Source organism: Micromonospora sp. NPDC023737 (assembly GCF_040639715.1).
Classification (GTDB): Bacteria; Actinomycetota; Actinomycetes; order Mycobacteriales; family Micromonosporaceae; genus Micromonospora.
The window spans coordinates 98,524-155,511 of the sequence record NZ_JBFAAL010000005.1 but is presented as its reverse complement, the minus strand read 5'-3'; the positions used below and the strand labels follow the sequence as shown (position 1 = coordinate 155,511).

50 protein-coding genes are annotated in these 56,988 nt (G+C 73.2%); 22 read left to right on the top strand and 28 right to left on the bottom strand.

The annotated features are described in order from the left end of the window. Window positions 1–59 precede the first annotated feature (59 nt). From AB0F98_RS13995 to AB0F98_RS13985, 3 genes are read left to right on the top strand one after another with little or no spacing between them, the layout of a single operon-like run. A complete protein-coding gene (locus AB0F98_RS13995; protein WP_357734708.1) occupies window positions 60–1,307 on the top strand; it encodes a MurT ligase domain-containing protein in 1,248 nt (415 codons plus the stop codon). Beyond that, window positions 1,297–2,016 carry a glutamine amidotransferase gene (locus tag AB0F98_RS13990; RefSeq protein WP_357733946.1) on the top strand — a complete coding sequence of 240 codons (720 nt, stop codon included), beginning with the start codon at window positions 1,297–1,299 and terminating at the stop codon, window positions 2,014–2,016. The genes AB0F98_RS13995 and AB0F98_RS13990 overlap by 11 nt, the downstream gene beginning before the upstream one ends. Beyond that, window positions 2,013–2,711: a VTT domain-containing protein gene (locus AB0F98_RS13985; RefSeq protein WP_357733943.1), complete on the top strand. Its 699-nt coding sequence runs from the start codon at window positions 2,013–2,015 to the stop codon at window positions 2,709–2,711. The genes AB0F98_RS13990 and AB0F98_RS13985 overlap by 4 nt, the downstream gene beginning before the upstream one ends. Window positions 2,712–2,956: 245 nt before the next feature. Here the strand turns inward: AB0F98_RS13985 and leuS are convergent, their stop codons facing one another. Further along, on the bottom strand, window positions 2,957–5,797 hold the full coding sequence (gene leuS / locus AB0F98_RS13980) for a leucine--tRNA ligase (protein WP_357733940.1): 2,841 nt from the start codon (window positions 5,795–5,797) through the stop codon (window positions 2,957–2,959). Window positions 5,798–6,266: 469 nt separating this feature from the next. On the opposite strand from leuS, the gene AB0F98_RS13975 reads away from it, so the two are divergent. The 3 genes from AB0F98_RS13975 (at window position 6,267) to AB0F98_RS13965 (ending at window position 11,187) form a co-directional block, all read left to right on the top strand. Further along, window positions 6,267–7,319 carry a MoxR family ATPase gene (locus AB0F98_RS13975; RefSeq protein WP_357733937.1) on the top strand — a complete coding sequence of 351 codons (1,053 nt, stop codon included), beginning with the start codon at window positions 6,267–6,269 and terminating at the stop codon, window positions 7,317–7,319. 1 nt (window position 7,320) lies between these two features. Continuing rightward, a complete protein-coding gene (locus tag AB0F98_RS13970) occupies window positions 7,321–8,619 on the top strand; it encodes a DUF58 domain-containing protein (RefSeq protein WP_357733934.1) in 1,299 nt (432 codons plus the stop codon). Between the two features lie 87 nt (window positions 8,620–8,706). Then, on the top strand, window positions 8,707–11,187 hold the full coding sequence (locus AB0F98_RS13965) for a DUF3488 and transglutaminase-like domain-containing protein (protein ID WP_357733931.1): 2,481 nt from the start codon (window positions 8,707–8,709) through the stop codon (window positions 11,185–11,187). A gap of 200 nt (window positions 11,188–11,387) precedes the next feature. On the opposite strand, the gene AB0F98_RS13960 is transcribed toward AB0F98_RS13965, so the two are convergent. The 5 genes from AB0F98_RS13960 to AB0F98_RS13940 form a co-directional block, all read right to left on the bottom strand. Beyond that, entirely contained in the window at window positions 11,388–11,783 is a 396-nt protein-coding gene (locus tag AB0F98_RS13960; RefSeq protein WP_357733928.1) for a DUF3040 domain-containing protein, read from the bottom strand. Between the two features lie 115 nt (window positions 11,784–11,898). Then, window positions 11,899–13,158, bottom strand: a complete 1,260-nt coding sequence (locus AB0F98_RS13955; RefSeq protein WP_357733925.1) for a DNA polymerase IV — start codon at window positions 13,156–13,158, stop codon at window positions 11,899–11,901. Between the two features lie 35 nt (window positions 13,159–13,193). After that, complete coding sequence (locus AB0F98_RS13950; RefSeq protein WP_357733922.1) at window positions 13,194–14,414, bottom strand: nucleotide pyrophosphatase/phosphodiesterase family protein; 1,221 nt, start codon at window positions 14,412–14,414, stop codon at window positions 13,194–13,196. Further along, on the bottom strand, window positions 14,411–15,178 hold the full coding sequence (locus AB0F98_RS13945) for a methyltransferase domain-containing protein (RefSeq protein ID WP_357734704.1): 768 nt from the start codon (window positions 15,176–15,178) through the stop codon (window positions 14,411–14,413). Before AB0F98_RS13945 ends, AB0F98_RS13950 begins: the two co-directional genes overlap by 4 nt. A 235-nt stretch (window positions 15,179–15,413) precedes the next feature. Further along, window positions 15,414–15,590, bottom strand: coding sequence for a hypothetical protein (locus AB0F98_RS13940; RefSeq protein WP_355145740.1), 177 nt, complete (start codon window positions 15,588–15,590; stop codon window positions 15,414–15,416). A gap of 289 nt (window positions 15,591–15,879) precedes the next feature. Here AB0F98_RS13940 and AB0F98_RS13935 point away from each other — a divergent pair, with 289 nt between their 5' ends. Then, complete coding sequence (locus AB0F98_RS13935; RefSeq protein ID WP_357733918.1) at window positions 15,880–16,599, top strand: sulfite exporter TauE/SafE family protein; 720 nt, start codon at window positions 15,880–15,882, stop codon at window positions 16,597–16,599. A gap of 47 nt (window positions 16,600–16,646) precedes the next feature. Here the strand turns inward: AB0F98_RS13935 and AB0F98_RS13930 are convergent, their stop codons facing one another. The 4 genes from AB0F98_RS13930 to AB0F98_RS13915 all read right to left on the bottom strand — a co-directional run bounded on the left by AB0F98_RS13930 (window position 16,647) and on the right by AB0F98_RS13915 (window position 23,397). Continuing rightward, complete coding sequence (locus AB0F98_RS13930; protein ID WP_357733915.1) at window positions 16,647–20,033, bottom strand: error-prone DNA polymerase; 3,387 nt, start codon at window positions 20,031–20,033, stop codon at window positions 16,647–16,649. A gap of 195 nt (window positions 20,034–20,228) precedes the next feature. Then, window positions 20,229–21,827, bottom strand: coding sequence for a DNA polymerase Y family protein (locus AB0F98_RS13925; protein ID WP_357733912.1), 1,599 nt, complete (start codon window positions 21,825–21,827; stop codon window positions 20,229–20,231). Next, entirely contained in the window at window positions 21,824–22,609 is a 786-nt protein-coding gene (locus AB0F98_RS13920) for a hypothetical protein (RefSeq protein WP_357733909.1), read from the bottom strand. Before AB0F98_RS13920 ends, AB0F98_RS13925 begins: the two co-directional genes overlap by 4 nt. 338 nt (window positions 22,610–22,947) lie before the next feature. Further along, window positions 22,948–23,397, bottom strand: a complete 450-nt coding sequence (locus tag AB0F98_RS13915) for an SAV_6107 family HEPN domain-containing protein (protein WP_357733906.1) — start codon at window positions 23,395–23,397, stop codon at window positions 22,948–22,950. A gap of 489 nt (window positions 23,398–23,886) precedes the next feature. Between AB0F98_RS13915 and AB0F98_RS13910 the strand changes: the two genes are divergently transcribed. The 6 genes from AB0F98_RS13910 to crtI are packed head-to-tail and all read left to right on the top strand — an operon-like array spanning window position 23,887 to window position 29,142. Continuing rightward, a complete protein-coding gene (locus tag AB0F98_RS13910) occupies window positions 23,887–24,375 on the top strand; it encodes a YbaK/EbsC family protein (RefSeq protein ID WP_357733903.1) in 489 nt (162 codons plus the stop codon). Beyond that, window positions 24,372–25,109 (top strand): monooxygenase, encoded by a 738-nt coding sequence (locus tag AB0F98_RS13905; RefSeq protein WP_357733900.1) that lies wholly within the window; start codon window positions 24,372–24,374, stop codon window positions 25,107–25,109. Before AB0F98_RS13910 ends, AB0F98_RS13905 begins: the two co-directional genes overlap by 4 nt. Next, the gene (locus tag AB0F98_RS13900) at window positions 25,106–25,657 is read left to right on the top strand and encodes a GNAT family N-acetyltransferase (RefSeq protein ID WP_357733897.1); all 552 of its coding nucleotides are present in this window, start codon (window positions 25,106–25,108) and stop codon (window positions 25,655–25,657) included. Before AB0F98_RS13905 ends, AB0F98_RS13900 begins: the two co-directional genes overlap by 4 nt. After that, complete coding sequence (locus AB0F98_RS13895) at window positions 25,654–26,523, top strand: carotenoid biosynthesis protein (RefSeq protein ID WP_357733893.1); 870 nt, start codon at window positions 25,654–25,656, stop codon at window positions 26,521–26,523. Before AB0F98_RS13900 ends, AB0F98_RS13895 begins: the two co-directional genes overlap by 4 nt. Beyond that, the gene (locus AB0F98_RS13890; RefSeq protein ID WP_357733890.1) at window positions 26,520–27,647 is read left to right on the top strand and encodes a glycosyltransferase family 2 protein; all 1,128 of its coding nucleotides are present in this window, start codon (window positions 26,520–26,522) and stop codon (window positions 27,645–27,647) included. Before AB0F98_RS13895 ends, AB0F98_RS13890 begins: the two co-directional genes overlap by 4 nt. Window positions 27,648–27,657: 10 nt before the next feature. After that, window positions 27,658–29,142 (top strand): phytoene desaturase family protein, encoded by a 1,485-nt coding sequence (gene crtI, locus AB0F98_RS13885; protein ID WP_357733887.1) that lies wholly within the window; start codon window positions 27,658–27,660, stop codon window positions 29,140–29,142. Between the two features lie 171 nt (window positions 29,143–29,313). Here the strand turns inward: crtI and AB0F98_RS13880 are convergent, their stop codons facing one another. Together AB0F98_RS13880 and metF are read right to left on the bottom strand one after the other, a co-directional pair. Continuing rightward, window positions 29,314–30,006 (bottom strand): CDP-alcohol phosphatidyltransferase family protein, encoded by a 693-nt coding sequence (locus AB0F98_RS13880; protein ID WP_357733884.1) that lies wholly within the window; start codon window positions 30,004–30,006, stop codon window positions 29,314–29,316. 39 nt (window positions 30,007–30,045) lie between these two features. Beyond that, window positions 30,046–30,963, bottom strand: coding sequence for a methylenetetrahydrofolate reductase [NAD(P)H] (gene metF / locus AB0F98_RS13875; RefSeq protein ID WP_357733881.1), 918 nt, complete (start codon window positions 30,961–30,963; stop codon window positions 30,046–30,048). Window positions 30,964–31,381: 418 nt separating this feature from the next. Here metF and AB0F98_RS13870 point away from each other — a divergent pair, with 418 nt between their 5' ends. Both AB0F98_RS13870 and AB0F98_RS13865 read left to right on the top strand, forming a co-directional pair. After that, window positions 31,382–32,815: a helix-turn-helix transcriptional regulator gene (locus AB0F98_RS13870; RefSeq protein ID WP_357733878.1), complete on the top strand. Its 1,434-nt coding sequence runs from the start codon at window positions 31,382–31,384 to the stop codon at window positions 32,813–32,815. A 9-nt stretch (window positions 32,816–32,824) separates the two neighbouring features. After that, window positions 32,825–33,907, top strand: coding sequence for a polyprenyl synthetase family protein (locus AB0F98_RS13865; protein WP_357733875.1), 1,083 nt, complete (start codon window positions 32,825–32,827; stop codon window positions 33,905–33,907). Between the two features lie 171 nt (window positions 33,908–34,078). Here AB0F98_RS13865 and AB0F98_RS13860 read toward each other — a convergent pair whose 3' ends face one another. Beyond that, window positions 34,079–34,468, bottom strand: coding sequence for an Rv2175c family DNA-binding protein (locus AB0F98_RS13860; RefSeq protein ID WP_357733871.1), 390 nt, complete (start codon window positions 34,466–34,468; stop codon window positions 34,079–34,081). Window positions 34,469–34,729: 261 nt separating this feature from the next. Between AB0F98_RS13860 and pknB the strand changes: the two genes are divergently transcribed. Both pknB and AB0F98_RS13850 read left to right on the top strand, forming a co-directional pair. After that, window positions 34,730–36,712, top strand: coding sequence for a Stk1 family PASTA domain-containing Ser/Thr kinase (pknB, locus tag AB0F98_RS13855; RefSeq protein WP_357733868.1), 1,983 nt, complete (start codon window positions 34,730–34,732; stop codon window positions 36,710–36,712). A 1-nt stretch (window position 36,713) separates the two neighbouring features. Continuing rightward, window positions 36,714–37,580, top strand: a complete 867-nt coding sequence (locus AB0F98_RS13850; protein WP_357733865.1) for a deoxyribonuclease IV — start codon at window positions 36,714–36,716, stop codon at window positions 37,578–37,580. 326 nt (window positions 37,581–37,906) lie between these two features. Here the strand turns inward: AB0F98_RS13850 and AB0F98_RS13845 are convergent, their stop codons facing one another. The 4 genes from AB0F98_RS13845 to AB0F98_RS13830 form a co-directional block, all read right to left on the bottom strand. Beyond that, window positions 37,907–38,938 carry a GntG family PLP-dependent aldolase gene (locus AB0F98_RS13845; RefSeq protein ID WP_357733862.1) on the bottom strand — a complete coding sequence of 344 codons (1,032 nt, stop codon included), beginning with the start codon at window positions 38,936–38,938 and terminating at the stop codon, window positions 37,907–37,909. 107 nt (window positions 38,939–39,045) lie between these two features. Then, the gene (locus tag AB0F98_RS13840; protein ID WP_357733859.1) at window positions 39,046–40,452 is read right to left on the bottom strand and encodes a class II 3-deoxy-7-phosphoheptulonate synthase; all 1,407 of its coding nucleotides are present in this window, start codon (window positions 40,450–40,452) and stop codon (window positions 39,046–39,048) included. Window positions 40,453–40,549: 97 nt separating this feature from the next. Then, window positions 40,550–41,038, bottom strand: a complete 489-nt coding sequence (locus AB0F98_RS13835; protein ID WP_357733856.1) for a hypothetical protein — start codon at window positions 41,036–41,038, stop codon at window positions 40,550–40,552. A gap of 167 nt (window positions 41,039–41,205) precedes the next feature. Beyond that, window positions 41,206–42,783 (bottom strand): glycosyl hydrolase family 18 protein, encoded by a 1,578-nt coding sequence (locus AB0F98_RS13830; RefSeq protein ID WP_357733853.1) that lies wholly within the window; start codon window positions 42,781–42,783, stop codon window positions 41,206–41,208. A gap of 270 nt (window positions 42,784–43,053) precedes the next feature. On the opposite strand from AB0F98_RS13830, the gene AB0F98_RS13825 reads away from it, so the two are divergent. From AB0F98_RS13825 to AB0F98_RS13810, 4 genes are all read left to right on the top strand, one after another. Then, the gene (locus AB0F98_RS13825) at window positions 43,054–43,548 is read left to right on the top strand and encodes a glutathione peroxidase (RefSeq protein ID WP_357733850.1); all 495 of its coding nucleotides are present in this window, start codon (window positions 43,054–43,056) and stop codon (window positions 43,546–43,548) included. Between the two features lie 147 nt (window positions 43,549–43,695). Next, entirely contained in the window at window positions 43,696–44,376 is a 681-nt protein-coding gene (locus tag AB0F98_RS13820; RefSeq protein ID WP_357733846.1) for an NAD(P)-binding domain-containing protein, read from the top strand. A 273-nt stretch (window positions 44,377–44,649) separates the two neighbouring features. After that, on the top strand, window positions 44,650–45,504 hold the full coding sequence (locus AB0F98_RS13815; protein WP_357733843.1) for a DUF4397 domain-containing protein: 855 nt from the start codon (window positions 44,650–44,652) through the stop codon (window positions 45,502–45,504). After that, the gene (locus AB0F98_RS13810; protein ID WP_357733840.1) at window positions 45,501–46,184 is read left to right on the top strand and encodes a class F sortase; all 684 of its coding nucleotides are present in this window, start codon (window positions 45,501–45,503) and stop codon (window positions 46,182–46,184) included. The genes AB0F98_RS13815 and AB0F98_RS13810 overlap by 4 nt, the downstream gene beginning before the upstream one ends. A 73-nt stretch (window positions 46,185–46,257) precedes the next feature. On the opposite strand, the gene AB0F98_RS13805 is transcribed toward AB0F98_RS13810, so the two are convergent. Genes AB0F98_RS13805 through AB0F98_RS13760 form a run of 10 tightly spaced genes read right to left on the bottom strand, consistent with a single transcriptional unit; the run spans window position 46,258 to window position 54,839 of the window. Beyond that, window positions 46,258–46,608, bottom strand: coding sequence for a DUF2203 domain-containing protein (locus AB0F98_RS13805; protein WP_357733837.1), 351 nt, complete (start codon window positions 46,606–46,608; stop codon window positions 46,258–46,260). 59 nt (window positions 46,609–46,667) lie between these two features. Next, window positions 46,668–48,317: an ammonium transporter gene (locus AB0F98_RS13800; protein ID WP_357733834.1), complete on the bottom strand. Its 1,650-nt coding sequence runs from the start codon at window positions 48,315–48,317 to the stop codon at window positions 46,668–46,670. Window positions 48,318–48,343: 26 nt separating this feature from the next. Next, a complete protein-coding gene (yut, locus tag AB0F98_RS13795; RefSeq protein ID WP_357733830.1) occupies window positions 48,344–49,369 on the bottom strand; it encodes an urea transporter in 1,026 nt (341 codons plus the stop codon). 16 nt (window positions 49,370–49,385) lie between these two features. After that, a complete protein-coding gene (locus AB0F98_RS13790; protein WP_357733826.1) occupies window positions 49,386–50,303 on the bottom strand; it encodes an urease accessory protein UreD in 918 nt (305 codons plus the stop codon). Further along, complete coding sequence (gene ureG / locus AB0F98_RS13785) at window positions 50,300–50,929, bottom strand: urease accessory protein UreG (protein ID WP_357733823.1); 630 nt, start codon at window positions 50,927–50,929, stop codon at window positions 50,300–50,302. The genes AB0F98_RS13790 and ureG overlap by 4 nt, the downstream gene beginning before the upstream one ends. A 34-nt stretch (window positions 50,930–50,963) precedes the next feature. After that, on the bottom strand, window positions 50,964–51,650 hold the full coding sequence (locus AB0F98_RS13780; RefSeq protein ID WP_357733820.1) for an urease accessory protein UreF: 687 nt from the start codon (window positions 51,648–51,650) through the stop codon (window positions 50,964–50,966). Between the two features lie 9 nt (window positions 51,651–51,659). Further along, window positions 51,660–52,223, bottom strand: coding sequence for an urease accessory protein UreE (gene ureE / locus AB0F98_RS13775; protein WP_357733817.1), 564 nt, complete (start codon window positions 52,221–52,223; stop codon window positions 51,660–51,662). 58 nt (window positions 52,224–52,281) lie between these two features. Beyond that, complete coding sequence (locus tag AB0F98_RS13770) at window positions 52,282–54,000, bottom strand: urease subunit alpha (RefSeq protein ID WP_357733815.1); 1,719 nt, start codon at window positions 53,998–54,000, stop codon at window positions 52,282–52,284. Between the two features lie 43 nt (window positions 54,001–54,043). After that, window positions 54,044–54,493 carry an urease subunit beta gene (locus tag AB0F98_RS13765; RefSeq protein ID WP_357733811.1) on the bottom strand — a complete coding sequence of 150 codons (450 nt, stop codon included), beginning with the start codon at window positions 54,491–54,493 and terminating at the stop codon, window positions 54,044–54,046. Window positions 54,494–54,536: 43 nt separating this feature from the next. Next, window positions 54,537–54,839, bottom strand: a complete 303-nt coding sequence (locus AB0F98_RS13760; RefSeq protein WP_357733808.1) for an urease subunit gamma — start codon at window positions 54,837–54,839, stop codon at window positions 54,537–54,539. 424 nt (window positions 54,840–55,263) lie between these two features. On the opposite strand from AB0F98_RS13760, the gene AB0F98_RS13755 reads away from it, so the two are divergent. Next, the gene (locus AB0F98_RS13755; RefSeq protein ID WP_357733805.1) at window positions 55,264–56,010 is read left to right on the top strand and encodes a YoaK family protein; all 747 of its coding nucleotides are present in this window, start codon (window positions 55,264–55,266) and stop codon (window positions 56,008–56,010) included. A gap of 61 nt (window positions 56,011–56,071) precedes the next feature. Here the strand turns inward: AB0F98_RS13755 and proC are convergent, their stop codons facing one another. Next, window positions 56,072–56,890 carry a pyrroline-5-carboxylate reductase gene (gene proC / locus AB0F98_RS13750; RefSeq protein ID WP_357733802.1) on the bottom strand — a complete coding sequence of 273 codons (819 nt, stop codon included), beginning with the start codon at window positions 56,888–56,890 and terminating at the stop codon, window positions 56,072–56,074. Window positions 56,891–56,988 lie beyond the last annotated feature (98 nt).

Below are 56,988 nucleotides of genomic sequence, written 5' to 3'. Positions count from 1 at the left end.
CGGTGCCAATCTGGCGGGACCGATGGTCCGGTAACCTCGCTCGCGTGACGGACGCGAAGATGCCCCTGCGGGCGAAGGTGGCCAGCTCCGTGTCCCGGACCGCCGCGGCGCTGTCCCGGGCCGCGGGCCGGGGTGACGGCTCGGTGATCGGCGGATGGATCGGACTCAAGATCGACCCGGACCTGCTCGCGCACCTCGCCGCCGGTCGCGCGATCGCCCTCATCTCCGGTACCAACGGCAAGACGACCACCACCCGGCTCGCTGCGGCGGCGGTCGGCGTACTCGGCAAGGTCGCCACCAACTCCTTCGGCGCCAACATGCCCACCGGCCACACCTCCGCGCTCGCCAAGGCGGGCAGCACCCCCTACGCCGTGCTCGAGGTCGACGAGCACTACCTGGCCCAGGTGCTGGAGGCCACCGAACCGCACGTGGTGGCGCTGCTCAACCTCTCCCGCGACCAGCTCGACCGCGCCAAGGAGGTCGCCATGATGGCGCAGCTCTGGCGTGCCGCGCTGGTCCGGCACCAGGACGTGCGGGTGGTGGCCAACGCAGACGACCCGATGGTCGTCTGGGCGGCCACCCCGCCGCCCAACCACGACCACCGGATCAACCCGCCCCAGGTGACCTGGTTCAGCGCCGGGCAGCGCTGGCACGAGGACTCGTGGGTCTGCCCCGAGTGCGGCTCCACCATCCAGCGCTCCGGCGAGCAGTGGTGGTGCACCGGCTGCCCGCTACGCCGCCCCGACCCGCAGTGGACGGTGGAGGACGACGGCGTGCTCGACCCGACGGGCGCGTGGCACAAGGTCTCCCTCCAACTGCCCGGCAAGGTCAACGTCGGCAACGCGGCGACCGCCCTCGCGGTGGCCGCGGAGTTCGGCGTACGACCCGTCGACGCGGTGTCCCGGCTGTCCAGCGTCACCTCGGTCGCCGGCCGCTACGCCCAGGTCGAGAAGGACGGCCGCCTCGTCCGGCTGCTGCTCGCCAAGAACCCGGCCAGCTGGCTGGAGGCGTTCGACATGGCCGACCTGGCGCCCACCCTGCTGTCGATCAACGCGCGGGACCCCGACGGGCTCGACACCTCGTGGCTCTTCGACGTCGACTTCGCCCCGCTGCGCGGACGGCAGGTGCTGATCACCGGCGACCGGGCGTACGACCTGGCCGTCCGGCTCGACGTCAACGACGTGCCGTTCCAGCACGTACGCAGCTTCAACGAGGCGATCCGCGCGGTGCCCCCGGGGCGCCTCGAGGTGATCGCCAACTACACCGCGTTCCAGGACATCCGAGCGGAGTTGGACCGTGTCAACTGAGAGCCTGCGCATCGTCTGGGTCTACCCCGACCTGCTCTCCACCTACGGCGACCGGGGCAACGCCCTGATCCTCGCCCGGCGGGCGCGTCAGCGCGGCCTGCCCGTCGAGGTGCTGGAGGTTCGCTCCGACCAGCGCCTGCCCGCGACCGCCGACATCTACCTCGTCGGCGGCGGCGAGGACGGCCCGCAGGCGTTGGGCGCGCAACGGCTGATCGCCGACGGCTCGCTGCACCGCGCCGTCGCGCAGGGCTCGGTCGTGTTCGGGGTCTGCGCCGGCTACCAGCTGCTCGGCAACTCGTTCTTCGCCAAGGGCACCAAGTGCGCCGGGCTGGAGCTGCTCGACATCACCTCCGACCGGGGCGAGACGCGGGCCGTCGGCGAGCTGACCGGTGACATCGACGCCCGGTTGGGGTTGCCGCCGCTGAGCGGCTTCGAGAACCACGGCGGTCGTACCCACCTCGGGCCGAGCGTCTCCCCGCTGGCCCGGGTCACCGCCGGCGTCGGCAACGACGGCGCCAGCGAGGGCGCGTGGCGCGGCAAGCTGCTCGGGACGTACTCGCACGGGCCCGCGCTGGCCCGTAACCCGGCCCTCGCCGACCTGCTGCTGCGCTGGGCCACCGGCATCCACCAGCTGCCACCGTTGGACGACACCTGGCCCGACCGGCTCCGGTCCGAGCGCCGCGCCGCGGTGGCCGCCGCCCGAGCATGATCCCCGCCGTCCGGCGGCTGCTGCGGCAACCGTCGGCCGTCCGGTTCACGCTGCTGGTGCTCCTGGTCGCGGCCTGCGGTGCGCTGCTGCTCGTGGTGCCCCGGCCGGATCCGTCCGCGCTGCCCGGGCTGGCCGACCGGCTCGGTGGCTTCACGCCGGTCGCGGCGGTCCTCGCCGGCGCGCTGCTACTGGTCGCCCTCGTTCCGCGTACGTTCATCACCCTCGCCTCGGGGGCGATCTTCGGCCCGTTCGAGGGCGCCGGGTACGCGCTGACCGCGGCGTTGGTGGCGGCCGCCATCGGATTCACGGTCGGCCGGCTGCTGGGGCGGGAGTTCGTCGCCGCACGGGTGCGCGGTCGACTGGCCCGCCTCGACGGCTGGTTCGCCCGGCAGAACGTGCTCGGGGTGATCACCGTACGGCTGCTGCCGATCGCCGGGTTCGGGCTGGTCAGTTACGGCTACGGCACCACCGGGGCACGTCCGCTGCCGTTCCTCGCCGGCAGCGTGATCGCCGCCGTGCCGAGCGCGTTCGGCTACGCGGCCATCGGCGCCGCGGTCACCTCGCCGGGTGACGTCCAGTGGTTCGCCGTGGCCCCCGCCGGCCTCGGCCTGATCGCCGGCGCGGTGCTGGTCCGAAGGCTGTGGCGGGCGGAGCGAAGCCGGCGCACCGCGCAGGGACGACCCGTCGGCCGGTAGACGCGGCTGATCCGGCGGCTACCCGGCTACCGAGACATCCGGGACCGGGCCGCTGCCGATCGGGTCCGGTGCCGGCTGACCGGCTGGGACACGCGGCCCCGCGAACCGGTGCCTGCGGCGACAGCGATACCTCTGCGGCACATATATAGCTGTGAGTCGTCGCGCTCGTGCGCGCACCACCAGGCCGCGCCCCGGCGCCTTCCCGGTCAGACCCGCAGCGGCGGGCCTGACCGGGAAGGAGTGGCTCAGGCGACCACGGAGACCATGCGCCCGGCAACCACGATGACCTTGCGCGGCTCCTTGCCGGCCAGGCTGCCGGCCACCGCCTCCAGGGCGGCCGCGCGGACCGTCTCCTCCGACGCGTCGGCCGGCACCTCGACCCGGCCACGCACCTTGCCGTTGACCTGCACCGGGTAGGTCACCGTCTCGGCCACCAGCAGCGCGGGGTCGGCCACCGGGAAGTCCGCGTACGCCAGCGAGCTGTCGTGCCCCATCCGCCGCCACAGCTCCTCGGCGACATGCGGGGCGAACGGCGCCAGCATCAGCACCAGCGGCTCGGCCACCTCGCGGGGGGTGGCCGGCAGCCGGGTCAGCGCGTTGGTCAGCTCGATCAGTTTGGCGATCGCGGTGTTGAACCGGATCCCCTCCATGTCGCCGCGTACGCCGTCGATCACCTTGTGCAGCAGCCGCCGGGTGTCCTCGTCAGCCGGGTCCTCGGTGACCCGCAGCGCACCGGTCTGCTCGTCGACGACCGCCCGCCACACCCGCTGCAGGAAGCGGAACGAGCCGATCACCGCCCGGGTCTCCCACGGGCGGGACACCTCCAGCGGGCCCATCGACATCTCGTAGACCCGGAACGTGTCCGCGCCGTACGCCGCGCACATCTCGTCCGGCGTGACGACGTTCCGCAGGGACTTGCCCATCTTGCCGTACTCACGGTTGACCGCGGCGTCGCCCAGGAAGTAGCCGCCGTCGCGCTCGACCACCTCGGCGGCCTGCACATAGCTGCCCCGGGAGTCGGTGTAGGCGTACGCCTGGATCATGCCCTGGTTGAACAGCCGGCGGAACGGCTCGACGCTGGAGACGTGGCCCAGGTCGTACAGCACCTTGTGCCAGAAGCGGGCGTACAGCAGGTGCAGCACGGCGTGCTCGGCGCCGCCCACGTACAGGTCGGTGCCGCCGCTGTCGCCCTCGCCGCGCGGGCCCATCCAGTACCGCTCGTTCTCCGCGTCGACGAACCGGTCGGCGTTGGTCGGGTCCAGGTAGCGCAGTTCGTACCAGCAGGAGCCGGCCCACTGCGGCATCACGTTGGTCTCCCGGGTGTACCGCTTCGGGCCGTCACCCAGGTCCAGCTCGACCTCGACCCAGTCCCGGCGCCGGGACAGCGGGGTCTCCGGGTTCGAGTTCGCGTCGTCCGGGTCGAACGTCTTCGGCGAGAAGTCGTCCACCTCGGGCAGCTCGACCGGCAGCATCTCCTCGGGCAGCGCGATCGCGGCGCCGGTCTCGTCGTACACGATCGGGAACGGCTCGCCCCAGTAGCGCTGCCGGCTGAACAGCCAGTCCCGCAGCCGGTAGGTGACAGCGCCGCGGCCGTGGCCGTTCGCCTCCAGCCACTCGATGATCCGGGCCTTGGCGTCGGCGACCCCCAGGCCGTTCAGGTCCAGGCCACGGTCGGGCGCGGCGCTGTTGATCGCCGGCCCGTCCCCGGTGTACGCCTTGCCGTCGAAGCCCTCGGAAGGCTGCACCGTGCGGACGATGGGCAGGTCGAAGACCTCGGCGAACGCCCAGTCCCGCTCGTCCTGGGCCGGCACCGCCATGATCGCGCCGGTGCCGTAGCCCGCCAGCACGTAGTCCGCGATGAAGATCGGGATCTGTGCACCGGTGACCGGGTTGGTGGCGTACGCCCCGATGAAGACGCCGGTCTTCTCCTTCGTCTCGGCCTGCCGCTCGACGTCGGTCTTGGCCGCGGCCGCCTTGCGGTACGCCTCGACGGCAGCGCGCGGGCTGGTGTGCCCGCCCGTCCAGGCCTCCCGAGTGCCCTCCGGCCAGGCCGCGGGCACCAGCGGGTCGACCAGCTCGTGCTCCGGCGCCAGCACCATGTAGGTGGCCCCGAAGATCGTGTCCGGCCGGGTCGTGAACACGCGGACCGGCTCGGCCGTCGTCGGGAAGTCGATGTGCGCCCCCTGCGACCGGCCGATCCAGTTGCGCTGCATCAGCTTGATCGCCTCGGGCCAGTCCAGCTTGTCCAGGTCCTCCAGCAGCCGGTCACCGTACGCGGTGATCCGCATCATCCACTGCTTCAGGTTCCGCTTGAAGACCGGGAAGTTGCCCCGCTCGGAGCGGCCGTCGGCGGTGACCTCCTCGTTGGCCAGCACGGTGCCCAGGCCCGGGCACCAGTTCACCGGCGCCTCCGAGACGTACGCCAGCCGGTGGTCGTCGACGATGCTCCGGCGCTCGGCCACGGACAGCTCCGCCCAGGGGCGGCCGTCCGGCGTCGGCCGGTTGCCGCCCTCGAACTCCGCGACCAGCTCGGCGATCGGCCGGGCCTTCTTCGCGTCCTGGTCGTACCAGGCGTTGAAGATCTGCAGGAAGATCCACTGGGTCCAGCGGTAGAAGTCGACGTCGATGGTGGCGACCGACCGGCGCTCGTCGTGGGCCAGCCCCAGCCGGCGCAGCTGCGCCTTGTACCGCTCGATGTTCGCCACGGTGGTGGTACGCGGGTGGGTGCCGGTCTGCACCGCGTACTGCTCGGCGGGCAGGCCGAACGCGTCGAAGCCCATCGCGTGCAGCACGTTGCGGCCGGCCATCCGCTGGTAGCGGGCGAAGCTGTCGGTGCCGATGTAGCCCAGCGGGTGGCCGACGTGCAGGCCCGCTCCGGACGGGTAGGGGAACATGTCCAGCACGTAGAGCTTCTCCGCGCCCGCCCGAGGGTGGCCGGGGTCGGCCAGCGGCCCGGTCGGGTTGGGGGCGTGGAAGGTTCCCTCCCGCTCCCAGTGGTCCTGCCAACGGTGCTCGATATCGTTGGCCAGGGCCGCGGTGTACCGGAACGGGGGGATGTCGCCCGCCGGTGCGGCTGCCTCACTCATCGCGTCTCCTCGCGTCGCTCGGCGCGGTCGTCTCGTGCGGTCTGCTGATGCTGCCCGCCCGCCCACTGGCGGACGACGGGCACAAAAAAGCCCCTCACGCAGGAGGGGCCGCCGTGCTGTCGCGCGCTCAGCGCATCAGCACGGCTCGGTAAGAAGCAGGAAGACTCCGGCCATGCCCGCAGTGTACCCCCAGGTCCGGGGCTGCCGGTGCCCCGCTACCACGCCTCGGGACGCCGGGCGGCCAGCCTACTGGGATACCCCGAACCGGCTGCCGTACGGTTCCCCCAACCTGACGAATATTCGGGGCGTAACCGGCGGTCTGACCGCAGGGGTCGGCGATAACGACAAACATGGTTAGCCTGAGAGGCCAGTGAGATTTCTGCGGCAGACGAGGCTCGGCGTCGCGAACCCAACGACGGGTCCAGCTGCTCTTAACAGAGCTGCCGTTCCGGCGACGAGGAGGAGGCCCGTGACACAACAGACCTGGGACGAGGTCGGCGGCCTGCTGCCGCACGACGAGTTCCGTGCCGCGAGCGAGGCCATCGTGGCCAACATCGAGCAGGTCATCGAGGGTAAGACGGCGACCGTGCGCCTCGCACTGGCGGTCCTGCTCGCCGAGGGGCACCTCCTCATCGAGGACGTCCCCGGCGTCGGCAAGACCAAGCTCGCCAAGGCCCTCGCGCGCTCCATCGACTGCTCGGTACGCCGGATCCAGTTCACCCCGGACCTGCTGCCCAGCGATGTCACCGGAGTCAGCGTCTACAACCAGGAGACGCACGACTTCGAGTTCCGCCCCGGCGCGGTCTTCGCCAACCTGGTGGTCGGCGACGAGATCAACCGGGCGTCGCCGAAGACCCAGTCGGCGTTGCTGGAGTGCATGGAGGAACGGCAGGTCACCGTCGACGGCGTGACCTACCAGCTCCAGACACCCTTCATGGTGATCGCCACCCAGAACCCGATCGAGATGGAGGGCACCTACCCGCTGCCCGAGGCGCAGCGCGACCGGTTCACCGCCCGGATCGCGATGGGCTACCCGGACGTCGGCGCGGAACTGGCGATGCTCGACGGTCACGGCGCCACCGACCCGCTCGACGAGCTGCGTCCGGTCTCCGACGCCGGCACCGTCCGGCAGCTGATCGCCACGGTCCGCCAGGTGCACGTCGCGGACGCGGTCAAGCAGTACGCGATCGACCTGGTCACCGCCACCCGTGAGGCTCCTGACCTGCGGCTGGGCGCCTCCCCCCGGGCCACCCTCCAGCTGCTGCGCACCGCCCGCGCGGTGGCTGCCCTGGAGGGCCGCGACTACGTCCTCCCCGACGACCTCCAGGCGCTGGCCGTGCCCGTGCTGGCGCACCGGATCATCCCCACCGCCGACGCGCAGCTGGCCCGGCGCACCACGGACGCGATCGTCTCCGACCTGGTGCACCGGCTGCCCCTGCCGAACGACCGCAAGCGCTCCCCCTACGACACCCGACCGGCGAGCGGCAACGGCCGCGGGCCGTACGAGCCGCGGAGGCCGTGACGTGCGTGAAGGGCTGCGCGGGCTGACCACCCGGGGCCGCTCGTTCCTGGCAGCCGCGGTGGCCGCGGCCGTCTCGGCGGGCATCCTCGGTGAGAAGGACCTGCTCCGGGTGGCCGTGCTGCTCGCCGTACTGCCCCTGCTCGCCGCGGCCTACGTCGGCCGCAGCCGCTACAAGCTGGCCTGCAACCGGTCACTGGACCCGCACCGGGTGCCGGTCGGGGCGAGCTCACGGGTGGTGCTGCGACTGCAGAACATGTCCCGCCTGCCCACCGGCACCCTGCTCCTGGAGGACCGGCTGCCGTACGCGTTGGGCAGCCGGCCGCGGGTGGTGTTGGAGCGGCTCGGCGCGCACCAGGCGAGTTCGGTGGCGTACACGGTCCGGGCCGACGTGCGCGGCCGCTACGAGGTGGGCCCGCTGGTGGTGCGGTTGACCGACCCGTTCGGGCTCTGCGAACTCAGCCGCGCTTTCCCCAGCGTCGACCACCTGACGGTGATCCCGCAGGTCACGCCGCTGCCCTCGGTGCGACTGCCCGGTGAGTACGCCGGCAGCGGCGACAGCCGGGCCCGCTCGGTGGCGGTGCACGGCGAGGACGACGCGGCGACCCGGGAGTACCGGGTGGGTGACGACCTGCGCCGGGTGCACTGGAAGTCGACCGCTCGCACCGGCGAGCTGATGGTCCGCCGGGAGGAGCAGCCCTGGGAGAGTCGGGCGACGGTGCTGCTCGACACCCGCGCGTACGGCCACCGGGGCGACGGCCCGACGGCGAGCTTCGAGTGGGCGGTCTCCGCGACCGCGAGCATCGCCGTGCACCTGCGCCAGGCCGGCTACAAGCTTCGCCTGGTGACCGGGGCCGGCGCGGACGTCGACGCCTCCGAGAGCAGCGGCGACGGGCTCCTGCTCGACCAGCTCGCCGAGGTACGCCTCGACCAGCGCACCGAGGTGATCGAACTGGTGCAGCGGGTCCGGCAGCGGTCCGACGGCGGCCTGATCATCGGCGTCTTCGGCTCGCTGAGCACCGCCGAGGCGGAACTGCTCTCCGGGTTGCGCGCCAACGGCGCGACCTGCGTCGCGTTCCTGGTCAACAGCTCCACCTGGCTGAACCTGCCCGAGAAGGCGCGCGCCGAGGCCGAGCAGGCGCACGCCGCCGCCGCGCTCTCGCTCGTGCGCAGCGGTTGGCGGGTGATCGGCGTCGACCACGGCACCCGGCTGCCGGCGATCTGGCCGCAGGCCGGCCGCGGCTCGCAAGGGTTCGCGGTGCGCGCCGCGCTGGCCGAGACGGTGGCCGGCGGCGTGCGATGAGCGAGCGAAACAGCCGGCTCAGCGCACTCGAGCCTCGGGCCGCCGCGCAGCGCGGCGGAGCAGAGGCATGAGCGGAGGGAAGCGGTCATGACCGGCCATCGGAATCTCGGCCTGGTGGCCGCAGGCGCGACGCTGCTCGCCGCGGCGCCGCTGTCGGCCATCTTCGAAAGCTGGACCTGGCTGATCGAGTCGGCTGTCGCGGTCGGGGTGGTGGCCGGAGCGGCCGCGCTGGCCCGGGCGCTGCGCGCCCCCCTCTGGGGTCAGGTGCTCGGCATGCTGGCGGGGCTCACGCTGGCGCTCACCTGGCTCTTCCCGGCCGGCAGCGAGCTTCTCGCGGTCCTGCCCACGCCGGCCACCTTCGCCCACTTCGGCGAGCTGCTGCGCGGGTCGGTGGCGGACATGCGCTCGTACGGCGTGGAGGTGCCCGACACCCCGGCGCTGCTGTTCATCACGGTGCTGGGCGTCGGAGCCGTGGCCGTCGTGGTCGACCTGCTCACCGTCGGGCTGCGCCGACCGGCCCTGGCGGGCCTGCCGATGCTCGCCATCTACTCGGTCCCCGTCGCCGTCTACGTGGACGACGTCTCGCCGGTCCCGTTCGTGATCGGCGCCGCCGGCTATCTCTGGTTGCTGGGCGCCGACAACGTCGACCGGGTCCGTCGGTTCGGCCGCCGGTTCACCGGCGACGGGCGGGACGTCGACGTCTGGGAGAGTTCCCCGCTGGCCGCCGCCGGCCGTCGGCTGGCGGTGCTCGGCGTGGCGGTGGCGGTGCTCCTGCCGCTCGTCCCCCTGCCGGGAATGAACGGCAGCCTGCTCGACTCCCTGAGCTCCAGCAACGGCAGCGGCAACGGCAACGGCCGGCCCGGCCACGGCGGTGCCCCCGGAAAGATCAACCTGTTCGCCGCGCTCAGCGGCCAGTTGAACCAGTCCGAGGTGGCCGACCTGATCAAGGTCACCACCAACGAACCGGACCCGTTCTACCTACGCTTCGGCGTCGCCGACGAGCTGAAGTCGAGTGGCTTCGAGGTGACCAACCCGAGCGGACGGCCGGTCAACCGGGAGCTGCCCGACCCGATTCGTGGCGTCAACGGCGTCGAGCAACACCAGTACGAGGCCAGCGTCGAGATCACCCGGGATCTCGACATGCCGCTGCTGCCGGTCTACTCCGAGCCGGTCCGCACGAAGGACCTGAACTCGACCTGGCTCTACGACGACGATCGTCAGATCGTCTTCTCCAACCGGGAGAACTCCCGCGGCAAGCGCTACTCGTTCGAGTACGTCCGGTCCACGTACACGGTGACCGCGTTGCGGAGCGCGCGGAAGCTGCCGGCCGACCATCCGTTGGTACGGCGGCAGCAGACCAAGACGCCGCCGGTGCCCGAGGTGACGGAGCTGGTGACGCGGCTCGTCCGAGGCAAGCAGACCGAGTACGACAAGGTCCGGGCGATCTACGACTACTTCTCCTCGGACAACGGCTTCAGTTACCAGCTGCGGACCGAGGGCGGGACCAGCGGCGAGGACATCGTCGACTTCCTCACCAACAAGGTCGGCTACTGCCAGCAGTACGCGGCCGCGATGGGCTGGTTGGTCCGGGCGGCCGGCATCCCGGCCCGGGTCGCGTTCGGCTTCACCAGCGGCAGCAACCGCAGTGGCAACACGTACACGCTCACCAATCGCAACCTGCACGCCTGGACGGAGGTCTACTTCGACGGGATCGGCTGGGTGCCGTTCGACGCCACCCCGGCGTACGGCGTCGCCGGCTCCACCCGGTCGGCCTGGGCTCCGGACACCGACGCTCCGGAACCCCTGCCCGATCAGCCGGGCGCGACGAACGCCACGCCGAATCCCGAAGGGTCCGCCGGGGCGGTCGGTTCGGATCGGGAGGACCGGGACTCCGACGCCGGCCTCTCCCTCGATGCCGAGACCTCCACCGAGCAGGCACCCGTCTGGCCCTGGTGGGCGGCCGGTTCGCTGGTGCTCCTGTTGCTGCTGGCCATGCCGGCTCTCCGCCGGCTCACGTTGCGCCGCAGGCGGGGCGGCGGGGCGCCGATGCCGGTCACGGCCGCCGTGCCGGACGTGGGTGTCGAGGCCACCACCGGCGACCGGATGGTGGTGGTCGGCGCCGACGCCGACCGGGCACGGGCCGACGCGCACGCCGCGTGGGACGAGCTGCTCGACACGCTGATCGACTACCGAGTGCCGGTCGACCGGACGGAAACCCCGCGGGCGACCGCCGACCGGCTCGTCCGGGACGCGCTCAACGCCGACGCCGACGCGGTCACCGCGATCCGGTTGCTCGGCCGGGCTGAGGAACGGGCCCGCTACGCGCGTGATCCGCTCACCGGTGACCCGCTGGCGCCCGCGCTGCGAGTGGTCCGGGGCAGGCTCGCCACGGATGCCGACCGGCGTACCCGGTTGCTCGCGGCGGTGCTGCCGCCGTCCGTGCTGCTGCGTTGGCGGCTCGCCGTGGCGGACACCTCGGGCCGGATGGCCGCGTTGACCGGCCAGGCCCGTCACCGGCTGCTGCGGTGGAACCCGCGCCGACTGCTCGCCGACCGCGCGGCCCGCTGACCGGCCGGCAGCGCGTCGGGCCACGGCTGCTTGATCCACTCCCGTTCAGTGAAGTCGGGGTGTTCCGGTCACGGGAACACCCCGACTTCACTGGATGACGAGCCGATCGACGCCCGGCCACGCCCGACGAAGGTCACGGCACGGCCGCCCGACGAAGATCACGGCACGGCCGCCCGACGAAGATCAGCGGCCGACCGGGCTCAGCGGTGCCCCTCCGGGCGCTGACGCCACCGGTCCTCCATCCGGTCGATGAACGAGGGACGTCGACCGGACCGACCGCGGGTGCGGCGTCGACTTGTCGTGCCGCCCACCACATGGAGATCGGGTGACTGCGCCCGGCGGTGCGACTGCACCGCGTACGCGGCCGAGGCCAACATGACGACGAAACCCGCCACAGCCAGCGGCGGGGTCTTGATCACCGCGCCATAGACCAGTAGGGCCAACCCAGCGACGATGACGCCGGCAGCGACGAGCAGGCGACGCCGCGTGTGGAAACGCGGATCGCTGGCGCGCACGGCCGAGGCGAATTTGGGGTCCTCGGCAAGCGACCGCTCGATCTGCTCGAACAGCCGCTGCTCGTGCTCCGAGAGCGGCACGGCACTCCTCCCCGGTCACGTTGGTCGGCCCGTTCGGACCGACAGACCGTGGCAGCCAACCGGCTGCTTACCCGCAAGTCTACGAGGGGGGCCGCGCGTCGGAAAGCGGGACGACCTATGGCCCGGGCTGATTTTCGTTCCGACGACGATCACGGTTGCCGAGCAGACTGGCCGGACCTATGACGGACCGCCCGAATCGGGCAGCAGCGGCGTCCGCAGCGGCTTCCGCCTCGCGCCATCCACGCTCGGGCGCGCCGAGGGTGAGCTGGCGGGGTGTTTCCTGCGCCGCCGCGAGCCCCTCGGCGCGTACGCCGACGAGCCGGACCGGCTCGGCCGGGGCCAGCGCGGTCCAGAGCGCCCAGACGGTGTCGAACATCTCCCTGGCCGTGTCGGTGGCGACCGGCAGGGTGCGCGAGCGGGTGACCGTGCGGAAGTCGGCCAGTCGCACCTTGAGCGAGATCGTCCGACCGACCTGACCGGCCCGGCGCAGCCGGCCACCGACCTTGTCGGCGAGCGCGAGCAGCGCGCGCCGGATCTCCAGCGGGTCGGTCACGTCGACGTCGAAGGTGACCTCCGCCCCGATCGACTTTTCCACGTGCTCGGGGCTCACCGCGCGCGGATCACGTCCCCGGGCGAGAGCGTGCAGGTGGCCGGCTGACGCCTCGCCGACGGCCTTGCGCAACATGCCGTACGGCGCCTCGGCGAGGTCGCCGATCGTGGCCAGCCCGAGCCGGCGCAACGCCTGCGCGGAGCGCTCACCCACTCCCCAGAGCGCGTCGACCGGCAGCGGGTGGAGGAACTCGAGCACCCGGGACGCGGGCACGACCAGCATGCCGTCGGGCTTGGCCCGGGTCGAGCCGAGCTTCGCCACGAACTTGCTCGGCGCCACCCCGACCGAGCAGGTCAGCCCCTGCTCGCGCGCGACCCGGGCGCGGATCTTGCCGGCGATCTCGGCCGGTGAGCCGAAGAGCCGTCGCGCACCGGTCACGTCGAGGAACGCCTCGTCGAGGGAGAGCGGCTCGACCAGCGGGGTGACGTCCCGGAAGATCTGCATCACCGCCCGGGAGGCGTCGCTGTAGGCGGTGAAGTCCGGCGGCAGGTAGATCGCGTGCGGGCAGAGCGCGCGGGCCCGCATCATCGGCATGGCACTGCGTACCCCGTAGCGGCGGGCCTCGTAGCTGGCCGAGCTGACGACACCACGCGGACCGAGGCCACCGACCACCACCGGCCGACCCCGCAGCTCGGGACGGCGGCGCACCTCGACCGAGGCGAAGAAGGCGTCCATGTCCACGTGCAGGATCGGACTGCCGGAGTCGTCGGCGTCGGGGCCGAAGCGCGGATCACCGCCCCGTGGCAACGACTGGCTGCGACCCATGTCCGCAGGTTAGCCCCCGGGTACGACGGGACCGGTCAGCCCCGCACCACCAGCAGCGGGATGGTCATCTCGGCTGCCGTGTCCGACCCGTGATACGCCACCAGCCGCGACGCGAGCGGGCTCTCCGAGCGGGTGGCCAGTACGGCGTACGTGTCGTTGCAGATCACCACGACGTCGCCGATCCGGGCCAGGTGTTCGGCCGGCACCGGCCCGAACCAGCCGGCCGCGACCGCCTCGTCACGGGTACGCACCCGGGCCGCGTCGCCGAGCACCGCCGACCAGGCGGCCACCACGTCGTTCACCGCGCCGGGCGTGACGTGCAGGTAGCGGACCCGGGCCTCACCGGCGACGACCTCGATCCCGGTGCGCAGCCGGGGGTCGGTGTCCAGGTCGAACCGGTGCCCGGCGGGCACGTCGAGCTGGCCGTGGTCGGCGGTCACCAGCAGCGCGGCGTCCGCCGGCAGGCCGTCGACCAGGCGGGCGAGCAGAGTGTCCACCTCCGCCGCGGCAACCCGCCACGGCGGTGAGTCGACCCCGGTGAGATGGCCGTGCCGGTCCAGGTCGGGGTGGTAGCCGGAGACCAGGGTCGGACCGGTCCCCGCGGTCAGCGCAGTCAGCATCGTCGCGGCGAGCTCGTCGACGCCGGTCGCGCCGCGGAAGTCCCCGCCCCGGTTGGCGGCCATGGTCAGCCCGCTGCCACCGAACTCGGGGCGGCTCACCACGGTGACGGCGACGCCGGCCGCGCGGGCCCGCTCCAGCTGGGTCGGGACCGGTTGCCAGCGCAGCGGATCCGGATCCGCGGCCCACTCGATGTGACTGAGCACACGCTCCGTACCGGGCACCCGGACGGTGAAGCCGAGCACCCCGTGCGCGCCGGGCGCCGTGCCGGTGCCCATGGTCACCAGGCTGGTGGGGGTGGTCGACGGGAAGCCCGAGGTGAGTGGCCGGCCGACCGTCGCGGCGAGCCCGGCCAGCGTCGGGGCGTACGGAGTGGCGGTGGGGATCTGGTACCAGCCGAGCCCGTCGACGAGCAGCACGGCGATCCGGCGTACCCCGGCCAGCCGGTCCGTCAGACCCAGCCGGTCGACGGCACCCGGCACCCGGAGCACCGCGAGCGCGCTGGGGAGCACATCGGCGAGGCTGCCGTCGCCGTAGCGGGGCGCGACCGGGGACAGCGGATCGGGTGCGGCCCCGGCGGGCCCGGGGCCGTTCGGGTCCGGCCGACCGGACGGCCGCGACGGGGCAGGCCCGGTCATGCCGGCCGGCGGGCGAACAGGTGCAGCTGGGCGGCGAGATCCCGGTACGGCGGCCGGCCGGCGAGCGCCCGCTCCAGCTCGACCAGGGCGCCGGGCTGACCGTCGGCGACCGCGGCCGGCAGCAGGTCGGCGAGGACGCGTACGCCGTGGATCTCCTCGACCACGAGCCCGGCGCCGCGCAGCAGGGCCGTGGCGCCGTCGGCGTCGTACCGCCGCCGCAGGGTGTCCCGGGCTCCGGCGGTGCCGGCCGGGTCCGTCGCCAGCGCGGCCGCGACGTCCAGGTGGCCGTTCATGGCGCGGCCGAGCACCGCGGCGGCGCGGCCGGCGAGCAGCACGCTCGCCGCACCGCCGGGACGTAGCGCGGTGGCCAGCGCGGCCACCACCGACACGGGGTCGTCGACGACCTCGAGCACGGCGTGGCAGAGGACCAGGTCGACTCCGGCTGGTTCGACGAGGCCGGCCAGCGCGTCGCCGTCGCCCTGCACGGCACGTACCCGGTCGGCCGCGCCCGCCTCGGCGGCCCGCCGGGTCAGCGCGGCGAGCGCGTCCGGGCTCGCGTCCACCACTGTGACGTGGTGCCCGGCCTGGGCGAGCGGGACGGCGAAACCGCCGGTGCCGCCGCCCACGTCGAGCACGGTGAGTTCGGCATCGCCCCGCCGGTCGAGTTCGGCACGGAGCACCGACCAGATCACGGCGGTACGGGGGGTCAGCGGCGGCCCGGTGAACCGGCCTCGGGTCTGCTCCACCCGGTCGAGCCTAGTCAGGTTCCGGCGTGTCGACAGGGGGCCCCTCCGCTATCGGACCCGTCAATGGGATTCGGCGGGTGAGCAGCGGGTGATCAGGCAGACGGCAGCAACCAGAGGCGCGCCGTCCCGGCGGGGCGGACCAGGCGCACCGCCTGCCGCAGCGGTCGCCGCGCCCGCCTGCCGGACGGCGGAGCGCCGCCGGGCCGGCTCGACGACGGAGACGGCGCGACGGCGCTCCACTCGGCGGTGGTTGCTACGACTCCCCTCCCGCCGCCGGGTCCCGCTCGACGCGAGAGCGCCGGGCATTCGCCACGGGGCCTTCGTTCACCTCGTACTCGCGCGGCTCCATGTGGTGCTCCGGCACCCATCCGGCGGCGAGGCGAGTACGACGCGCGTTGGCCACTCCGTTGTGACCGTTGTTCCCCGTCACTGCTCTTCTCCTTCGTGCTACACGAGCTTGTTGCTGAGCTTCACCTGCATCAGGGTTATCACCACGATGATCGGGATCAGCAGCCAGGTCGTCGCTGAGGCTCAACCCAGGTGCGGGAACTGCCACGTTTCCGGAACAAATGGATGACGTTGAACGTTCCCGCGTCGCTGCCGAACGTGTCGCGCGTCTCCCCGGTCGCCGGCGCAGTTCGACGGGAGCGGCTGTGTCCCGCGTCTCGCGGGGCCGGGCCGGTCTCCGGGCCGCCACCGACCGGGGCCACGCTCGTCGGATGGTCGTCCTGCTCAGTGCGTTCGGCATCGTGCTGCTCGGGGCGTTCGCCCAGGCGGTCAGCGGCTTCGGCTACGCCCTGCTGACCGTCCCCCTGCTCGCCGCCGCGATCGACCCGCGCAGCGCGGTCGTGGTGGCGGCGCTGACCAGCATCGGGCTGACCCTCACCGCGGCCGTCCGGGAGCGCGCGTACGCCCGGTGGCGGGTGGCGGCGACGCTCACCGCCACCGCCCTGCTCGGGGTGCCGGTCGGCCTGCTGGTGCTCATGTACGCCCCGCAGCGGCTGCTCAGCGCGCTGATCGCGGTGGTGGTGCTCGGCTGCGTCGTGCTGGTGGCCAGCGGTGCCCGGATGCGCACCGGCCGCCTGGGGCTCGGCGCGATCGGGGTGCTCGTCGGCGTGCTCACCGCCGCCACCGGCACCAACGGACCGCCGCTGGTCGCCGCGTTCCACTCCCTCGGCTACGACCCACGTACCTTCCGGGCGACGGTGGCGGCGACGTTCGCCGGGACCGGCCTGATCGGGCTGGCCGGATTCCTGCTCACCGGTCAGGTGGACGCCCACGTGACGCGGATCGCCCTCGCGGCGCTTCCCGCCGTCCCCCTGGGCTGGTGGCTGGGCAACCGGCTCTTCCACCGGATCGACCCGCGACTGTTCCGTCGCATCGTGCTGGTCGGGCTGCTCGGCAGCGCCGGCACGGCCCTCATCGGCCTGGCCGGTTGACGCACGCGGCCTCCGCCGGCGTCCCGTCGGCGCCGGGCAAGGGCGGGTCAGCGGAAGTCGCGGGAGGCCGGACTGACCGGCGGCTGGATCGCGTCCAGCCGGTCGGCGACCAGGTTGACCACTCCCTCGTTCCGTTCCAGCCGGCCCCGCACCACCAGCCCGGCGCTGGTCCGGGCCACCCGCCGGTAGCGCTGCCACAGCCCCGGTGAGCAGGTCACGTTGAGCATGCCGGTCTCGTCCTCCAGGTTGAGGAAGGTCACCCCGCCGGCGGTCGCCGGCCGCTGCCGGTGGGTGACGATGCCGCCGACCCGGATCCGTTGGCCGGGCTCCACCCGGCCGAGCTGGGCGATCGGCACCGCGCCCAGTTCGTCGAGGCGAGGGCGGATGAACGTCGCCGGATGGTTCTCCGGCGACAGGCCGGTGGCCCAGACGTCCGCGACCAACCGGTCGACCGCCTCCATGCCGGGCAGGGTCGGCGCGGCCGTGCCGGTCACCGTGCCGGGCAGCCGGCCCGGCCGGTCCTGCGCCGCCGCGCCGGCGGCCCAGAGCGCCTGCCGCCGGCTGAGCCCGAAACAGGCGAACGCGTCCGCGGTGGCCAGCGCCTCCAGCTGCGCGGCGGTGAGACCGACCCGCCGGGCCACGTCCGGCATGTCGCGGTACGGCCCGTTCGCGATCCGCTCCGCCTCGATCCGCTCCGCCACCCCGTCGCCGAGGGTGCGCACGCTGGACAGGCCGAGCCGGACGGCCGGGCCGCCCAGCCCCCAGGCGTGTGGCGGCTCCCCCGGCTCGCTGCCCCACCGGGTCTCGGGCGTGGACTCCAGCACCGCCAGGGCGCCACTGGCGTTGATGTCCGGCCGGCGCACCTCCACACCGTGCCGGCGGGCGTCGTCCACCAGACTCTGCGGTGAGTAGAAGCCCATCGGCTGGGCGTTGAGCAGCGCCGCCAGGAACGGCCCAGGGTGGTAGCGCTTGAGCCAGGAGCTGGCGTAGACCAGGTAGGCGAAGCTCATCGCGTGGCTCTCCGGGAAGCCGTAACTGGCGAACGCGGTGAGTTTCCGGTAGACGTCTTCGGCCAACTCGCCCGTGATGCCCCGCTCCGCCATGCCGGCGTAGAGCCGGTCGGCGATCTGCGCCATCCGCTCGACCGAACGCTTCGCCCCCATCGCCCGGCGCAGCTGGTCCGCCCCGGCCGCGTCGAAACCGGCCAGGTCGATGGCGAGCTGCATCAACTGCTCCTGGAACAACGGCACGCCGAGGGTCTTCTCCAGCGCGTTGCGCATCAGCGGGTGGGCGAACTCCACCGGCTCCTGGCCGTTCTTGCGCCGGATGTACGGGTGCACCGAGCCGCCCTGGATCGGGCCGGGCCGGATCAGCGCCACCTCGACCACCAGGTCGTAGAACTCACGGGGCTTCAGCCGGGGCAGGGTGGCCATCTGCGCCCGGCTCTCCACCTGGAACACCCCCACCGAGTCGGCCCGGCAGAGCATGTCGTAGACCTCCGGATCGTCCAGCGTCATGTCGCCGAGGTCCAGACTCATCCCGATCATGTCGTAGCCGTAGTGCAGCGCGGAGAGCATGCCGAGGCCGAGCAGGTCGAACTTGACCAGACCGACGGAGGCGCAGTCGTCCTTGTCCCACTGGAGCACGCTGCGGCCGGGCATCCGCCCCCACTCCACCGGGCAGACCTCGATGACCGGCCGGTCGCAGATCACCATCCCGCCGGAGTGGATGCCCAGGTGCCGGGGGAACGTCTGCAACTCGTTGGCGTACTCGACCACCTGCTCGGGAATGTCCGCCACGTCGACGGAGGCGACCGCACCCCACCGGTCGATCTGCTTGCTCCAGGCGTCCTGCTGCCCAGGGGAGAAGCCGAACGCCTTGGCCACGTCCCGTACCGCCGAACGCGGCCGGTACGAGATGACGTTGGCCACCTGGGCGGTGTGCTCCCGGCCGTAGCGGGCGTAGACGTGCTGGATCACCTCCTCCCGGCGATCGGACTCGATGTCCACGTCGATGTCGGGCGGGCCGTCCCGCTCCGGCGCGAGGAACCGTTCGAAGAGCAGCCGGTGCCGTACCGCGTCGACGTTGGTGATCCGCAGCGCGTAGCAGACCGCCGAGTTCGCGGCCGAGCCCCGCCCCTGGCAGTAGATGTCCTGCTCGCGGCAGAACGTGACGATGTCGTAGACCACCAGGAAGTAGCCGGGGAAACCCAACGTCTCGATCATGTCCAGCTCGTGGTCGAGCTGCGCGTACGCCGTCGGGTGCGCCGCCCGGGGGCCGTAGCGCTCCCGTGCCCCCTCGTAGGTCAGCTGCCGCAGCCAACTCATCTCGGTGTGCCCCGACGGGACCGGGTACGCCGGCAGCTGCGGCGCGACGAGCTGGAGGTCGAAGGCCAGCTCGGCGCCGAACTCGGCGGCCCGGGCCACCGCACCCGGGTACGCGGCGAACCGGGCCGCCATCTCCGCGCCGCTGCGCAGGTGGGCGGTGGCGGCGGCGGGTAGCCAGCCGTCGATCTCGTCCAGGCTGCGCCGGGCGCGTACGGCGGCGACCGTGGTGGCCAGCCGGCGCCGCCCCGGGGTCGCGTAGTGCACGTTGTTGGCGGCCACCGTGGGCAGGCCGGCCGTGGCGGCCAACTCCGCGAGCGCGTCGTTGCGGTCGGCGTCGACAGGATGCCCGTGGTCGGTGAGCTCCACCGCGACCGTCTCCGCGCCGAATAGCGCGGTCAACCGGTCCAGCTCGCGGGCCGCCGCCTCGACGCCCTCGGTGAGCAGTGCCGCCGGGACGTGCCCCTTGCGGCAGCCGGTGAGCACCAGCACGTGGTCACGCAGCTCCTCGGCGACCTCCTCCAGCTCGCCGTAGACCGGGCGGCCCTTCTCACCGCCGCGCAGCTGGGCCCGCGAGATGGTCGAGGCGAGTCGGGCGTACCCCTCGTGGCCGTGGGCCAGCACCAGCAGATGCCGCCCGAGTGGATCCGGTTCGCCGTTCTGCGGGCCGGGCAGCCCGAGCGAGAGTTCGGCGCCGAAGATGGTGGGCAGGCCCAGCGTCCGGGCCGCCTCGGCGAAGCGCACCACGCCGTAGAAGCCGTCGTGGTCGGTGACGGCGAGCGCGGTGAGCCCCAGCCGGGCCGCCTCCTCGGCCAGCTCCTCGGGGTGGCTGGCCCCGTCGAGGAAGCTGAAGTTGGTGTGGGCGTGCAGCTCCGCGTACGGGACCGCGCCCTCGGTACGGGTCATCGCCGGTGGCTGGTACTGCTCCCGCTTCCGGCTCCAGGCGGGGCTGTCCCCACCGTCGGCGTCCACCGCGAGCGGGTCGACCACGTGCAGGTGCCGCTCGTCCCGGGGACGCCCACGGCCGGACGCACCGGCGCCGCCGCCGGGTCGGCCGGAAAGCACCCGTTCCAGCTCCGACCAGGGCATCTTCGGGTTGTGGAAGCTCATCCGAGCACCCCCGCCCTGGGCGCGACGGGTAGCGGACGGCCCCTGGCCGGCGAGCCGCGCCCGACCGTCGCACGGCCAGCGGCCGGTGCCCTCGATGAGCCTGATACCGCAGAGGCATATTGATGACCCGGAGGCATCAATATGCCGGGTACCTGTGCCCCCGGCCGGCATCCGACCGGCACACCCACGCGGCGCTCAGTCATAGATCGCCTCCACCAACCACTGCCCGGCCTCTACCACCAGCAGCAGGGCGGTGCCGTTGGCGAGAGCGACCTGGAACCGGGCCCGACGCCGGGCCTCAGCCGGCGCCCACCAGCGCTCGTCGACCGGCCACGGACCGGCCCACCCGGTGATCTCCATCGGGCGGGCGGCGCCGACGGTCAACCGGGCGGGAGGGGCGCTCAGCTGCAGCCGCGCGCTGACCACCACCGGCTCACCGTCGACGTCGTGCACGACCGCGGCGAGCGGCGTGGGCGGCACCACGGCCGGCGCGGGCGGCGGCAGCCGGCCGGGCCACGGCGGCTCACCCGGTCGCGCCGCCTCGCCGGAACGCGGCGGCTCACCGGGGCGGGCCGGCAACCGCTCGTCCCCCCACGGCACCAGGCGCACCTGGTCAGCCGGGGAACGCCCGCCGCCGAGCACCGCGGTGAGCACCGCCTCCGGGCCGAGGATGCCCTGCACCCGGCTCAACGCCCGATGCGCCCGCTCCCGCTCCTCACCGGTCTCCCCCCACAGGCCGGGTTGCAGGCCGGCCTGGGCGATCACCCCGTCGGGGATGAGCCGCAGCCGGATGATCCCGGCCGTCGGGCGGGTCCGACCGGCCCCACCACGGCCGCTGCTGCCGGTGAGCCAACCGTCGAGCTGCCAGCGGACCCGGTCGGCGATGGCCGCGGCGGTGAGCAGGCCGTCGTGCCGCCAGACCCGGTGCAGTTCCTGGCCGTGCGCGGTGACCGCCTCGATGCCGAGCCGGGTGCAGGCCAGCGCGTGCCCGGCGAGCCGGTCGTGCAGCTGTTCGGCCAGCGTCCGGGCGGCGAACGCGGCCGCGTCCACCCGGTCCACCGGCTCGTCGTACTCGGCGGTCACCGTCAGGTCGGCCGGCGGCTGGCGGACGGCGAGCGGACGGTGGTCCCGTCCGGCGGCCAGCCGGTGGGCGAGCGCGCCGTCGAACCCGAACCGGGCCAGCACGTCGCCGGCGGGCAACGCGGCGAAGTCGCCGAGGGCACGTACACCGAGCCGGCGCAGCAGGTCGGCCAGGGCCGGCCGGCCCAACGCCTCGACCGGCAGACCGGCGAGGAAGGCCGGGGTGCCGCCCGGCGGTACGACCCGTCCGGTACGGGCGGCCAGCCCGGCGGCGAAGACCCCGTCGGCGATCCCGACCTGGCTCTCCACCGCGCAGGTCTGGGCGACGTGCTCGATGATCCGTTCGGCGGCCGCCTCCTCGCCGCCGAGGTAGCGGCTCGGCCCCCGGGCGGCCACCGCGCAGGCGCCGGGACGGACCACCTCCACGCCGGCGACCAGCTCCTCCACCGCGGCGACCACCGGCTCGAACGCCCGGGCGTCGCGTCCCGGGTCGTACTCGACGACGGTCAGCTGGGGGCAGCGCCCCTGCGCCTCCCGTTTGCGCAGGCCCCGCCGCACTCCCTCGGCCCGGGCCCGCTCCGAGCAGGCGACCACCCGGTTGGCGTGCAGGACGGCGACCGGGCCGGTGGCGGGCACCCCGTCGACGATCTCGGCGGCGAGCACCGGCCAGTCCGGACACCAGAGCAGCAGGGTGCGTACCGGCGCGTCGGTCATGCCGGCCCGACCAGGGTGAGCGCGCCACGCCGGGAGACCCCGACGACGGTACGGCCGGGCGAGGCCACCGGGCGGAGCCGACCGGCGACCGGCCGGTCGACGGCGGACGCCACGGTACGAGGGATCACCCGGGTCAGCTCGTCACCCGGCAGCCAGACCTTGATCTCCTTGGGCCGGGCGGCCGCCCCGCGACCGCGCGCCGAAACGGTGACCTCCCGGCGGCGCAGCCGGCCCCGGCCCGGCCCGAGCCCCTCCCAGGCGCCCCGGACCACCTGCAACGTCACGTCCGCGCCCTCCCACCGGCCGTACGGGACGAGCACGCTGCCCCGCTGCCGGGCCCGGGCGGCCAGCCGGTTGGCGACCGAGGCGGAGACCGAGGCGGGCACCGCGGTGACCACGACGTCCACTCCGTCGAGCAGCGCGGCGATGACGGTGGCCCATTCGGGGCCCGGGTTCGGCACCAGGGCTAGCCGGTCCAGGGCGATCCCGAGCTCGGCGGCCGCGCCCGCCCCGAACGTCGGCACCCCCACCACGGCGCACCACGAGCCGCCCCGGGACGCCTCGGCGAGCAGTGCAAGCACCAGCGAGGCGCCGCCGCTGTGCCGCGGTTGACCGGCGGCGACCGCGATCGTGCTGCCACGCCGCAGCCCCCGGTTGGGCAGCAGCCCGGTCAGCTCGGGGGCCACCGGCAGCACCCGGTGGCCGCCCGCCGGGTCCGGCGCGCTCGCCGGACGGACCAGCCCGGCCAGCGCGGCGGAACCGACCACCATGTGGCCCGCCATCGGACCAACCCCCCGTCGTGTTGCTGTTGGATCAGGTGTTGCTGTCACTGCCCGGCCGGGCCGTGCCGACGACTTCTCCGGGCCGCGCGGCCCGGTCAGCTCCGGTCACGAGGACGTGGCACACGGAGCCCCTCGTCGCCCGGGGGCGACGGGCTCGGTGCCGGCCGCCCGGCTCCCCCCGCCGGGCGGCCGGCACCGAGTCCGGCACGGGCCTGGACGACCCGGCCACGTACGGCACGACATGGCCAGGCCCGGACCGGGTGGGAGCGCCGCACGCTCCAGGCCGGCCGGAGATCGCCGCCGGCCGGGCCGGCGGCGACGGTCACCTCGCCATCGGATCAGGCGGCGATTCCGTCGAGTGCCGGTTGGTGGGCCGCACCGAGCGCGGTCTCCACCACCGAGACGAACTGCCCGGCCGCACGGAGCAGGTCGTCGGCCTCCCGGGCGCTGACCACCCGGGGGATGCCGGCCTCGGCGGCAGCCCGTTTTCCGGCCCCGGCCGCGAAGTAACCGGCCCATTCGTCGAGCTCGGGGGCGACGGCGGAGAGCAGGACCCAGACGCTGGTGATCTGGTTACGGCGGGTGGGGGTGGGCCGGGCGCGGGCGGCGAGCAGAGCCGCTGCCGCGCGCAGCGCGGCCAGGTGAGCGGCCGCGTAACGGAGGCCGTCGGGACGGGTCTGGCCGGCCTCGGTCAGCCCGTGCCGGGCCACCGCGAGGAGCTGGGCGGGGGTGCGGTGCGGCAGCACGTGCGCCGGCACCGTCGGTGGCTGAGCCGAGTTGGACGGCATGGACTGTCTCCTCCACAGGGCCGAGGCGGCCGGCCGGCGACGGACGTTCGTTCCGGCCGGCGGACGCCGGGTCTAGTGGTGCGGACGAAGACGCACCGGTGTGGTGGCCGGCCGGGTGTGGATGCTTCCCCACACCACACCCGGCCGGCGTACCGGCGGGTTCGTCGTCCGCCGCCCGGGGGTCGTGGGCGGCGGACGACGCTCCTGCCTGACGGGACCGGGCTCGCGACTGCCCGGAACCCAGGTGCGGCCCGCGGAGCCGCACCGTCCGAAGGCGGTGCCGCGAAACACCGCGCCCGGAGGGTTGGAACGAACGTTCGAGGCAATCGAACACTCGTTCTAACTGCTGCTGACAGTACACCCCTCCGCCGACGAAAATGCAACGTGTGACGCGCCGGACCGCCGGAGCGCCAGCAGCGCGGACGACACGGGCCGGGACACGGCGTGGCCGGTCGGGCCGGCGCGGGGACCACCGGGAAGAATGACCCCATGCAGCCACACCCCAACGTACGGGCGGTGCAGGACGCGCTGACCGACGCGAATGCCCGCGACGCCTCCGGCACACCCAGTGCCGTACGTCTACTGCCCGAGGCGGTGCCCACCGCCGCGGCGGCCGCCGAGGTGCTCGGCGTCGATGTCGGCCAGATCGCCAACTCGCTCCTCTTCGAGGCCGACGGCGAGCCGCTGCTCGTACTGACCTCCGGCGCGCACCGCGTGGACGCCGCCGGCCTGGCCGCGTCGATCGGGGTCACCCGGCTGCGACGGGCCACCCCGGAATTCGTCCGCACGCACACCGGCCAGTCGATCGGCGGTGTCGCCCCGCTCGGGCACCCGCGACCACTCCGCACCCTCGTGGACACCGCGCTGGCCGCGTACGGCGAGATCTGGGCCGCCGGTGGCGTGCCCCAGGCGGTCTTCCCGAGCACCTACGACGAGCTGCTCCGGATCACCGCCGGCACCCCCGCCGAGGTGGCGTGAACCAGTCCCACGTCCCGGAGCTGGTCACGCTGCACGTGTGGCGGACCGCCCCGGCGAAGCTGCCCCGGGCGCTGACCCGGATGGCGCTCGACCCGCGCCGGCTGCGCGCCACCGCCGGCGTGCGGTTCGGCAAGTTGCTCGGCACCGGGACCGGCACCGGCTTCGGGCCGGGCGACGCCGACCCGACCCGGTGGGCGGCGCTGACCGTCTGGGACTCCGCCGCCGCAGCGGCCGGCTTCGACGACACACCCGTGGGCCGGGCCTGGGCGCGGATCGCCCGTGCCACCGTCCGGGTCGACCTGCGGCCGCTGGCCAGCCGGGGCGAGTGGTCGCGCCGCCGTCCTTTCGGCGAACCGTCCGGCGGTCCGGTCGGCGGTCCGGTGCTCGCCCTGACCCGCGCCCGGCTACGGGCCCGGCGGGCGGTCACCTTCTGGCGGGCGGTCCCGCCGGTGGCCGCGGCCCTGCGCACCGCGCCCGGGCTGCTGGCCAGGTTCGGCGTCGGCGAAGCCCCGCTGGGCTGGCAGGGCACGGTCAGCGTGTGGCGCGACCCGGCGGACCTGGTGGCATTCGCGTACCGTCACCCGGAGCACCGCGCCGCGATCACGCGTACCCCCACCGAGAGGTGGTACGCCGAGGAACTCTTCGCGCGGTTCGAGATACGCGACGTGGTCGGCGACCGCACGGTGCTGGGCTGGGCCGCGGACGGCGGGGACACGAGAGGTGGGTGGGCATGAGGTTGGTGCGGTGGACCCCGGACGATCTCGTCCGACGGCTGGACGACGTGGTGGCCGTCTACGGCGAGGCGATGGGCTACCGGATCGACCTGCTGGAGGCCCGGCGCGGCTACATCGCCTCCCATGTCCGCCGGCCCGGCTTCCGCGCCGTGGCCAGCCTGACCAGCGAGGGCCACCTCGCCGGCTTCGGGTACGGCTACCTCGGCTCATCCGGGCAGTGGTGGCACGACCAGGTGCTGCGGGCGCTGGAGCCGCCGGCCCGGCGGCGTTGGCTGACCAACTGCTTCGAGGTGGTCGAGCTGCACGTCCGCCCGGCGGCGCAGGGGCACGGCCTGGGCGCCGGACAGCTGCGCGCGCTGCTCACCATGGCCGAGGGGACCACCACCCTGCTCTCCACGCCCGAGGCCGACGAGCAGAGGTCGCGGGCCTGGCGGCTGTACCGCCGGTTCGGTTTCGTGGACATCCTGCGCGACTTCCACTTCCCCGGCGACGAGCGGCCGTTCGGCGTGCTGGGGCGGGACCTGCCGCTCGAACCCCCCGCGACATGATCCGGCGGCGGCTGCCCTGGGCGGTGCTGGCCCTGCTGGTGCTCGCCCAGATCTGCTACCCGCTGACCACCGGGACGACCCGGGCACGGCTGACCGTGGCCACCGTCGGCCTCGGGTACCTGCTCTCGATCGGCCACGCCCTGCTCAGCCGCGGCCCCCGCACCGCGGCGGCGCTGGTCGCGGTGGCCACCGGTGGCGGGTTCGCCGTCGAGGCGCTCGGGGTCGCCACGGGGGTGCCGTTCGGCAGCTACGACTACTCGGGCGAACTGGGGCCGAAGGTGGCCGGCGTACCGCTGATCATCCCGCTGGCCTGGACCTGGATGGCCTGGCCGGCCTGGCTGGCGGCGGTCCGGCTCAGCACTGCGCCCGGCGGCCCACCGACCGGGCCCACGGCGCGCGGCCCGGCTGCCGGCCGGCTCGCGCTCCGGCGGGTCGCGCTGGCCGCGGTGGGGCTGGCCACCTGGGACCTCTTCCTCGACCCGCAGATGGTGGCCGAGGGCTACTGGCGGTGGCGGGAAGCCGTTCCGGCGCTGCCCGGCCTGCCCGGCGTCCCGCTCAGCAACTACCTCGGCTGGCTGCTGTTCGCGGTGCTGCTGATGAGTGCGCTGCGTCCGCTGGCCGGGCCGGCCGTGACGACCACCGACGGCCGGGACGCGCCGATGTTCGCGCTCTACCTCTGGACGTACGCCTCCAGCGTGCTGGCCCACGCGGTCTTCCTGGACCTGCCCGCCTCGGCGCTCTGGGGCGCGGCGGGCATGGGGCTGATCGCCGTGCCGCTGGCGGTGGCGCTGCTGTTGACCGGACGACCCGGCGGCCGGCCCCGGCCCTGGCGGCCGCAGCCCTCCGGGGTCGACGCGCCGGCATGACCGCCCTGATCGCGCTCGCTCTCGGCGTGGCCGTGCTGACCGGCCACACCTTGGTCAACGCCGCCCGCTGGCTACGCCGCCCGGCAGCGCCCCCGGACGAGGTGACCGAGCCGGTGGCGGTGCTACTGCCGCTGCGTGACGAGGCCGAGCGGGTGGGCCCGTGCCTGCGGGCGCTGCTCGACCAGCGCGCGGTGCCGGGCCTGCGGATCGTGGTGCTCGACGACGGTTCCACCGACGGCACGCCCGACGTGGTCCGCGCGATCGTCGGCGACGATCCGCGGGTCACGCTGCTCACCGGGGCGGCTCCGCCACCGGGCTGGCTGGGCAAGCCGTACGCCTGCTGGCAGTTGGCCACCCGGGCCGACCCGGCGGCCACCGTGCTGGTCTTCGTCGACGCCGACGTGGTGCTCACCCCGTACGCCGTGGCGGCGGCGGTCACCGAACTACGCTCGGCCGACGTGGCGCTGCTGTCGGCGTACCCCAGGATCGTGGTGGCGACGGCGGCCGACCGGCTGGTTCAGCCGCTGCTGCAGTGGTTGTGGCTGACCTTCCTGCCGCTGCGGGCCATGGAGCGTTCGCCACGGCCGTCGCTGGCCGCGGCGGGCGGGCAGTTCCTGGCCGTCGACCGGGCCGGTTACCTGCGGGCGGGCGGGCACGCCGCGGTCGCCGACCGGGTCCTGGAGGACATCGAGCTGGCCCGGGCGGTCAAGCGTGCGGGCGGCCGGATCGCGCTCGCCGACGCCTCGCGGTTGGCCGCCTGCCGGATGTACGCGGACTGGCGGCAGCTGCGCGACGGCTATTCGAAGTCGCTCTGGGCCACGTTCGGGCATCCGGGCGCGGCGGTCGTCGTGGTGGCCCTGCTGCTCCTGCTCTACACCGCGCCACCGCTGCTGGTGGTGGCCGCGCTCATCACCGGGTCGGTGCCGGCGGCGCTGGTGGCCGCGGCGGCGTACCTGCTCGGGGTGGCCGGTCGGGTGGTGACCGCTCGGGCGACCGGCGGCCGGTGGTGGCCCGACGCGCTGGCACACCCCGTGTCGGTCGTGTTCCTCGGTTGGCTGACCCTGCGGTCGTACCATCTGCGGAAGCGGCGGCGGCTGTCCTGGCGGGGCCGCCCGGTCAGCTAGGAGGCGCGGGATGGCGCGAATCGTGGTCGTCGGCGCCGGGGTCGGCGGGCTGGCCACCGCCGCCCGGCTGGCCGCCACCGGGCACGAGGTGACCGTCTTCGAGCGGGCCGACACGGTCGGCGGCAAACTGGGCCGCCACGTGCACGACACCCCGGCCGGCCCGTTCCACTTCGACACCGGGCCGAGCCTGCTCACGCTCCCCGAGGTCTTCGGCGACCTGTTCGAGGCGACCGGGGCGAAGCTCGACGAGTACCTGGACCTGGTGCCGCTGGACCCGATCGCCCGCCATGTCTTCCGTGACGGGTCGACGTTGGACTCCTGCGCCGACCCGACCGAGTTCGCCGCCCGGATCGGCGCCGCCTTCGGCGACCGGGCCGCGGCCGACTGGCAACGGCTCTGGCGGCGGGCCGCCCGGGTGTGGGCGGCCTCCTCCCGCGACGTGTTGCGCCGCCCGATCGACTCGCCCCGGGACCTGGCCGCGCTGGCCTGGCGGCTCGGCGACCTGGCCGCCATCGCGCCGGGCCGGACGCTGCGCGGTCTGGGCCGCCGCCACCTCACCGACCCGCGGCTGCGGATGCTGCTCGACCGCTACGCCACGTACACCGGCGCCGACCCGCGTCGCGCACCGGCCGCGCTGGTCGCCGTCCCGTACGCCGAGCTGACGTACGGCGGCTGGTACCTGCGGGGTGGGCTGGGCACGCTCGCCGACGCGCTGCTGTCGCGCTGCCTGGACCTCGGCGTGGTCGTGCAGACCGGCACCACGGTGACGCGGATCGACGCGGCGGGTGGCCGGGTGCACGGCGTACGCCTGGACGGCGTCGCCGCACCGGTCGCCGCCGACGTGGTCGTGGCCAACTGCGACGCGCTCACCCTCTACCGGGACCTGCTGCCCAGCCCACGCCGGCTGGCCGGGCTCACCGACCGCAGCCTGGCCGGGTTCGTGCTGCTGCTCGGGGTGACCGGCTCCAGCGGGCTGGCCCACCACAACGTGTTCTTCCCCGGCGACCACGACGCCGAGTTCGACGCGGTCTTCGGCGACCCGGGTCGGGGGGTGCGGGCCCGACCGGTGCCGGACCCGACGGTCTTCGTCACCGTCGCCGACGATCCGCTGGTACGGCCGGACGGCCACGAGGCGTGGTTCGTGCTGGTCAACGCGGCCCGCCAGGGCACCTCGACGGGCGCGGTGGACTGGCGCCGGCCCGGCCTCGCCGAGGCGTACGCCGACCGGGTCCTGGACGTGCTCGCGGCGCGCGGCGTCGACGTGCGGGACCGGTTGCTGTTCCGCGAGATCCGCACCCCGGCCGACCTGGACGCGTCGACCGGTGCGCCGGGCGGGGCGATCTACGGCACCGCGGGGGGTCTGCTCCGGCCGGCCAACCGTGGCCCGGTGCACGGGCTGTGGCTCGTCGGCGGCTCCAGCCACCCGGGGGGTGGTCTGCCGATGGTCACCCTCTCCGCCCAGATCGTCGCCGCCGACATCGGCGCCGCCGCGTAGCCCACGGTCGGCGCACCGCCGGGAGCAGTGCCGACCGGCGGCGCCCAGCCGGCCGCACCGGAGGCCCACGCGGCGCCCGGCCGGCCGCGTCGAGGCCCGCGCGGCGCTCAGCAGGCCGCGGCGTCGTGGCCCGCGACGCTCAGCCGGCCGCGTCGGAGGCCCGCGCGGCGCTCAGCCGGCCTCGATCAGGGCACGGCGGACGGCGGCGAAGAGCTGGCCCAGACCGAAGCCGGCGAGCAGCACCCAGACCGCGGACGCCATGGTGATGGTGCCGGCCGCGAGATCCGGCTCGATCAGCCCGGCCAACCCGGCCACCAGCAACCCGCCCAGGGCGACCAGGACCCGGGTGGGCCGCTCCCCCACGGTCACCGCGCCGATCTCCCGCATCCCGGCGGAGACCGCCCGGGCCCGCACGTACTCGTGCAGCCAGGAGAGCGCACCACCCGCCACCGCCAGCGCGCCCGGTGCGCCGACCAGCCAGAACGCCACCAACCAGGTGGCTTCACCGACCCGGTCGGCCACCGAGTCGTAGACGTAGCCGAGCCGGGTGGTCCGGCCGGTCACCACCGCCACCGCACCGTCGACGCTGTCCGCCACCCCGGCGAGCAGCACGAACAGCGCCCCGAGGAAGGGCCCGTCCACCGGTTGTACGGCGAACACCGGCACACAGACGCAGAGCAGCACACCGACCACCGTCACCGCGGTGGGACCGACCCGGAGCCGGCCCAGCACGTACCCGACGTGGTAGGCGAAGCGCAGCCAACCGCGCACCACGGGGGCGGCCCGGCGGGGGTCGAAGCCTCCGTGCAGCCGCGCCCACACCGTGGCGTACTGGTCCCAGTTCATCAGCTGTGTGCCCACCACTGACCAACCGTCCCAGCCGGGATCAGGTGTCGGGAAGTGTCAGGCCCGCGCCCCCACCCGGAGGTTCTGCCAGACCTCCCGGGTGGCGGTGGACCGGTTGAGGGTGATGAAGTGGATGCCCGGCACACCCTGGTCGAGCAGCCGGCCGCACATCTCGCTGGCCTGCTCGATGCCGAGCCGGCGCACCGCTTCGGGATCGTCGGCGACCTTCTCGAACCGCGCGGCCAACGCGGGCGGGAAGGGCGCCCCGGAGAGTTGGACGGACCGCTCGATGGTGGCCATCCGGGTCACCGGCATCACGCCGGCGAGGATCGGCGTGTCGCAACCGGCGGCGGCCACCCGGTCCCGCAGCCGCAGGTAGTCGTCGGCGTCGAAGAACATCTGCGTGATCGCGAACTCGGCGCCGGCCCGGCACTTGCGGACGAAGTGCTCGGTGTCGCTGGCCACGTCGGGCGAGCGGGGGTGCTTGTACGGGAACGCGGCGACGCCGACGCTGAAGTCACCGGCTTCACGGATCAGCTGGACCAGTTCCTCGGCGTAGAGCACGCCCTCGGGGTGGCGGACCCATTCGCCACCGGGGTTGCCCGGCGGGTCACCGCGCACCGCGAGCATGTTGCGCACCCCGACGCCGGCCAGCCGGCCGATCACGTGCCGCAGCTCGGCGACGGAGTGGTCGACCGCGGTGAGGTGGGCCATCGGCAGCAGGGTGGTCTCGGTGGCGATCCGTTCGGTCACCGCGACCGTGGTGTCCCGGGTCGACCCACCGGCTCCGTAGGTGATGGAGACGAAGGAGGGTCGAAGCGACTCCAGCTCCCGGATTGCCTGCCAGAGCAGGCGCTCGCCCTCGGATGTCTTCGGCGGGAAGAACTCGAACGAGAAGGTCGGCTGCCGCTCACGGATCAGCTCCCCGATCGCCGGCTGCGGGTTGGGGAGGACAGAGGGGAGACCGAGCGCCACGCCCCGACTCTAGCGGGCGGTACCCGCCGGATCCGTGACCTTCCCACCCGCTGGCACCTGAGCGGGACCGCGGCGGACGTATCGACCAGGAAACCGGCACATCGGCGGCCGGACACGACAGCCCCCCGTTCCGGCGCGGTGTTCGGGGACGCGACGGCCGCCCGTCCCGGCGCGGTGTTCGGGGACACGACGGCCGCCCGTCCCGGCGGCGGCCCGGCGCACGGCGGCCGGAGACGTGGCGGAACTCGGCGGCGGCGCGGAAAGCGTCGTACCCCGGGGGTATTCAGTAGGCAGCGCGGGTGGAGCCGGCCGCGGCCGGCTCCACGGGGGGCCGTGCGGGGGTCGCCGTTGTCAGCGGCGGTGCGGTCGTCCGGAGGACGGGCCGTAACGCCGTACCCGCGACAGTTCCGGAGGACCGATGGCCTCGCCCCCACCCGACGGCCCGCTGCTGTTCGGGCCGCTGCTCACCCAGCTGCGGCTGACCCGTGGCTGGAGTCAGCGGCGCATCGCCGCCGAGCTCTGCGCCGCGGCCGGCATCCCGACGCTGAGCCGACACGAGGTGTCCCGGTGGGAACGGCAGGTGCGGGTGCCCGGCGACTTCTGGCTGCGCTGGCTCGCCGTCGTCCTCGCCGTGCCGGTCGAACTGCTGGCCGACGCGGCGACCCGCGCCCGCCGGCTCGCCCCGCCGGCGACCGGGCCGGCCGGCGCCGGCCGGTCCCGCACCGCGCTGCTCGCCCTGGCTCAGCGCTGGTGCGCCGACCCGCACGCCCCACTGCTGGTCACCGCGCCGGGGCGGTTCGCCGGGCCGAGCCTTTCGGACAGCGGACACGACCCGGGTCCGACGCCGCCGCTCCCCTCCGCCGACGTGAGCCGGCCACCGGACCGGCCGTACGCCGTCGACCTGGCCGGGCTGCGGCGGCTCGACGACCTGGCCGGTGGGGTCGACCTCGCGCCGCTCGGCACGGACCGGCTCCGCCGGGCGGTGCGGGCGCTGCCCCGGTCTGGTCCGGCCGGCCGGCGCCGATTGCTGCCCCTGCTCGCCGAGTCGGCCCAGCTCGCCGGCTGGCTCGCCGCCGACGCGGGTGACCCGGCCGGCGCGCTGGACGCGTACCGGCTCGGGCTGCGTGCCGCCGCGGCCGCCGGCGAACCGGCCCTCGCCGGGCACGTGCTCGGCTCGGCCAGCCACCTGCTCGCCGGGGTCGGCGATCCCGACGGCGCCCTCCTGCTGGCCCGCACCGCGTACGCCGGCAGCCGACGGTGGGCCAGCGCCGGGTTGCGTGCCCTGCTGCTGCACCGGGTGGCGTTCGCCGCGGCGCTCGCGGGACGCCCCGACACCGCCGCGCAGGCCCTGCTCGCCGCCGACCGGGCCGGCCCGGCTCCCACCGCCGGGCGTGAGCCGGGCTGGCTCTACTGGCTCGACGCGGCGGAGCTGGCGGCGATGACCGGGCGGACCCTGGTCGCCCTCGGGCGGCCCCGGCGGGCCGAGGCGCTGCTCGGCGGGGCGGCGCGGGAGTCCGGGCGTCCACGCCGAGCGGCGGTGTACGGCGGTTGGCTGGCCCGCGGGTACCTCCAACTCGGTGAGGTGGAGCTGGCCTGCGAGACGGCGGGCGCCGCCCTCGTCGACGCGGTCCGCGCCGGGTCGCCCCGGGCGCTGGCCCAGCTGGCCGAGGTGCGACGCGGCCTGGCCGCCCACCGCCGGGCACCGGCGGTCCGCCGTCATGTGGCGCTGGTCACGGCTGCCCGCCCGTACCTGCCCCGTCCGCTCTCGTCAGGGCCGGGACGGAGCCGGTACGGGCGAGGTGGGGCCCACCCGGATACTGGCGGGTACCGAATGCCCGACCGGACCGGCTAGCGTTCTCGCGTGAACGACGCAGCTTCCGTCTCCCCCGTCGACCGTGCCGGCCTACGACAGCGGGTCGACAAGGCCCTCACCGAGTTCCTGGCCAACCAGCGGATCTGGATGGCTGGTGTCGACGACGCCCTGGCGCCCCTGGCGGAGGTGATCGAGGCGTTCGTGCTGGGTGGCGGCAAGAGGCTGCGGCCGGCGTTCGCCTACTGGGGCTACCGCGGTGCGGGTGGTGTCGACAGCGACCAGGTGCTGGGCGCGCTGGCCGCGCTCGAGCTGGTGCAGGCCAGCGCTCTGATCCACGACGACCTGATGGACCGTTCCGACACCCGGCGCGGCGAGCCCGCGGTGCACCGCCGCTTCGCCACCCGCCACCGGCGGTCCGGCTGGGGCGGCGACCCGGACGGGTTCGGCGACGCCGCGGCGATCCTGCTCGGCGATCTCTGCCTGGTCTGGTCCGACGAGCTGCTGCACTCCGCCGGGCTGGAACCGCGCACGGTGGCCCGGGCCCGTCCGGTCTTCGACGAGATGCGCACGGAGGTCACCGTCGGGCAGTACCTCGACGTCCTCGCGCAGGTGACCCGGGACACCTCGGTGGAGCGGGCCGGCAAGGTCGCCCGCTACAAGTCGGCGAAGTACACGGTCGAGCGGCCGCTGCTGCTCGGCGCCGCGCTGGCGGAGGCCCCGGCGGACGTCGAGGCGGCCTACTCGGCGTACGGGTTGCCGCTCGGTGAGGCGTTCCAGCTCCGCGACGACGTGCTCGGCGTCTTCGGCGACCCGGCGCAGACCGGCAAGCCGGCCGGTGACGACCTGCGCGAGGGCAAGCGGACCTTCCTGGTGGCCGCCGCGTTGGAAGCGCTCGACGACGCCGACCGGGCGCAGCTCCTGACGGGACTGGGCGACCCGAGGCTGGACGAGGAGGGGGTCACCCGGTTGCGCGGGCTGATCACCAGGAGCGGCGCGCTGGCCCGTACGGAGCAGCGGATCGCCACGCTGACCGACAGCGCGCTGGCGGCGCTCGCCACGGTCGACCTGGACACCGAGGCCCGCCAGGCACTGGTCGACCTCGCCGCCGCCGCCACCCGCCGAACCGACTAACCCCCACCCTCCCCCGGGGCCCCTCCCCCCGGGCCCCTCCCGGGGCTCCCGGGGCTCCCGGGGTCGATCATGAAGTTATTGCTCCGACACGCCGGTGCTGCCGGCAATAACTTCATGATCAACGCGCCCCGGGGCCGGGGCGCGGGGCCGGGTCGGGTCGGGTGGGGTGGGTTAGAAGCCGAGGGCTTGGGCGCGGCGTTTGACCTCACGGGCCTGGTCGCCGCCGAGGGCCACCGCCGGGGTTCCCGGCAGGGTGTCGTCCGGCTCGTAGAGCCAGCGCAGCGCGGCCTCGTCGTCGTAGCCGGCGTCGGCCAGGAGGTTGAGCACGCCGGGCAGGTGCTTGAGCACCGTGTGGTTGGCCACCAGGTCCGCGGGCACCCGGCGGACGCCGTCGCGGCGGACCGCGAGCAGTTCCCGGTCGCGGACCATCTGGTGCACCTTGCTGATCGACACGTCGAGACGCTCGGCGACGTCGGGCAGGGTCAGCCAGCCGGTCGCGTCGGCGGGACCAGCCTGGTCGGGGCTGGCCGCGGCCCGGTCGGCGGGTAGGGATTCGGTCACCCGAACACCCTGCCACGGGGCGACCCCGGCAAGCCAAACGGCACCCCGGATGCGACGATCCGGCACGGAGGGTAACGGAACCGTCACCAACATCGATGGCGCAGTGGCCGAGGCCCCAGCCGGCGGAGCCGACGAAGAGGAACGTTCGAGCAGGTCAGCGCCGTTTTGTGCGGCGGCGGAGCGCGGTGGACCGACGAGGTTCGACCTCGGCTGTAGCATCCTGTTCAACCTTTGCCCTCCGGACACATAGACTTCCTGCCGATGGACACACAGGTCGCCGACACGTTGCTGGGCTCGCTGATAGACGGGCGCTACCGCATCCGCGGTCGCGTGGCCCGTGGCGGGATGGCGACCGTGTACACCGCCACCGACGAGCGCCTCGAGCGCACCGTCGCAGTCAAGATCATTCATCCGACCCAGGCCCCCGAGGCCCGGGCCCGGATCGCGGGGTTCGTGGAGCGCTTCACCGACGAGGCGAAGACCATCGCCCGGCTCACCCACCCCAACGTCGTCGCGGTCTACGACCAGGGCACGCACGCCGGTCTGCCCTATCTGGTGATGGAGTACGTGCGCGGCCGCACGCTGCGCGAGGTGCTCGCCGAGCGGCGCCGGCTCAACCCGGACGAGGCGCTGGCCATCTTCGAGCAGATGCTCGCCGCGATCGGCGCCGCGCACCGGTCCGGGGTGGTCCATCGCGACGTCAAGCCGGAGAACGTGCTGGTGGCCGAGGCGCCCACCGGCGGTATGGCCAACCTGGTCGACAGCGTCGTCAAGGTGGCCGACTTCGGCCTGGCCCGCGCCGTCGAGGCCAGTGCCGAGGAGGAGAGCGGCAACCAGCTCATGGCGACCGTGGCGTACGTCGCCCCGGAGCTGGTCACCAAGGGCTACGCGGATCCGCGTACGGACGTCTACTCGGCCGGCATCGTGCTCTTCGAGATGCTCACCGGCCGGGTGCCCTACGACGGTGGCCGTCCGGTCGACATCGCCTGGCAGCACGTCGATCGCGACGTGCCGTCCCCGTCGACCCTGGTTCCCGGCCTGCCGGCGGTCCTCGACCGCCTCGTCGCCCACGCCACGCGCCGCGACCCGGACGCCCGGCCCGCCGACGCCGGCGCCCTGCTCGCCGAGGTGCAGGTGGCCCGCGACGGCCTGGGCGACCCGAACAGCCACACCACCGTGCTGCGTCGGGTCACCGCCGGGCCGCCGGTCTCCGAGCCGACCATGGTGGTTGCGGCGGTGCGTCCGGCCGAACGGCCGGCGTGGGCCCGGCTGCCCGAGGGCGGCCAGCGGGCCGGCCGACGGCGCGCCGCGCCGGAGGAGCGCGACGGCGCCGGCTCCCGGTTCGGTGGGCTGTTCACCAGGTTGGCGGGCGAGAACCGTGGCCGCCTCGCGCTGATCGCCGCCGCGGCGGCGATCGTGCTGGTCGCCGCGCTCGCCGGCTGGTACCTCACGATTGGCCGCTACACGGACGCCCCGCAGCTGGTGAGCCTGACCAAGGCGGACGCGGAGGCACAGGTCGCCCGCGCGGGTCTCGTGTTGAAGTACGCCGAGCCCCGCTACGACGCCACCGTTCCGAAGGACAGCGTCCTGCTCCAGGTCCCGGCCTCGGCCGACCGGATCATCAAGGGCGGCACCATCACCCTGACCCTGTCCCTCGGCCCGGAACAGTTCCCGGTGCCGGACGTGGTGGGCAAGGAGTTCGAGCTGGCCGAGGCGGATCTGGTCAACACCGGTCTGGTGGTGGTCAAGGGCACCGCCCGCTACGACGACAACCTGCCCGCCGGAGTGGTGGTGGCCACCAACCCGAAGGTGGGCGCCGAGGTCAAGCCGGGTGCCAAGGTGACGGTGATCCTCAGCAAGGGCAAGGCGCCGATCAGCGTGCCCAACCTGGTCGGCAAGAACCTCAACGAGGCACGGAGCACCCTGTCCCGGCTGGGTCTGGTCGCGGTCGAGAACTACAAGGACTCGGACAAGCCGAAGGACGAAATCATCGGGCAGAGCCCGTCCGACGGCACCGGCGTGGAGCGAGACGCCGAGGTCAAGCTGGACATCAGCAAGGGTCCGCCGCTGGTGGTCGTGCCGCGGGTCATCGACCTGCCCTGCCAGCAGGCCAAGCAGGTGTTGGAGAGTCAGGGCTTCCCGGTGACCATCCAGTTCAACGCGAACGCGGTCGTCCGGTTCCAGAACCCGAATGAGAACGCGCAGGTGCCGCCGAGCACCCCGGTCACGATCGGATGTTTCTGACATGCCGCTGATCATCGGCCGTCCGGTCGGCACGCACACGCCGACCTCGGGCGGCCTGGCCAAGGCAGCTCTGCCCTACCTCGACGCGACCGGCGCCGAGGTGGTCCAGGTGTACGTGTCCAACTCCCGGGGCTGGGCGTTGCCGCCCGGCGATCCCGCCCAGGACGAGCTGTTCCGCGCCGGCTGCGCCGAACGGGGCGTGCCGGTCTTCATCCACGCGTCCCTGCTGGTCAACCTCGGCTCCCCCACTCCGGCCACCGTCGAGCGGTCGGCACAGACGCTGGCGCACGCGCTGCGCCGGGGGGCGGCGATCGGCGCGCAGGGTGTGGTGTTCCACGCCGGCAGCGCGGTCGACGCCGGGCACGCCGAGGCGGCGATGCGGCAGGTCCGGGAGGCGCTGCTGCCGCTGCTGGACTCGGTCGCCGCGTCCGGTGGGCCGATGCTGCTGGTCGAGCCGAGCGCGGGCGGCGGGCGGTCGCTCGCCTCCCGGGTCGAGCACCTCGGCCCCTACCTGGACGCGGTCGACCGGCACCCGTCGCTCGGCGTCTGCTTCGACACCTGCCACGCCTGGGCGGCCGGGCACGACCTGGCCGCCGAGGGCGGCATGACCGCGACCCTGGACACGCTGGTGGCCACGGTCGGGGCGGACCGGCTACGGCTGGTGCACGCCAACGACTCGAAGGACCTGTGCGGCTCGACCCGCGACCGGCACGAGAACATCGGCAAGGGCAGCATCGGCGAGCTTCCGTTCGCGGAGCTGATGACCCACCCGGCCACCGCCGGTGTGCCGGTCGTGGTGGAGACCCCGACGGAGAAGCACGTCGGGCACGACGCCGACGTCGCCACCCTCAAGCGGCTACGTCCCTGACCCGGGCTCCGGACCGGGCGCGTCGGCGGGCGAGGTCCGCGCGGGCCTGACGCCGGCCGGCAGCACAGCGCATCGGACGGAGATCCGGCTCGCGGACGAGACGAACGCCCTGGTCGGCGCGGCGGGATGCCGGTCGAAGCCGACGACCCGAACCCCCAGTCGGCGCGGCCGCCTCCCGGTCGAAACCGACGACCCGAACCCCCAGTCGGCGCGGCCGCCTCCCGGTCGAAACCGACGACCCGAACCCCCAGTCGGCGCGGCCGCCTCCCTGGTCGAACGGGAAGCGGCCACGCCGGGGCCGACCGAGGCTGGGGCCTCGGCGAGGGTCAGCGACGGAAGATGCCGGTGAGGATGTCCACGGCCCGGTCGATACCGGCGTCGTCGACGTCCATGTGGGTGACCAGCCGGGCGGTACGCGGGCCGAGCACCGAGATCAGCAGCCCCGCCTCTCGCGCGGCGGCTGCCAGCGCGTGGGCGTCGAGGGGGGACTTGGACAGGTCCAGCGGCACGATGTTGGTGCGCGCCGCGGTGGCGAGCACACCGAACGGTGCGATCGCCTCGGCCAGGCGAGCGGCCTTCGCGTGGTCCTCGGCGAGCCGCTCGACGTGGTGTGCCAGCGCGTACCGGCCGGCCGCGGCCAGGATGCCGACCTGCCGCATGCCGCCTCCCATCCGCTTGCGGATGAGCCGCGCCCGCTCGATCTTCTCGGCGCTGCCGACGACCAGCGAGCCGACCGGCGCGCCGAGGCCCTTGGAGAGGCAGACCGACATGGTGTCGAAGAGCCGGCCGTACTCGATCAGCGGCACGCCGTCGGCGACGTGGGCGTGCCAGATCCGGGCGCCGTCACAGTGCAGCGCGACCTGCGCGTCGTCGGCCACGCGCCGCAGCTCACGCAGGGTGGCCAGCGGGATCACCCCGCCGCCGCCCCGGTTGTGGGTCTGCTCGACGGCGATCGCCCGGGTCGGGACCGCGAAGTAGCCGTCCGGGCGGATCATGCCGGCGATCAGGTCCGGGTCGATGTCCGCGCCGACCGCCGGCCAGGTCCGCGACGAGATCCCGCCGTACGCTGCGGCGGCGCCGATCTCGTAGGTGACCACGTGGGCGTCCGCGTCGCAGAGCAGCTCGTTGGCGGGTGGCACCACCAGCTGAAGGGCGATCTGGTTGGCCATCGACCCGCTCGGGGCGAAGAGCGCCGCCTCGTGCCCGAAGAGCGCGGCGACCTCGGCCTCGAGGGCGGTGACGGTCGGGTCCTCGCCGTAGACGTCGTCGCCGACCTCGGCGGTGGCCATGGCCTCCCGCATCCCGGGGGTGGGCCGGGTGACGGTGTCCGAACGCAGGTCGATCAGGCTGTCAGCCACAGTTGTCCTTTCGGCTGCCGGCTGCGGGGTTCGCAAGCTCACTGTTCGCCTCAGCCACAGTCGTCCCTTCGGCTGCGACCGCGGGGCTCGCAGGCTCACTCCTCGCCTCAGCCACGCAGCATCTCCGCTACCAGGAAGGCCAGCTCCAACGACTGCTGGGTGTTCAGCCGCGGGTCGCAGGCCGTTTCGTACCGGTCGGGCAGGTCGAGATCCTCGATGCCCTGGGCGCCGCCGAGGCACTCGGTGACGTCCTCACCGGTCAGTTCCACGTGCAGGCCACCGGGGTGGGTCTCCAGGTTCCGGTGGACCTCGAAGTAACCGAGCACCTCGTCCACGATGCGGTCGAAGTGCCGGGTCTTGTAACCGTTGGACGACTCGTGCGTGTTGCCGTGCATCGGGTCGCACTGCCAGACCACCTTCGCACCGGCCGCGGTGACCTTGGCCACGATGGGCGGCAGCGCGTCGCGTACCAGGTGGTTACCCATCCGGCTGATGAGGGTGAGCCGGCCCGGGATGTTGTCCGGGTTGAGCTTCTCGCAGAGTTCGATCGCCTCGTCCGGGGTGGTGGTCGGGCCGAGCTTGACCCCGATCGGGTTGGCGATGCGGGAGATGAAGTCGATGTGGGCGCCGTCGATCTGGCGGGTGCGCTCCCCGATCCAGAGGAAGTGCCCGGAGAGCCCGTACGGCCGGCCGCCGGAGACCCGGGTCAGCGCCCGGTCGTACTCCAGCGCGAGCGCCTCGTGGGAACAGTAGAGGGTGACGGTGCGCAGCGCTTCGTCGTCGGTCATCCCGCAGGCCCGGATGAAGGCGATGGCACGGTCGATCTCCCGGGCGATCGCCTCGTAGCGCTCGCCGGCCGGGGACCGCTTGACGAAGTCCTTGTTCCAGTCGTGCACCGCGTGCAGGTCGGCCAGCCCGCCGGCCAGGTACGCCCGGAGCATGTTCATGGCGGCGGCGGAGTTCGCGTACGCCCGGATCATGCGCTGCGGGTCGGCGACCCGGGCCTCCGGCGTGGCCTCCAGCGAATTGATCATGTCGCCGCGGTACGCGGGCAGCCCGCGCGCGTCGGTCGGCAGCGACCGGGGCTTGGTGTACTGCCCGGCCACCCGGGCGACCTTGACCACCGGCAGGGAGGCGCCGTAGGTCAGCACGATCGCCATCTGGAGCAGGGTGCGGGCGTTGGCCAGCAGGTGGCTCTCGGTGTTGTCGGCGAACGTCTCGGCGCAGTCGCCGCCCTGGAGCAGGAACGCCTTCCCCTCGCACACCAGCGCGAGCCGCTGGCGGAGCTGGTCGACCTCGTAGGGGGCGACCACCGACGGCACGGTGTCGAGCACCTTGCACACCTCGGCCACCTTCGCCGGGTCCGACCACGGCGGGATCTGCCGGCGGGGCAGGTCGCGCCAACGGTCCAGGCCGAGAGCCGCGTCCTCCGCGGAGTCGACGGTCGGACGGCTGGTCTGCAGCCCGGGGCCACCCACCGCGGGATGGCTCAGCTGATGCCACTCATGGCGCATGACAGAAAGCGTACGGCGACCGCGGTGCGGGCCGGTCGTCGAGGGGCATCGTTTCCGACAACTGGGAGGTCACCGGGCGGAACGGGATCGACCCAGGTCAGGAGACGGGCGTGCCGGACGGGCTGGGGGTGGCGCTGCCCGGCGCCTCTCCGGAGATGCACCAGTCGGCCCCGTCCCGCGTGACGGTGAACACCAACGGCCGGACGACCTTGCGCGAGCCGACGGCCACCGTGACGGAGACGTTCACCTGCTGGCCCCGAGGGCCGGAGCCGATGTCGGTGATGGCTGCCTCCGGCACCTTGAAGTGGTCCGCGAAGTCGCCGTTCGGGCCGGTGGCCGCCGCGTCGAACGCCTCGTGCATCACCGCGCAGAGCTGGCTGCGCCCGGCGTCCACGTCCTTGGCGACCACCGCGTCGAGGTAGGCCTGCACCCGCTCGCGGGACTTGGCGTCGGCCTCCTCCGCGGGCGCCTGGTCGGGCTTCGGTGACTCCTCGGCCTCCCCGCCGAGGCCGCAGCCCGCGAGGGCGGACGGCAGGATCGCGAGCGCGAGTGCGGCTCCCGCCAGTCTCCGGTGCGTCACACCCATCAACCCCTCCCCTCGACCGCGGCACATCGAGCCATGCCGAGCGGCGAGTCTGTCACATCGACCTTGAGGGTGGACAGGGGTACCCGCGACACCCGGTACGACACGCCGGGCGGGGAGGGACGGTACGTGTCCCTCCCCGCCGTGTGGGTGGTGCGTCGGCCCACGGCTCAGCCGAGACCGCCCTTGATGGCGCCGATGAGCTCGCCGTTGCCGGTGTCACCGGAGAGCTCCCAGAAGAAGGCGCCACCGAGGCCCTGGTTGTTCGCGTACGTCATCTTTCCGTTGATCGTGGCGGGGGTGTCGTAGCTCCACCAGTTGCTGCCGCACTTGGCGTACGCCGTGCCGCCGACCGTGCCGGTCGCCGGGCAGGTGTTCTTGAGGACCTTGTAGTCCTCGATGCCCGCCTCGTAGGTCCCGGGTGCGGCGCCGGTGGCGGTGCCGCCCGGGGCGGCCTGGGTGACGCCGGTCCAGCCTCGTCCGTAGAAGCCGACGCCGAGCAGCAGCTTGTTCGCCGGGATGCCCTTGCCCTTGAGCTTCTGGATCGCCGCGTCCGACCAGAAGCCCTGCTGTGGAATGCCGGGGTACGAGTTCAGCGGCGAGTGCGGGGCGGTCGGGCCCTGCGGGTTGAACGCGCCGAAGTAGTCGTACGTCATCGGCATGATCCAGTTGAGGTGCTGCGCGGCGCCGGCGTAGTCGGTCGCGTCGATCTTGCCGCCGTTGCTGCCGTCGGCGGTGATCGCCGCGGTGACCAGGGCGTTCGAGCCGAACCTGGCGCGCAACGCGGAGACGACGTTCTTGAACGCGTTCGGGCCGCTGCTGTCACAGCTCAGTCCGCAGGCGTTGGGGTACTCCCAGTCGACGTCGATGCCGTCGAAGACGTCCGCCCAGCGCGGGTCCTCGACCAGGTTGTAGCAGCTCTCGGCGAAGGCGGTCGGGTTCTGCGCGGCCTGGGTGAAGCCGCCCGACCAGGTCCAGCCGCCGAAGGACCAGATCACCTTCAGGTGCGGGTACATCTGCTTGAGCTTGCGCAGCTGGTTGAAGCTGCCGCGCAGCGGCTGGTCCCAGGTGTCGGCGACGCCGTCGACGCTGTCCGCGGCGGTGTACGCCTTCTCGTAGTCGGCGTAGCTGTCACCGATCGCGCACCGGCCGCCGGTGGTGTTTCCGAAGGCGTAGAGGATGTGGGTGAGCTTCGACGCCGAGCCGCTCGTGTGGATGTTCTTCACGTGGTAGTTGCGGGCGTACACGCCCCACTCCGCGAAGTAGCCCACGATCTTCTTGCCACCCGGGTCCGGCGGGGTGGTCGGGGGCGGCGTGGTGGGTGGCGGAGTGGTCGGCGGGGTGCTACCGCCACCGCAGGAGGCGCCGTTGATGGTGCAGTTCAGCGGGGCCGCGTACGGGCCGCTGCCGTTGTAACCCCAGCTGAACGAGGTGCCGGGCGCGAGCGGGCCGGCCCAGCTCTTCTTCACCGCGACGTAGTGGTTGCCGCTGCGGGTCACGTCGGCGTCCCAGGAGCTGCTGATGCTCGAGCCGGCGGGCAGATCGAACTCGATGCGCCAGGTGCTGACCGATGCGTCGGAGCCGTTGGTGATGGTCACCCTGGCCTCGTGGCCGGTCCCCCAGTCCTGCACCTTCGTGAACGTGGTGGTCACGCTTCCGGCTCCGAACGCGGTGGCGACCGGCGCGAACGTGGCGGTCAGCGCAACCACGGCGCCGACCCAGAGAGTTCGGCGAAGTGATCCCTTCATGTGGCGGCTCCCCAACAGTAAGGAAACTTTCCAAAATGTTGGTGAGACGCTACTCATGGCGTCATCACTTAGTCAAGATGTGCATGTTTCGATTTCTTCAGTCCTCGAAACACCCGGTTCGCGCCGTTGGTACTACGACTCCGCCTCCGGCGAGCACCCTGCCCGCGGCGACGGGCGCGGCTGCGTGCCGGAGCGCCGCCGGACACGGTGGGCGCGGCTGCGGTGCGGAGCGCCGCCGGACGCGGTGGCGACGGGCGGTAGCCTCGATCGATGACTGTCTTCGACATTCCGATCGACGCCTTGAACGGCGGCCCGGCCGACCTCGCCCAGTACCGCGGACGCGCCCTCCTGGTGGTCAACGTCGCCTCACGCTGTGGCCTCACTCCGCAGTACGCCGGCCTCCAGGCCCTCGCCGACGAATACGCGGATCGCGGCCTCACGGTGCTCGGGGTTCCGTGCAACCAGTTCGGCGGGCAGGAGCCGGGCACCGCCGAGGAGATCAACGACTTCTGCCAGGTCAACTACGGGGTCACCTTCCCGCTCACCGAGAAGGTCGAGGTCAACGGGCCCGGCCGGCACCCGCTCTACAGCGCGCTGGTCGACACTCCGGACGCCGACGGCCACACCGGCGACGTGCGGTGGAACTTCGAGAAGTTCCTGGTCGCCCCGGACGGCACGGTGGCCGCCCGCTTCGCACCCACGGTGACGCCCGACTCCGCCGAGCTGCGCGCCGCGGTCGAGAAGGTGCTCCCCGGGCCGGCCTGAGCCACCGGCTACTCGGACGGGTGGCCGGCCACGGTGCCGCCGGCCACCACCGAGGCCCGGCAGTACCGTGTGCGAGGTGGGAACGATCACGCTTGCCGGCCGTCCGATGAGGAATTCGGGCCACGGTGGACGGAGTTGGCACCAGATATGACGACCTTGGGACTCATCGGCAGCGGATACATCGGTGGCACGCTGGCCCGGCTGGCGGTGGACGCCGGCTACGACGTGGTGCTCAGCAACTCGCGCGGGCCGGAGACGCTGCGCGACCTGGTCGACGAACTCGGCCCACGGGCCCGGGCGGCCACCCCGCTGGAGGCGGCACAGGCCGGTGACCTCGTGGTGGTGAGCGTCCCGCTGAAGGCGTACACCGCCGTGCCGCCGGAGCCGCTCGCCGGCAAGGTCGTGCTGGACACCAACAACTACTACCCGCAGCGCGACGGGCAGATCGCTGAGCTGGACTCGGGCGCGACGACCAGCAGCGAACTGCTCCAGCGTCACCTGCCCCAGGCGCGGGTCGTCAAGGTGTTCAACAACATCAACTACCGGCACCTGCGGACCCTGCCCCGCCCGGCCGGGGCGGCCGACCGGAGTGCGCTGCCCATCGCCGGCGACGACGCGGACGCGAAGGCGGCGGCGACCAGCTTCCTGGACCAGATCGGCTACGACGCCGTGGACGTCGGTCCGCTCGCCGAGGGCCGGCGCTACGAGCCCGGCACCCCGGCGTACGGGGTCATCTACTCCGCCGACCCGGCCGACTGGGAGCACGAGGCGCCGGCCGGCTCGGAGAAGGTACGGCAGGCGCTGGCGGCCGCCGACTCCGCCGCCTGATCCGGCAGCGACGCCCCTTCGACAATCGCCTGACGAGGCGCGGGACCGGGCTACTCGCCCGGTCCCGCCGCGTCCTCGGCCCCCTCCGGCACGTCGCTGGCGACCGCGACCGCTCCGCCAGCAGATCCTCGGCGACGGCCTCCGGCCGGCACCGAGGCGGAACGCGGTGGCCGTTCTCGGCGTGTCGGGCTGGTGACGGTTGCATCCCAGTCCCGTGGACGGGACGCTATCGCCCGGACGCATCCCGTTGACCGGACGCACCCCGGAGGCGACATGCACCTGCGCCGCGCCACGCCACGCCGCCTGCTCGCCGGAGCCGGAGCGCTCCTGCTCGGCGTCGCGTTCCTGACCACCACGGCCGCGCCGGCGAGCGCGGCCGGCCCCGGCTACGTCCGGCTCGCCCACCTCTCCCCCGACACCCCCAGCGTCGACGTCTACCTGGCCGCCCCCGACGCGGCGGAGCCGCAGGTCTTCCCCGGCGTGGGCTACGGCGTGGTCTCCGACTACCTGCCGCTGCCCGTCGGGCGGTACGCGGTGGCGATGCGCGAGGCCGGCGCACCGGCCAGCGATCCGCCCGTGCTCACCACCGAGGTCGCGGTGGCCAGCGGTGCGGCGTACACGGTGGCCGGGGTGGGACGCTACGCCGACCTGGGGCTGCGCGTGTTGCACGACGACCTCAGCGCGCCGGAGGGAGGCCGGGCCAAGGTACGCGTCGTACAAGCCTCCGTTCGTGCGCCGGTGCTCGACGTGGCCGTCGCCGAGGGGCCGACCATCGCCAACGGCGTCCAATTCGCCACGACGACCGACTACCAACTCGTCGAGCCGGGCCGCTGGCGGCTGCGGCTGTCCGGCAGCGGCGGCCCGACCACGCAGGCGGAAGTCCGGCTGGTCGGCGGCACGGTCTACTCGCTGCTCGTACTCGACGCACAGGAGGGCGGGCTCATTACCGAACTGCGGCGCGACGCGCAGGGCGGCACGGTGGTCCCCGCCGGTGGGGTGGAGACCGGAGCCGGTGGCACCGCCGACCCGGGACGCTGGACGTACCCGGCCGGCACCGCTGGACTGGCCGGCCTCGCGCTGGTCGCCGGCCTGGTACTGGTCCGCCGCCGGCGGCGTACGACCTGGTGAGCCTCGCGCGCGGCCCGGCGGTCCGCCGGCACCGGCGGCCCCGGCCGCCGGTGGCCGCGCTGGTCGCGTTCGGCGCGGCGCTCTGCCTGGCCGCCTGGAGCGGGGTCAGCCTGGCCGCCGCCGAGCCTGCGCCGCCGGCCGCGCGCGAAACGCCGCCGGCCGTCGCCGGGCAACCGTCCGGCGGTGGGTGGCCCGGCTGCGGGGGCGGGTGCGGGTCGGCCCGTCCCGCGCCGTCCGGCACGCCCATCCGCGTACGCGTACCCCGCATCGGCGTCGACTCCCCGCTCACGGTGCTCGGCCTGAACCGTGACCGCGCCCTGGTGCCGCCGGCCGACTTCGACGTCGCCGGCTGGTACGGCGGCGGCCCGGCACCGGGCGACCCCGGCCCGGCGGTGCTCGCCGGGCACCTGGACTCGCGTCGCGGCCCGGCCGTCTTCGCGCACCTCGACGAACTGCGCCCGGGCGACACCGTCGAGGTGCGGCGCGGCGGGCAGTGGCTGCCGTTCCGGGTCACCGAATCGTTGCGCACCCGCAAGGACCGCTTCCCCACCGCCGCCGTGTACGGTCCGACGCCCGGCCCCGAGCTGCGCCTGATCACCTGCGGCGGCGACTTCGACCGGCGCCGCGGCCACTACGTCGACAACGTGGTGGTCTTCGCGGTCGCCGAGCCGACCCGTTGACGTCGTCCGGCCACCCGAGGTGAGCCGGCGAGGGACTCCCGCAGCCGGCGACGAGGCGCCGTCGCCTGGCCGCTCAGACCGGGCGGCGGCCGGCGAAGCCGCAATCGACGCGGTGGTACCAGCGGATGTCGGTATCCCCCTCCAACCAGCACCAGAGCACCGGTCGCCCGTTGCGCTCGCCCGGGAAGTCGAGCAGCACCGGGGCGATGCCCTTGACCTGGATGCCGTGCTGGTGCAACTCCTCCAGCACCGCGTGCAGCCGCGCCTCGGTCGCCTTCACCTCGGCCCGGCCGCCGAGCACGCTGAACCCGTGGTCGGCCAGGTCGGCGCGGAGTTCGGCGAGGTCGGCGCGGAGCCGGATCAGCTCCTCGACGCGCGGTCGCAGCGTGACCACCAGGTGTCGCGCCTGGGCGAGAGTGAACACCGCGCCAGTATGCGGCACGCCGGGTGACCGACCCGGCGCGCGGCACCCGGGGCCGTCCGTCAGGGCATCGTCCGCTGCGCCTCCTGCACGTACGTGTCCGCGCGGCGGGCACCGAGCCGGTCGAGCTCGTCCAGCACCCCACGCACGGCGTCGCCGCCGACCAGCACCGTGACGTGCAGCCGGGCGAGGAGGGGTTGCTCCTGCCAGTATCCGCGCGGAAGCAGACGGCGCACCGGCTCGTTCGTGGCGGCTGCGCTGTCGGTGACGATGACCGAGATCGCACCGGCGCGCAGCAAGGCGTCGCGCAGTTCGCCGGTGTTCGTCACGCGGTTCGGCTCCAACAAGGCGCTGACCAGCCTGATCTGGCCCCCCGGCGGTGGCGGGGCCGGCTGGCCGGCTCCGGGTCCGGGCCGTCGCCGGGGACCGCCCGGTGCGACCAGGCTCGTCACCCCGCCCAGGTGATACGCGTCGGCGCCCTGCTGCGCCTGGTCCAGGCGCTCCTGGGTCTCCGCGGGCGCGCGTAGTCCGACGAGCGCCTGGATCGCGGCGGCGATCAGCCAGGTCAGCACGAAGGAGAACGCCACGACGGTCACGACGCCGACGAACTGGTGCCACAGCAGGGATCCGTCGCCACCGAGGAACAGGCCGTCCGCGCCGAGCGGGTTGACGCCGCTGTTGCCGAAGAAGCCGAGCAGGAGGGTACCGAGCATGCCCCCGACGAAGTGCACGGCTAGTACGTCCAGCGCGTCGTCGAGGCGCAGGAGGTACTTCAGCCGGAGCGCGAAATGGCAGACCAGGCCGGCGATCGCGCCGATGGCGATGGCGGAGAGCACGTTGACGTAGCCGGCGGTCGGGGTGACCGTGGCCAGACCGGCGACGGCCCCGGAGACACCACCCACGACGGTGCTGTGCCCGTCGGTGACCCGTTCCAGCGCCAGCCAGACGAGCATGGCGGCGGCTGCGGCGACGTGGGTGTTGATCACGGCTTGGGCGGCCAGCCGGTCGGCCTGGAGCCCGTCTCCGCCGTTGAAGCCGAACCAGCCGAACCACAGGATGCCCGCTCCGACGATGGTCAGCGGGATCGAGTTCGGCGGCGCCGCGGTGTGCGGCCAGTCCCGCCGCCGGCCGACGACCAGCAGCACCGCGAGGACCGCCGCTCCGGCGCTGGCGTGGACCACGAGCCCGCCGGCCCAGTCCTGAGTGCCGAACTTCGCCAGCCAGCCCCCGGGATGCCAGAGCCAGTGGGCGATCGGCGCGTAGACCACTATCGACCAGATCGCCAGGAAGACCACCCAGCCGGCGAACCTCAGCCGGCCAGCGGTGGCGCCGGTTACCAGCGCCGGCGTGATCACCGCGAACATCATCTGGAACGCCACGAACGCCAGCGTCGGAATGGTGACCTGACCGTTGACGACGTGCAGGTTGGGAGCGGGCGGCACCTTCAGGTCGGTCAGCCCGAACAGCTCGAGGTTGCCGAACAGGCCGCTGCCGGCGTCGTCGCCGAAGGCGATGGTGTACCCGACCAGCACCCAGGTCAGGCTCACCACGCCCAACGCGATCATGTTCTGTTGCAGCATCGCCAGCACGTTGCGGGTGCGGACCATTCCGCCGTAGAACGCGGCGAGGCCGGGCGTCATGAACAGGACCAGGCCCGCGCAGACCAGCACCCACGCCGTGTCGCCCGAGTTGACCGCTTGCTGAGCGGACACGAGTTGCTCCTTGATCCTCGGCCGTGTCAGAGCGCGCGCCGCGCGGCGGAGACGACGGTGTCCTTGACCTGTTCGTGATTCGGTACAGGCGCGAAATGCCGGTCGGGCAGCAGCAGCAGCCAGGTGGCGACGTTGAACGGCGCGGTCAGGACCGGAATGCCCAACGGGGTCAGCATGGTCGTCATCGCCATCTGGACGAAGAGCGTCAGGGCGATGCCGAACAACGTGTAGCCGGTCGCCAGCACACCTGGGCGGTGCGCCACCGCCCCCACCACGATCGCCGTCAGGACCGCGTTGAAGCCGAACAGACCCTTGTCCAGCGACGCCCCGTCGGCACCGAACCAGAGCGCCAGCAGCGTCGCGCCGACGCTGCCGACGACCGCGAAGAGCGCCGACCACCCCGAGTTGACCAGCAGCGCCACCACGATGATCAGGCCGCTGATCCAACTGTCGGTCAGGAAGACCTGCGACACACCACGCAGGAAGGCCGGCACGAGCCCCCAGTCGACGGCGGCCCCGGTGACCGTCCCCTCGCCGGGAAGCTTCGGCGTCAACTGCGTCATGACGTGGAACCGGTCGAACTGGTACGCGGCCATGAGCAGGACCCAGGTGGTGAGCACGAACGGAAAGGTGTAGGCAGTCAGCGCCCACCGCTTGAACACGGCGTTCAGGGCCAGCGTGACGACGGTGGTGCCGGCCGCGCCGAGCACCAGGTAGAGCCACGTCAACGGACGGTCGTCCAGGAACGTCGGAACGGCGATACCGGTCAGCACCGGGCTGAACCCGAACAGTCCCTTCCGCCAGGAGGCATGATCGGCCCTCAGCGCCAGCGCCGTCGCGGTACCCACGACCAGGCCGAGGACGGCGCCACCGAAGACCTCGGGCTGTCCGTTCTCGAACGCGCCCCAGCCGATCGCGGCGAGGATGAGCAGGCCGGTCAACGGGTTGTTCTGGAGTACGACCTGCGCCACCCCCCGCAGGCACGCGTCGAGGAACCCGGTCGTTGGAGTGCGCTCGGCCAGCGCGTCCCAGCCTCGTGTGATGTCGGCCATGTCGGTCTCCTGCGCCTCAGCGCCAGCTGAAGACCGGTGGGAAGGTGCAGCCGGTGACCTCTTCGCGGGCGGCCACGCAGAAGGCGCGTACCGCGGCCCGGACCGGCTCGGTCTCCCGGCCCAGCACCCTGAGCACCAGACCGGCGTCGTTGGGCAGCCGGCTGACGGCGGTGGCCAGCGGGGTCTCCTCGTCCCACACCGGCGTGGCGGTCCGCGCGAAGACCCGCTCCGCCCGCTCCGGGTCGGTGAGCAGCACGACGTTGCCGAAGACGTGGAAGCGTTCCATCATCCCGATCCGCGACACCGGGAACCGGCCGGGAGTGATCACGAACTTCTCGACGAAGAGGCCCCGGCCGTCGGGACGCTCGGCGCGCAGCGTGGTGGAGAAGAGGTCGTACGCGAACATCTCGCCGTCGCCGTAGTACTTGCGACCGGGCTGGAGCACCTCCGCGTACAGCATCGTCGCGCTGTCCGGCAGCCGGACCACGGTGTCGGAGACGAACCGGCTGCGCCGGAACGGGATCACCGGTTCGGGCAGGAACTCCAGGTAGGCGTCCTGCGCCAGGGTGAAGCTCTGGGTCTGGGTGCCGTAGTTGGCGTCCATCTCCTGGATCTTGGTGGCGGCCTGGGTGACCAGGTGCGCCTGGGCGCCGGGCCCGAGGGCGACGTCCATCCGCAGCCGGTCGCCCTGGAGCACGCCGCCGGAGGTGGTGAGGATCATGACGCAGGGCAGGCCCGGCATCTCCTCGTCCCAGTAGAGCGCGCGCTGCACCAGCAGCGGCGACTGCCGGTACACGTCGCGCAGGATGGTCCGTTCCCCGCGCCGCTCGAACCCCAGCCGCAGCACGCCGACCTTGCCGTTCGCGGCGGCCGGCAGCTGCGCCGGCTGATCCTGGTACGGCGCGAGCTCCCGGACGGAGTCCAGAGTGGTCATGCGAGCACTTCGGCATCGAAGAGCGCGTTTCGGCGCACCAGGCCGACCAGCTCGTCGATCCCCTCGCCGGTCTTGCAGTTGGTGAAGACGAACGGCTTGCCGCCGCGCATCAGCTCCGCGTCGCGGGCCATCACGTCCAGGTCCGCGTCGACGTACGGCGCCAGGTCGATCTTGTTGATCACCAGGATGTCGGACTTGGAGATGCCCGGGCCGTTCTTGCGCGGGATCTTGTCGCCGGCCGCCACGTCGATCACGTAGATGAAGTAGTCGACGAGCGCGGGGCTGAAGGTGAGCGTGAGGTTGTCCCCGCCGCTCTCGATGAGCACGACGTCGCTGTCCGGGAACCGGGCCTCCATGTCCTCCACCGCGGCGAGGTTCATGCTGGGGTCCTCGCGGACCGCGGTGTGCGGGCAGGCGCCGGTCTCGACGCCGACGATCCGCTCCTCCACCAGCACGCCGGTCAGGGCGCGGCGGACGTGCTTGGCGTCCTCGGTGGTGACCACGTCGTTGGTGATGACCAGGACGCGCAGGCCCTGCTCGACCAGGCGGGGCACGACGGCCTCGATGATCGCCGTCTTGCCGCTGCCCACCGGGCCGCCGACACCGATCCGACTCGCTGATTTCATCTCTGAAAGCCCTTCAGGTGGTGAGCGGGAGCGCTCAGCTCATGAACATCCGTACGTGTGCGTGCTGGTGCGCGCCGGCCAGCACGTCGAGGTGCGGCGCGAAGCTCTGCATGTCGTCGAGCCCGGCGGTCCGCACCTCCTCGTAGTCGGCGCCGACCCGCTCGTTCACCGCGAAGAGGATCGACTGCGTGTCGAGGTGGTCCACCCGCATCAGCCGGACCGCCGCGCCGAGCACCATGGACGCCGCGCCGTACTGGTGGGCGGCGAAAGCGTCCGCCTCGTCCACCCCGAGCTCGGCGAAGAGCACGCCGAGCGCGACCGGGTAGGTCACCGGGACACCGGTCCCGCTCTCCGCGGCCCGCTTGCGCAGCAGGGACTCCCCGACCACCCGCTCCGCGGCCTCGGCCAGCTTGCGGCCCATGCGGACCGTCATGGTCCGCGTCTCCTCGTTGATCTTGCGCAGGTGTACGGCCTCGTCGGCCTGCCGGATCCGGTCGAGGTCTCCGGAGCGGGCCCCCCGGTGCGCGACGAGCAGCGCCACCCCGTCACCGGTTGCGGCGACCCGGGTCACCGTGCGCACGAACTCCTGCAACGTGGTCCGGTCGTGGACCGTGCCCTGCTCGACCGCCGTCTCCAGCCCGTTGGAGAAGGAGAAGGCACCGACCGGGAAGACCGAGTCGCCGAACTGGAGCAGCTTCAGCGCCCCGGTCACCGTGGACACGCCGGCCCCTCAGTTCAGATCGGCGGGCAGGTGCGAGTGCGGGGTCGAGTCGGCCCCGCCGAACAGCCGCCGCGACTCGTGCGGGGCCAGGTACGCGATGACCTCGGTGCCCGGGATGAACTCGTGGGTGAGACCGGTGAACGCGTGGGTACGCATCACCGAGTCCATGACCTTGCGGTCCACGGTGAGCGGGACGTACATCTTGGTGCCCTTCACCACCGCCGGCCAGTGCTGGTTGCCGATCGCGTGACCGAGTTCGACGGCCGAGCGGATCACCATGTCCAGGGACTCGCCGTGCAGCGTGTCGAGGTGCACGACCATCACCTCACCGAGCGCGATCCGGGCCACCACGGCGGTCGCGGTGGCGTCGTCCCAGGCCAGGACGTCACCGTCACGCAGCCGGACGCCGCGGGCCAGGGAGAGCGCCAGTTCGGTGCCGAGGCTCGTGGTCCTGCGCAGGCGGCTCTTCTGGGCGTCCCACTGGTCCAGCACGAGGTCGTCGACCTTGGCCTCCCGGAGCCGCTCGGTCCAGGCCGGCTCGTTCACGTTGCCGAGTACGGTTTCGACGAGCATCTGTTCTCCTTTCGCGCGGCTCCACCGCCGGCCCGGCCGAGGTGGACACCGCGCCGGGTCAACTGAAGAAGTAGAGCTGGCTGAGGGGAAGGTTCTTGGCCGCCGGCACGGTCGCCTGCACGCCGTCCATCTTCACCGCGAAGGTCTCGGGGTCGACCTCGAGCTTCGGCGTACGGTCGTTGCGGACCATGTCGCGCTTGGTCAGGTTGCGGCAGCCGTAGACCGGCATGACCTGCCGTCGCAGGCCCAGCTGCTCGGCGACCCCGGACTCGTGCGCGGCCCGGGACACGAAGGTCACGCAGTTCTTGGCGACCTGGGAGCCGGTGGCACCGAACATGGGCCGGTAGTAGACCGGCTGCGGCGTGGGCAGTGAGGCGTTCGGGTCGCCCATGATCGACCACGCGATCATGCCGCTCTTGAGCACCAGCTTCGGCTTCACCCCGAAGAAGGCGGGCTCCCAGAGCACGAGGTCGGCGAGCTTGCCCGGGGCGACCGAGCCGATGACGTGCGAGACGCCCTGAGTGATCGCCGGATTGATGGTCATCTTGGCGACGTAGCGCAGGACGCGGAAGTTGTCGTTGGCGTCGGAGTCCTCGGCCAGCTTGCCCCGGACGTTCTTCATCTGCCCGGCGAGCTGGATCGTCCGCAACCAGGTCTCCCCCACCCGGCCCATCGCCTGGGAGTCGCTCTGGATCATCGAGATGACGCCCTCGTCGAGCAAAACGTCCTCGGCGGCGATCGTCTCGGTGCGGATCCGGCTCTCCACGAAGGCGACGTCCGAGGGCACCTTCGGGTTGAAGTTGTGGCAGACCATGATCATGTCGTACAACTCGGACTGGCTGTTGACGCCGTAGGGCACCGTCGGCGTGGTCGACGCGGGCAGCACGTTCATCTGGCCCGCCACCTTGATGATGTCGGGGGCGTGCCCGCCGCCGGCGCCCTCGGTGTGGAAGGTGTGGATGGTGCGGCCCTCGAAGGCGGCGATGCTGTCCTCGATGTAGCCGCTCTCGTTGAGCGTGTCGGTGTGGACGCTGATCTGGACGTCGTACTCGTCGGCGACGGCCAGGCAGGTACGCAGCACCGCCGGCGGCGCGCCCCAGTCCTCGTGAATCTTGAAGCTGGGCACCCCGGCCAGGATCTGCTCCACCAGCGGTGCCCGGCCGCTGCTGTTGCCCTTGCCCAGCAGACCGATGTTGATCGGCAGGCTCTCGAAGGCCCGCATCATGTTGTGGATGTTCCACGGGCCGGGCGTGATCGTGACGCCGTTGGTGCTGTCGGTGGGACCGGTGCCGCCGCCCCAGAGGGTGGTGACGCCGTTGCTCAGCGCGGCGTACACCTGCTGCGGGGTGACCAGGTGCACGTGCGCGTCGATACCGCCGGCGGTGAGGATCAGGTGCTCGCCGGAGATCGCGTCGGTGCCCGGCCCGGTCACCAGGCCGGGCGTCACCCCGTCCATGATGTTCGGGTTGCCGGCCTTGCCGATGCCGGCGATCTTTCCGTCCTTGATCCCCACGTCGGCCTTGACGACGCCGAGTAGCGCGTCGAGGATCGTCACGTTGGTGATCACCAGGTCCACCACGCCCTCGGCGCTGGTGGCCTGGCTGTTGCTGCCCATGCCGTCGCGCAGCGTCTTGCCGCCGCCGTACATGACCTCGTCGCCGAGGACGCGCAGGTCCTTCTCGATCTCGATGTAGAGATCGGTGTCGGCCAGCCGGATCTGGTCGCCCGTGGTCGGGCCGTACATTCCGGCGTATTCCTGCCGTGAGATCTGACTCATGCGTTTCTCGCTCCAGCTCTGGCGCGGTCGGGAAGTTGCCGGGCTACTTGCCCTGGTCCTGCTGTTGAGAGGTCGACTTGAAGCCGCGCGTCTGTGCGTTGTGGAGCGCCTCGGCACGGTCCGGCCGGTACCCCGGAACGGGTCCGTCCCCGGTCCAGCCCTGGACCAGGCCGTTGAAGCCGTACACCCGCTGGGTGCCGCCGTACGGGATCAGCTGCACGGTCTTGCGGTCGCCGGGCTCGAACCGGATCGAGGTGGTGGCCGGGATGTTCAGCCGCTTCCCGAACGCCGCCGGACGGTCGAACTCCAGGAAGCGGTTGACCTCGAAGAAGTGGAAGTGGGATCCCACCTGGATGGGCCGGTCGCCGGTGTTCTGCACGACCACCTCGGTCACCGGCCGGCCGGCGTTGAGCTCCAGAGGTTGGTCGGAGAGCTTGTAGCCGCCGATGGGCCGGAGGTGCTTCGAATTCGGGCCCGGGTGTTGCTTCGCCATGTCGCCCCCGCTCTGCCGGAGACCGCCGCCTCCGGTCGCTTCTCTACTGAATGGGTGAGTGGACGGTGATCAGCCGGGACCCGTCGGTGAAGACCGCCTCGACCTGGAGCATCGGGATCATGTCCGCCACGCCGGGGATCACGTCGTCCGCCGTGAGCACGGTGCGCGCGTCATTCATGACCTCCTCGACGGTCTTGCCCTCGCGCGCTCCCTCCAGCGCCGCGGCACAGATGACCGCCACGGCCTCGGGATGGTTGAGCTTGACCCCTCTCGCCTTGCGGGAGTTGGCCACCATCGCCAACGAGTGGATCGTCAGCTTGTCGAATTCCCTCGGTGTGAGATGCACTTGGTGATCCTTCGCGTGCGGTCGCTGGTCCGGTCGCCTCCGTGGGGCCGGCACGGGCGGCGGAAGCACGGGCGGTAGGCGCCGGCTCGCGCGTCCCGGCCCCGGTCACCCAGTCACCATAGGAGCCTTTTTGAGGTGCTGTAGCCGTTTTCTCCCGGAGTGCCCGGCGTAGCCGGCGAACCACCGGCCGGCACCTGCACCGCGGACCTGTCCACGTCGAAGGGCGACCCGGCGGGCGGATTTCCACCCCCTGTGACGGCCGGCCTCTCGCGGGGCGACGACTCAGTGAATCGACCGGTTTTACGCAGACAGGGCATAAAGTAACTTCGGCCCGTTGGCCTGACAGCGGGATGGGGCCGATACCCCGGGATGGCTCCACGGGCCGCGCCGGCAGATCCGATCTCCGCCGCGCAGAGGAGGACGGTTGATCCGGTCAGGGGCGCCACCGGGCGGCGAGCAGCCCACGGACTCGTACCGGGAGTTCCGCCACCCGCTGCTGGCTCTGATGCTCGCGACCTGCACCGCCGGCGCGCTGGACGCGTTCGCGTTCCTCCGCTACGGCGCCTTCGTCGCCAACCAGTCCGGCAACGCACTCTTCCTCGGTATCGGCCCCGCCGGGGAACACCCGGCGTGGCCGGTCTCCGCGGCCTCTCTGCTCGCCTTCGCCGCCAGCGCCGGCGTCGTCAGCTGGCTGCGGAGGCCGACGCGCGGCGCGAAGGCACCGCTGGTCGACATCGCCGCCACCGAAGTCGCCATGATCATCTGGGCGGTCCTCAACGTGGTGCTCTCGTACGGCCGGCACGGACCGACCGCACGCGTCGTGCTCGGCGCGGCCGGCGCGGTCGCACTGGGCAGCCTCACTCCGCTACTGACGCGTACCGCGGGCACCCACACCACGATCACCTACCAGTCGGGCACCACGACCAAGACCGGCGAGCACGCGGTGCGCTGGATCGTCGGCCCGAGGGCCGGTCGCGCGCGCGCCCGCAACGCCACCCTGCTGGGGCTGCTCGCCATCGGCAGCTACACCGCCGGGGGCGCACTCGGCACGCTGGCTCAACGTCAGCCGCTCTGGGTACCCCTCTGGGGGGCGCTCGCTCTGGCCGTACTCACCCTCCTCGTGCGCCGCGACGGCCGTCCCGCACCGCCGCACCGGGCGGGCCCGCCCTGACCGAGACTCGCGGTGGCATCCGCGAGTCAGCGGACGAAGGTGAGAGTTGCTCGGGCCGTGGTCAGTCGGCCTGGGCGGCCAGCTCGCGGGCCCGGTCGCGGGCCGCCTCCAGCGCCGCCAGCATCGCCGCGCGTACGCCGTGCTTTTCCAGCTCGCGGACCGCGGAGATGGTGGTGCCGGCCGGCGAGGTGACCGCCTCACGCAGCTTCACCGGGTGCTCGCCCGAGTCGCGCAGCATCACGGCCGAGCCGATGGCGGTCTGCACGATCAGCTCGTGCGCCACCTGCCGGGGCAGGCCGAGCAGGATGCCGGCGTCGATCATCGCCTCGACGAGCAGGTAGAAATAGGCCGGCCCGGAGCCGGAGAGCGCGGTGACCGCGTCCTGCTGCGACTCGGGCACCCGGACGGTCGCGCCCAGCGGCTTGAACATCTCCTCGGCCAGGGCCAGATGCGCCCCGGTGGCGTGGGCGCCCGCGGAGATGGCCGTCATCGCCTCGTCGACCAGCGCCGGGGTGTTGGTCATGACCCGGACGACCGGGGTGCCCTCGGGCAGTCGGCGGTTGAAGAAGGTGGTGGGCAGGCCGGCGCAGAGCGAGATCACCAGCTTGTCGGCCGGGACCTTGGGCCCGATCTCCTCCAGCAGCGCGCCGGCGTCCTGCGGCTTGACCGCGACCGCCAGCACCTCGGCCTCGTCCACCGCGACGAGGTTGTCGACCACCCGTACGCCGTACCGGCTCACCAGTTCCTCGGCGCGGGCGGAGCGGCGGGTGGTGGCCAGCAGCCGGTCCGCCGGCCAGCCGGAACGCAGCAGGCCGGAGAGCACCAGCTCACCGATCTTGCCGGCGCCGATCACCGCGACAGTGTGTACCCGGGCTGGCATCCCGCCGTACCCCCTTCTCGCCAGGACGGTGTCGGGGGGGGGGGGGGGGGGGCGCGCGCCCCCGCGCGGGGGGGGCGGGGGCGGACCAAACAACCCCC

Excerpts from the sequence above, each read along its gene's own strand:
- AB0F98_RS13965 (WP_357733931.1), top strand. The coding sequence starts at position 8,707 with ATGACCGGCCATCGGAATCTCGGCCTGGTGGCCGCAGGCGCGACGCTG.
- AB0F98_RS13825 (WP_357733850.1), top strand. The coding sequence starts at position 43,054 with ATGACTGTCTTCGACATTCCGATCGACGCCTTGAACGGCGGCCCGGCC.
- AB0F98_RS13900 (WP_357733897.1), top strand. The coding sequence starts at position 25,106 with ATGAGGTTGGTGCGGTGGACCCCGGACGATCTCGTCCGACGGCTGGAC.
- AB0F98_RS13840 (WP_357733859.1), bottom strand. The coding sequence starts at position 40,452 with ATGCGCCATGAGTGGCATCAGCTGAGCCATCCCGCGGTGGGTGGCCCC.
- AB0F98_RS13915 (WP_357733906.1), bottom strand. The coding sequence starts at position 23,397 with ATGCCGTCCAACTCGGCTCAGCCACCGACGGTGCCGGCGCACGTGCTG.
- AB0F98_RS13770 (WP_357733815.1), bottom strand. The coding sequence starts at position 54,000 with ATGAGTCAGATCTCACGGCAGGAATACGCCGGAATGTACGGCCCGACC.
- AB0F98_RS13910 (WP_357733903.1), top strand. The coding sequence starts at position 23,887 with ATGCAGCCACACCCCAACGTACGGGCGGTGCAGGACGCGCTGACCGAC.
- AB0F98_RS13930 (WP_357733915.1), bottom strand. The coding sequence starts at position 20,033 with ATGAGCTTCCACAACCCGAAGATGCCCTGGTCGGAGCTGGAACGGGTG.
- AB0F98_RS13820 (WP_357733846.1), top strand. The coding sequence starts at position 43,696 with ATGACGACCTTGGGACTCATCGGCAGCGGATACATCGGTGGCACGCTG.
- AB0F98_RS13925 (WP_357733912.1), bottom strand. The coding sequence starts at position 21,827 with ATGACCGACGCGCCGGTACGCACCCTGCTGCTCTGGTGTCCGGACTGG.
- crtI (WP_357733887.1), top strand. The coding sequence starts at position 27,658 with ATGGCGCGAATCGTGGTCGTCGGCGCCGGGGTCGGCGGGCTGGCCACC.
- AB0F98_RS13995 (WP_357734708.1), top strand. The coding sequence starts at position 60 with ATGCCCCTGCGGGCGAAGGTGGCCAGCTCCGTGTCCCGGACCGCCGCG.
- proC (WP_357733802.1), bottom strand. The coding sequence starts at position 56,890 with ATGCCAGCCCGGGTACACACTGTCGCGGTGATCGGCGCCGGCAAGATC.
- AB0F98_RS13815 (WP_357733843.1), top strand. The coding sequence starts at position 44,650 with ATGCACCTGCGCCGCGCCACGCCACGCCGCCTGCTCGCCGGAGCCGGA.
- AB0F98_RS13870 (WP_357733878.1), top strand. The coding sequence starts at position 31,382 with ATGGCCTCGCCCCCACCCGACGGCCCGCTGCTGTTCGGGCCGCTGCTC.
- AB0F98_RS13985 (WP_357733943.1), top strand. The coding sequence starts at position 2,013 with ATGATCCCCGCCGTCCGGCGGCTGCTGCGGCAACCGTCGGCCGTCCGG.
- AB0F98_RS13920 (WP_357733909.1), bottom strand. The coding sequence starts at position 22,609 with ATGGCGGGCCACATGGTGGTCGGTTCCGCCGCGCTGGCCGGGCTGGTC.
- AB0F98_RS13895 (WP_357733893.1), top strand. The coding sequence starts at position 25,654 with ATGATCCGGCGGCGGCTGCCCTGGGCGGTGCTGGCCCTGCTGGTGCTC.
- AB0F98_RS13765 (WP_357733811.1), bottom strand. The coding sequence starts at position 54,493 with ATGGCGAAGCAACACCCGGGCCCGAATTCGAAGCACCTCCGGCCCATC.
- ureE (WP_357733817.1), bottom strand. The coding sequence starts at position 52,223 with ATGCTCGTCGAAACCGTACTCGGCAACGTGAACGAGCCGGCCTGGACC.
- AB0F98_RS13935 (WP_357733918.1), top strand. The coding sequence starts at position 15,880 with ATGGTCGTCCTGCTCAGTGCGTTCGGCATCGTGCTGCTCGGGGCGTTC.
- leuS (WP_357733940.1), bottom strand. The coding sequence starts at position 5,797 with ATGAGTGAGGCAGCCGCACCGGCGGGCGACATCCCCCCGTTCCGGTAC.
- AB0F98_RS13950 (WP_357733922.1), bottom strand. The coding sequence starts at position 14,414 with ATGACCGGGCCTGCCCCGTCGCGGCCGTCCGGTCGGCCGGACCCGAAC.
- AB0F98_RS13890 (WP_357733890.1), top strand. The coding sequence starts at position 26,520 with ATGACCGCCCTGATCGCGCTCGCTCTCGGCGTGGCCGTGCTGACCGGC.
- AB0F98_RS13955 (WP_357733925.1), bottom strand. The coding sequence starts at position 13,158 with ATGGGTCGCAGCCAGTCGTTGCCACGGGGCGGTGATCCGCGCTTCGGC.
- yut (WP_357733830.1), bottom strand. The coding sequence starts at position 49,369 with ATGGCCGACATCACACGAGGCTGGGACGCGCTGGCCGAGCGCACTCCA.
- AB0F98_RS13830 (WP_357733853.1), bottom strand. The coding sequence starts at position 42,783 with ATGAAGGGATCACTTCGCCGAACTCTCTGGGTCGGCGCCGTGGTTGCG.
- AB0F98_RS13835 (WP_357733856.1), bottom strand. The coding sequence starts at position 41,038 with ATGGGTGTGACGCACCGGAGACTGGCGGGAGCCGCACTCGCGCTCGCG.
- pknB (WP_357733868.1), top strand. The coding sequence starts at position 34,730 with ATGGACACACAGGTCGCCGACACGTTGCTGGGCTCGCTGATAGACGGG.
- AB0F98_RS13790 (WP_357733826.1), bottom strand. The coding sequence starts at position 50,303 with ATGACCACTCTGGACTCCGTCCGGGAGCTCGCGCCGTACCAGGATCAG.
- AB0F98_RS13850 (WP_357733865.1), top strand. The coding sequence starts at position 36,714 with ATGCCGCTGATCATCGGCCGTCCGGTCGGCACGCACACGCCGACCTCG.
- ureG (WP_357733823.1), bottom strand. The coding sequence starts at position 50,929 with ATGAAATCAGCGAGTCGGATCGGTGTCGGCGGCCCGGTGGGCAGCGGC.